General features: G+C 65.5%; 61 protein-coding genes and 2 riboswitches (1 of these 63 running past the window's edge). Of the genes, 20 read left to right on the forward strand and 41 right to left on the reverse strand.

Annotated features, from left to right (window positions below):
* The first annotated feature begins 351 nt into the window (after positions 1-351).
* Positions 352-1,785, forward strand: coding sequence for a transposase (locus tag ACFSC3_RS18230; RefSeq protein ID WP_226341918.1), 1,434 nt, complete (start codon positions 352-354; stop codon positions 1,783-1,785).
* Positions 1,786-1,808: 23 nt separating this feature from the next.
* Here the strand turns inward: ACFSC3_RS18230 and ACFSC3_RS18235 are convergent, their stop codons facing one another.
* From ACFSC3_RS18235 to ACFSC3_RS18260, 6 genes are all read right to left on the reverse strand, one after another.
* Positions 1,809-2,453 carry a recombinase family protein gene (locus tag ACFSC3_RS18235; RefSeq protein ID WP_038069700.1) on the reverse strand — a complete coding sequence of 215 codons (645 nt, stop codon included), beginning with the start codon at positions 2,451-2,453 and terminating at the stop codon, positions 1,809-1,811.
* 352 nt (positions 2,454-2,805) lie between these two features.
* Positions 2,806-3,516 carry a VIT1/CCC1 transporter family protein gene (locus tag ACFSC3_RS18240; protein ID WP_038069674.1) on the reverse strand — a complete coding sequence of 237 codons (711 nt, stop codon included), beginning with the start codon at positions 3,514-3,516 and terminating at the stop codon, positions 2,806-2,808.
* A 173-nt stretch (positions 3,517-3,689) separates the two neighbouring features.
* Positions 3,690-5,009, reverse strand: coding sequence for a sensor histidine kinase (locus tag ACFSC3_RS18245; RefSeq protein ID WP_232474339.1), 1,320 nt, complete (start codon positions 5,007-5,009; stop codon positions 3,690-3,692).
* A gap of 1 nt (position 5,010) precedes the next feature.
* On the reverse strand, positions 5,011-5,697 hold the full coding sequence (locus tag ACFSC3_RS18250) for a response regulator (RefSeq protein WP_066707257.1): 687 nt from the start codon (positions 5,695-5,697) through the stop codon (positions 5,011-5,013).
* Entirely contained in the window at positions 5,678-6,280 is a 603-nt protein-coding gene (locus ACFSC3_RS18255) for a cytochrome b/b6 domain-containing protein (protein WP_038069678.1), read from the reverse strand. Before ACFSC3_RS18255 ends, ACFSC3_RS18250 begins: the two co-directional genes overlap by 20 nt.
* 2 nt (positions 6,281-6,282) lie before the next feature.
* On the reverse strand, positions 6,283-6,564 hold the full coding sequence (locus ACFSC3_RS18260) for a PepSY domain-containing protein (RefSeq protein ID WP_038069681.1): 282 nt from the start codon (positions 6,562-6,564) through the stop codon (positions 6,283-6,285).
* Between the two features lie 193 nt (positions 6,565-6,757).
* Here ACFSC3_RS18260 and ACFSC3_RS18265 point away from each other — a divergent pair, with 193 nt between their 5' ends.
* Positions 6,758-7,237 (forward strand): acyl-ACP desaturase, encoded by a 480-nt coding sequence (locus ACFSC3_RS18265; protein ID WP_051693705.1) that lies wholly within the window; start codon positions 6,758-6,760, stop codon positions 7,235-7,237.
* A gap of 197 nt (positions 7,238-7,434) precedes the next feature.
* On the opposite strand, the gene ACFSC3_RS18270 is transcribed toward ACFSC3_RS18265, so the two are convergent.
* From ACFSC3_RS18270 to ACFSC3_RS18320, 11 genes are read right to left on the reverse strand one after another with little or no spacing between them, the layout of a single operon-like run.
* Positions 7,435-8,391, reverse strand: coding sequence for a c-type cytochrome (locus ACFSC3_RS18270; protein WP_018251203.1), 957 nt, complete (start codon positions 8,389-8,391; stop codon positions 7,435-7,437).
* Positions 8,388-9,275, reverse strand: a complete 888-nt coding sequence (locus ACFSC3_RS18275) for an MBL fold metallo-hydrolase (RefSeq protein ID WP_018251202.1) — start codon at positions 9,273-9,275, stop codon at positions 8,388-8,390. The genes ACFSC3_RS18270 and ACFSC3_RS18275 overlap by 4 nt, the downstream gene beginning before the upstream one ends.
* 21 nt (positions 9,276-9,296) lie before the next feature.
* Positions 9,297-9,938 carry a DsbA family protein gene (locus tag ACFSC3_RS18280; protein WP_026189135.1) on the reverse strand — a complete coding sequence of 214 codons (642 nt, stop codon included), beginning with the start codon at positions 9,936-9,938 and terminating at the stop codon, positions 9,297-9,299.
* 2 nt (positions 9,939-9,940) lie between these two features.
* A complete protein-coding gene (locus ACFSC3_RS18285) occupies positions 9,941-10,567 on the reverse strand; it encodes a DsbA family protein (protein ID WP_056432835.1) in 627 nt (208 codons plus the stop codon).
* Positions 10,564-11,373, reverse strand: coding sequence for a TlpA family protein disulfide reductase (locus tag ACFSC3_RS18290; RefSeq protein ID WP_018251199.1), 810 nt, complete (start codon positions 11,371-11,373; stop codon positions 10,564-10,566). The genes ACFSC3_RS18285 and ACFSC3_RS18290 overlap by 4 nt, the downstream gene beginning before the upstream one ends.
* Positions 11,373-12,155: a sulfite exporter TauE/SafE family protein gene (locus tag ACFSC3_RS18295; protein ID WP_043060759.1), complete on the reverse strand. Its 783-nt coding sequence runs from the start codon at positions 12,153-12,155 to the stop codon at positions 11,373-11,375. Before ACFSC3_RS18295 ends, ACFSC3_RS18290 begins: the two co-directional genes overlap by 1 nt.
* Complete coding sequence (locus tag ACFSC3_RS18300; protein ID WP_380941574.1) at positions 12,152-13,384, reverse strand: NAD(P)/FAD-dependent oxidoreductase; 1,233 nt, start codon at positions 13,382-13,384, stop codon at positions 12,152-12,154. The genes ACFSC3_RS18295 and ACFSC3_RS18300 overlap by 4 nt, the downstream gene beginning before the upstream one ends.
* Positions 13,381-13,815, reverse strand: a complete 435-nt coding sequence (locus tag ACFSC3_RS18305) for a protein tyrosine phosphatase family protein (RefSeq protein WP_043060757.1) — start codon at positions 13,813-13,815, stop codon at positions 13,381-13,383. The genes ACFSC3_RS18300 and ACFSC3_RS18305 overlap by 4 nt, the downstream gene beginning before the upstream one ends.
* Positions 13,816-13,833: 18 nt before the next feature.
* Complete coding sequence (locus ACFSC3_RS18310) at positions 13,834-14,259, reverse strand: DUF6691 family protein (RefSeq protein WP_043060756.1); 426 nt, start codon at positions 14,257-14,259, stop codon at positions 13,834-13,836.
* The gene (locus ACFSC3_RS18315) at positions 14,259-14,699 is read right to left on the reverse strand and encodes a YeeE/YedE family protein (RefSeq protein WP_043060755.1); all 441 of its coding nucleotides are present in this window, start codon (positions 14,697-14,699) and stop codon (positions 14,259-14,261) included. Before ACFSC3_RS18315 ends, ACFSC3_RS18310 begins: the two co-directional genes overlap by 1 nt.
* Positions 14,699-15,628: an MBL fold metallo-hydrolase gene (locus ACFSC3_RS18320; RefSeq protein ID WP_174521626.1), complete on the reverse strand. Its 930-nt coding sequence runs from the start codon at positions 15,626-15,628 to the stop codon at positions 14,699-14,701. Before ACFSC3_RS18320 ends, ACFSC3_RS18315 begins: the two co-directional genes overlap by 1 nt.
* A 72-nt stretch (positions 15,629-15,700) precedes the next feature.
* Here ACFSC3_RS18320 and ACFSC3_RS18325 point away from each other — a divergent pair, with 72 nt between their 5' ends.
* The 4 genes from ACFSC3_RS18325 to nhaA all read left to right on the forward strand — a co-directional run bounded on the left by ACFSC3_RS18325 (position 15,701) and on the right by nhaA (position 18,813).
* Complete coding sequence (locus tag ACFSC3_RS18325) at positions 15,701-16,324, forward strand: peroxiredoxin (protein WP_043060754.1); 624 nt, start codon at positions 15,701-15,703, stop codon at positions 16,322-16,324.
* The gene (locus ACFSC3_RS18330; protein ID WP_043060753.1) at positions 16,321-16,731 is read left to right on the forward strand and encodes an ArsR/SmtB family transcription factor; all 411 of its coding nucleotides are present in this window, start codon (positions 16,321-16,323) and stop codon (positions 16,729-16,731) included. The genes ACFSC3_RS18325 and ACFSC3_RS18330 overlap by 4 nt, the downstream gene beginning before the upstream one ends.
* 28 nt (positions 16,732-16,759) lie before the next feature.
* The gene (locus ACFSC3_RS18335) at positions 16,760-17,305 is read left to right on the forward strand and encodes a DsrE family protein (RefSeq protein ID WP_373284538.1); all 546 of its coding nucleotides are present in this window, start codon (positions 16,760-16,762) and stop codon (positions 17,303-17,305) included.
* Positions 17,306-17,631: 326 nt separating this feature from the next.
* Positions 17,632-18,813: a Na+/H+ antiporter NhaA gene (gene nhaA / locus ACFSC3_RS18340; protein WP_380941739.1), complete on the forward strand. Its 1,182-nt coding sequence runs from the start codon at positions 17,632-17,634 to the stop codon at positions 18,811-18,813.
* Here nhaA and ACFSC3_RS18345 read toward each other — a convergent pair.
* From ACFSC3_RS18345 to ACFSC3_RS18425, 17 genes are all read right to left on the reverse strand, one after another.
* Entirely contained in the window at positions 18,806-19,543 is a 738-nt protein-coding gene (locus ACFSC3_RS18345) for a sulfite exporter TauE/SafE family protein (protein ID WP_380941575.1), read from the reverse strand. The two genes, nhaA and ACFSC3_RS18345, sit on opposite strands and share 8 nt — an antisense overlap.
* Positions 19,544-19,601: 58 nt before the next feature.
* On the reverse strand, positions 19,602-20,318 hold the full coding sequence (locus ACFSC3_RS18350) for a sulfite exporter TauE/SafE family protein (RefSeq protein ID WP_043060750.1): 717 nt from the start codon (positions 20,316-20,318) through the stop codon (positions 19,602-19,604).
* A 37-nt stretch (positions 20,319-20,355) separates the two neighbouring features.
* Entirely contained in the window at positions 20,356-20,613 is a 258-nt protein-coding gene (locus ACFSC3_RS18355; protein ID WP_052814241.1) for a PepSY domain-containing protein, read from the reverse strand.
* Between the two features lie 103 nt (positions 20,614-20,716).
* Positions 20,717-21,109 carry a fluoride efflux transporter CrcB gene (gene crcB, locus ACFSC3_RS18360; RefSeq protein WP_249042167.1) on the reverse strand — a complete coding sequence of 131 codons (393 nt, stop codon included), beginning with the start codon at positions 21,107-21,109 and terminating at the stop codon, positions 20,717-20,719.
* Between the two features lie 49 nt (positions 21,110-21,158).
* Positions 21,159-21,971, reverse strand: a complete 813-nt coding sequence (locus ACFSC3_RS18365; RefSeq protein WP_043060748.1) for an undecaprenyl-diphosphate phosphatase — start codon at positions 21,969-21,971, stop codon at positions 21,159-21,161.
* Positions 21,968-23,269, reverse strand: a complete 1,302-nt coding sequence (eno, locus tag ACFSC3_RS18370; protein WP_198355580.1) for a phosphopyruvate hydratase — start codon at positions 23,267-23,269, stop codon at positions 21,968-21,970. Before eno ends, ACFSC3_RS18365 begins: the two co-directional genes overlap by 4 nt.
* Positions 23,270-23,282: 13 nt before the next feature.
* Positions 23,283-23,912, reverse strand: a complete 630-nt coding sequence (locus ACFSC3_RS18375) for a 2,3-bisphosphoglycerate-dependent phosphoglycerate mutase (protein WP_043060747.1) — start codon at positions 23,910-23,912, stop codon at positions 23,283-23,285.
* A gap of 3 nt (positions 23,913-23,915) precedes the next feature.
* A complete protein-coding gene (locus tag ACFSC3_RS18380) occupies positions 23,916-24,734 on the reverse strand; it encodes a universal stress protein (protein ID WP_229664494.1) in 819 nt (272 codons plus the stop codon).
* Positions 24,731-25,549 carry an ABC transporter ATP-binding protein gene (locus tag ACFSC3_RS18385; protein WP_380941576.1) on the reverse strand — a complete coding sequence of 273 codons (819 nt, stop codon included), beginning with the start codon at positions 25,547-25,549 and terminating at the stop codon, positions 24,731-24,733. Before ACFSC3_RS18385 ends, ACFSC3_RS18380 begins: the two co-directional genes overlap by 4 nt.
* Positions 25,546-25,758: a hypothetical protein gene (locus ACFSC3_RS18390; RefSeq protein ID WP_043060745.1), complete on the reverse strand. Its 213-nt coding sequence runs from the start codon at positions 25,756-25,758 to the stop codon at positions 25,546-25,548. The genes ACFSC3_RS18385 and ACFSC3_RS18390 overlap by 4 nt, the downstream gene beginning before the upstream one ends.
* Positions 25,755-26,333, reverse strand: coding sequence for a histidine phosphatase family protein (locus tag ACFSC3_RS18395; RefSeq protein WP_061780586.1), 579 nt, complete (start codon positions 26,331-26,333; stop codon positions 25,755-25,757). Before ACFSC3_RS18395 ends, ACFSC3_RS18390 begins: the two co-directional genes overlap by 4 nt.
* The gene (locus ACFSC3_RS18400; protein ID WP_380941577.1) at positions 26,330-28,213 is read right to left on the reverse strand and encodes an alkaline phosphatase family protein; all 1,884 of its coding nucleotides are present in this window, start codon (positions 28,211-28,213) and stop codon (positions 26,330-26,332) included. The genes ACFSC3_RS18395 and ACFSC3_RS18400 overlap by 4 nt, the downstream gene beginning before the upstream one ends.
* A complete protein-coding gene (locus ACFSC3_RS18405) occupies positions 28,213-28,650 on the reverse strand; it encodes an EamA family transporter (RefSeq protein WP_043060744.1) in 438 nt (145 codons plus the stop codon). Before ACFSC3_RS18405 ends, ACFSC3_RS18400 begins: the two co-directional genes overlap by 1 nt.
* Positions 28,651-28,652: 2 nt before the next feature.
* Entirely contained in the window at positions 28,653-29,039 is a 387-nt protein-coding gene (locus tag ACFSC3_RS18410; protein WP_229664493.1) for a DUF190 domain-containing protein, read from the reverse strand.
* Positions 29,040-29,071: 32 nt separating this feature from the next.
* Positions 29,072-30,463 carry a voltage-gated chloride channel family protein gene (locus tag ACFSC3_RS18415; protein ID WP_043060742.1) on the reverse strand — a complete coding sequence of 464 codons (1,392 nt, stop codon included), beginning with the start codon at positions 30,461-30,463 and terminating at the stop codon, positions 29,072-29,074.
* Between the two features lie 24 nt (positions 30,464-30,487).
* A riboswitch (Fluoride riboswitch) is annotated at positions 30,488-30,564 on the reverse strand.
* Positions 30,565-30,711: 147 nt separating this feature from the next.
* A complete protein-coding gene (locus ACFSC3_RS18420; RefSeq protein WP_063690145.1) occupies positions 30,712-31,047 on the reverse strand; it encodes a DUF190 domain-containing protein in 336 nt (111 codons plus the stop codon).
* A gap of 26 nt (positions 31,048-31,073) precedes the next feature.
* Positions 31,074-32,432, reverse strand: a complete 1,359-nt coding sequence (locus tag ACFSC3_RS18425) for a voltage-gated chloride channel family protein (protein WP_380941578.1) — start codon at positions 32,430-32,432, stop codon at positions 31,074-31,076.
* Between the two features lie 23 nt (positions 32,433-32,455).
* Positions 32,456-32,532, reverse strand: a riboswitch (Fluoride riboswitch).
* Positions 32,533-32,695: 163 nt separating this feature from the next.
* Between ACFSC3_RS18425 and ACFSC3_RS18430 the strand changes: the two genes are divergently transcribed.
* The 4 genes from ACFSC3_RS18430 to ACFSC3_RS18445 are packed head-to-tail and all read left to right on the forward strand — an operon-like array spanning position 32,696 to position 35,780.
* Positions 32,696-33,061 (forward strand): DUF305 domain-containing protein, encoded by a 366-nt coding sequence (locus ACFSC3_RS18430; protein WP_078462353.1) that lies wholly within the window; start codon positions 32,696-32,698, stop codon positions 33,059-33,061.
* A gap of 1 nt (position 33,062) precedes the next feature.
* Positions 33,063-34,502, forward strand: a complete 1,440-nt coding sequence (locus ACFSC3_RS18435; RefSeq protein WP_125974936.1) for a YncE family protein — start codon at positions 33,063-33,065, stop codon at positions 34,500-34,502.
* Between the two features lies 1 nt (position 34,503).
* A complete protein-coding gene (locus tag ACFSC3_RS18440) occupies positions 34,504-35,013 on the forward strand; it encodes an RNA polymerase sigma factor (RefSeq protein WP_007406239.1) in 510 nt (169 codons plus the stop codon).
* On the forward strand, positions 35,010-35,780 hold the full coding sequence (locus ACFSC3_RS18445) for an anti-sigma factor family protein (RefSeq protein WP_007406229.1): 771 nt from the start codon (positions 35,010-35,012) through the stop codon (positions 35,778-35,780). Before ACFSC3_RS18440 ends, ACFSC3_RS18445 begins: the two co-directional genes overlap by 4 nt.
* A 51-nt stretch (positions 35,781-35,831) precedes the next feature.
* Here the strand turns inward: ACFSC3_RS18445 and ACFSC3_RS18450 are convergent, their stop codons facing one another.
* Positions 35,832-36,344, reverse strand: a complete 513-nt coding sequence (locus tag ACFSC3_RS18450) for an MgtC/SapB family protein (protein WP_007406274.1) — start codon at positions 36,342-36,344, stop codon at positions 35,832-35,834.
* Complete coding sequence (locus ACFSC3_RS18455) at positions 36,341-37,408, reverse strand: molybdopterin-dependent oxidoreductase (RefSeq protein WP_007406227.1); 1,068 nt, start codon at positions 37,406-37,408, stop codon at positions 36,341-36,343. Before ACFSC3_RS18455 ends, ACFSC3_RS18450 begins: the two co-directional genes overlap by 4 nt.
* Positions 37,409-37,554: 146 nt before the next feature.
* On the opposite strand from ACFSC3_RS18455, the gene ACFSC3_RS18460 reads away from it, so the two are divergent.
* From ACFSC3_RS18460 to ACFSC3_RS18475, 4 genes are all read left to right on the forward strand, one after another.
* Complete coding sequence (locus ACFSC3_RS18460) at positions 37,555-38,427, forward strand: LysR family transcriptional regulator (RefSeq protein ID WP_007406272.1); 873 nt, start codon at positions 37,555-37,557, stop codon at positions 38,425-38,427.
* Complete coding sequence (locus ACFSC3_RS18465; protein ID WP_007406242.1) at positions 38,424-39,575, forward strand: TDT family transporter; 1,152 nt, start codon at positions 38,424-38,426, stop codon at positions 39,573-39,575. Before ACFSC3_RS18460 ends, ACFSC3_RS18465 begins: the two co-directional genes overlap by 4 nt.
* Before the next feature lie 89 nt (positions 39,576-39,664).
* Positions 39,665-40,900 (forward strand): molybdopterin-dependent oxidoreductase, encoded by a 1,236-nt coding sequence (locus tag ACFSC3_RS18470; protein WP_007406293.1) that lies wholly within the window; start codon positions 39,665-39,667, stop codon positions 40,898-40,900.
* A 14-nt stretch (positions 40,901-40,914) separates the two neighbouring features.
* Entirely contained in the window at positions 40,915-41,397 is a 483-nt protein-coding gene (locus ACFSC3_RS18475; RefSeq protein WP_007406258.1) for a c-type cytochrome, read from the forward strand.
* A gap of 147 nt (positions 41,398-41,544) precedes the next feature.
* On the opposite strand, the gene ACFSC3_RS18480 is transcribed toward ACFSC3_RS18475, so the two are convergent.
* Positions 41,545-42,198 carry a recombinase family protein gene (locus tag ACFSC3_RS18480; RefSeq protein WP_007406279.1) on the reverse strand — a complete coding sequence of 218 codons (654 nt, stop codon included), beginning with the start codon at positions 42,196-42,198 and terminating at the stop codon, positions 41,545-41,547.
* A gap of 264 nt (positions 42,199-42,462) precedes the next feature.
* Here ACFSC3_RS18480 and ACFSC3_RS18485 point away from each other — a divergent pair, with 264 nt between their 5' ends.
* Positions 42,463-42,711: an AbrB/MazE/SpoVT family DNA-binding domain-containing protein gene (locus ACFSC3_RS18485; protein ID WP_066488085.1), complete on the forward strand. Its 249-nt coding sequence runs from the start codon at positions 42,463-42,465 to the stop codon at positions 42,709-42,711.
* Positions 42,704-43,093 carry a type II toxin-antitoxin system VapC family toxin gene (locus tag ACFSC3_RS18490; RefSeq protein WP_066488088.1) on the forward strand — a complete coding sequence of 130 codons (390 nt, stop codon included), beginning with the start codon at positions 42,704-42,706 and terminating at the stop codon, positions 43,091-43,093. Before ACFSC3_RS18485 ends, ACFSC3_RS18490 begins: the two co-directional genes overlap by 8 nt.
* A 504-nt stretch (positions 43,094-43,597) precedes the next feature.
* Here ACFSC3_RS18490 and ACFSC3_RS18495 read toward each other — a convergent pair.
* Positions 43,598-43,750 carry a hypothetical protein gene (locus tag ACFSC3_RS18495; protein WP_350027553.1) on the reverse strand — a complete coding sequence of 51 codons (153 nt, stop codon included), beginning with the start codon at positions 43,748-43,750 and terminating at the stop codon, positions 43,598-43,600.
* Between the two features lie 492 nt (positions 43,751-44,242).
* Between ACFSC3_RS18495 and ACFSC3_RS18500 the strand changes: the two genes are divergently transcribed.
* On the forward strand, positions 44,243-44,503 hold the full coding sequence (locus ACFSC3_RS18500; protein WP_066488092.1) for a hypothetical protein: 261 nt from the start codon (positions 44,243-44,245) through the stop codon (positions 44,501-44,503).
* 145 nt (positions 44,504-44,648) lie between these two features.
* Here ACFSC3_RS18500 and ACFSC3_RS18505 read toward each other — a convergent pair whose 3' ends face one another.
* The 3 genes from ACFSC3_RS18505 to ACFSC3_RS18515 all read right to left on the reverse strand — a co-directional run bounded on the left by ACFSC3_RS18505 (position 44,649) and on the right by ACFSC3_RS18515 (position 49,209).
* A complete protein-coding gene (locus ACFSC3_RS18505) occupies positions 44,649-45,545 on the reverse strand; it encodes a 3'-5' exonuclease (protein ID WP_066488094.1) in 897 nt (298 codons plus the stop codon).
* A gap of 77 nt (positions 45,546-45,622) precedes the next feature.
* Positions 45,623-46,282, reverse strand: a complete 660-nt coding sequence (locus ACFSC3_RS18510) for a MobA/MobL family protein (RefSeq protein ID WP_066488095.1) — start codon at positions 46,280-46,282, stop codon at positions 45,623-45,625.
* A gap of 173 nt (positions 46,283-46,455) precedes the next feature.
* Positions 46,456-49,209: a hypothetical protein gene (locus ACFSC3_RS18515; protein WP_350027552.1), complete on the reverse strand. Its 2,754-nt coding sequence runs from the start codon at positions 49,207-49,209 to the stop codon at positions 46,456-46,458.
* A gap of 448 nt (positions 49,210-49,657) precedes the next feature.
* On the opposite strand from ACFSC3_RS18515, the gene ACFSC3_RS18520 reads away from it, so the two are divergent.
* The 3 genes in view from ACFSC3_RS18520 to ACFSC3_RS18530 are tightly spaced (each overlapping or abutting the next) and all read left to right on the forward strand, a layout consistent with a single transcriptional unit that may run on beyond the window.
* Positions 49,658-50,536: a hypothetical protein gene (locus ACFSC3_RS18520; RefSeq protein WP_066488098.1), complete on the forward strand. Its 879-nt coding sequence runs from the start codon at positions 49,658-49,660 to the stop codon at positions 50,534-50,536.
* Positions 50,533-50,811, forward strand: a complete 279-nt coding sequence (locus ACFSC3_RS18525) for a hypothetical protein (protein ID WP_066488099.1) — start codon at positions 50,533-50,535, stop codon at positions 50,809-50,811. Before ACFSC3_RS18520 ends, ACFSC3_RS18525 begins: the two co-directional genes overlap by 4 nt.
* Positions 50,808-53,171, forward strand: partial view of a hypothetical protein gene (locus tag ACFSC3_RS18530; RefSeq protein ID WP_066488100.1) — the 5' portion only. Its footprint extends 3 nt past the window's final position; the window shows 2,364 of its 2,367 coding nt (coding positions 1-2,364); it begins with the start codon at positions 50,808-50,810; its stop codon lies beyond the right edge, outside the window. The genes ACFSC3_RS18525 and ACFSC3_RS18530 overlap by 4 nt, the downstream gene beginning before the upstream one ends.

Here is a 53,171-nt window from a genome sequence, read left to right on the forward strand (position 1 = left end):
CGCTCAGGCCTTTGTTGACCATTTGTTCCGACTGCCGCTGTCCATATGACAAACCTTGAGGTGCCCCCTTTGGCGCGGCCAAACCGGATGAAGACAGATAGTTCACGCCAGTCAATCGGGTAGAGCCAGCGATGTTCACGCGCGATTGGCATAACAATTCTATGATTCAGTATCGTGGAGAACGAAAGCAGAAAACAGCAGTGACTCAACTTATCCATTACGGCTAGGTCACTAAGCGATTAGCTGACTTGGCTACTCAAGGAATGGTGTCAAAACCGTTCGGGCCTGTTGAAAAATGCCGGACATGCCGGGTTGCTCCTTCGTTTCACCCCTGCCGAAAGGAGCGTCGCTATGATGGGACCAGCCTGTCGCGGTAAGCGGGAAGGGGCGTCCCGCCGCACCATAGAAGCCATGTTGCCCGCAGACCACCTGCTGCGTCGCGTCGATCGATGTCTCGACATCGGCGAGTTGAGACAGGCACTGGCCGGTCACTACAGCGCAAGGGGACGGCCATCGATCGATCCCGAACTCCTCATCCGCATGGCCTTGGTCGGCCGCATTTACGCGATCACGTCCGAACGGCGCCTGTGTGAGGAGCTGCGCTACAATCTGGCCTATCGCTGGTTCTGCCGTCTCGCGCCGGGAGACAAGGTTCCGCACCACTCGACGTTCAGCAAGAACCGGCACGGTCGTTTCCGCGATGCCGACGTGTTCCGGATCCTGTTCGAAAGCACGGTCCGACGCTGCATCAGTGAAGGACTGATTGGCGGAAAAGACGCCGCGATCGATGCATCGTTCATAGCGGCTGATGCGAGCTGGCAGCGCAAGACCGTTCCTGGCTACCTGCCGTATGTCGCCAACGCGTCGCGCGCGGTTAGGGAGTGGGTGCACGACACAGGAGATGCCGTCTTTGAAATGGCGCGCTCGAAAAGCTGCCAAGGCGTCTCTCGAACGGACCCTGCCGCGGCTTGGTCGGCGCGAACGGTGCGTGGCCGGTTCGGCTACGCCCTGAATGCGCTGGTCGACACCCCGAGTGGCGTCGCTCTCGATGTGAAGGCGACACCGGCTCGGTTCGCGGAGGAAGTTGATGCGGGGCGCGTCATGCTCGAGCGATCGGCCGATCGCTTTGATTATCGTCCCAAGCGGGTTGCGGCCGACAAAGCCTATGGCAGCGCCAACTTCCTCGGCTTCGTAAGGGATCACGGCGCAATCCCGCACATTCCGGTAATCGACCGTACGCAACAGACCAAGGGCAAGCTGCCGCGAACGGCCTTCAGCTATGATCGTGACATTGACAGCTTTACCTGTCCGACCGGAAAGCCGCTCCGACATCATGCCTTCCATCTGCCCACCGGCGTACACCGTTATGCAGCCGATGCGCGTGACTGCGAGGCGTGCGTGCTTCGGAAGAAATGCACGACGGCGCGGCGTCGTACCCTGGTTCGGCTGGACGATGAGGACGTCCGCGATCTTGCCAGAGCCGAAGTGGAAACCGGGCTCTACAAGCGGTCTATGCGGTTGCGGCGCGGGGTTGAACGGTTTTTCGCTGACGCCAAGGGTAAGCATGGCATGAGGCGGCTTCACCTGCGCGGTATCCGCGGAGCGGAAGAAGAGTTCCTGATCGGCGCGGCGGTGATGAATCTGATGGTCCTGGCGCGACCCCAGCGGCTGACGGGCAAGCCGCGCCGGGGAGTATGCGTCCCCGCAGCGCTGACGCCGGCTGCGATCTCGGCCCGGTCGATTGAACACGACGTGATCGCCTCGCCTGCTCGACGATATGCCTGATCGCTGAGGCGCGGCGTGATCTATCACGCGGCTTGCAGCCGTTCTTTGCGGTATGGCACACCGTCGAGCAGTGCCTGGCCCGGCGCCTTGGGCGTGCCGTCACCGTTCACGTACATATAGAGTGTCGTCGTGGTCATGCCGAGACGGCGCGCGACATCGGCTGCGATCGCGTTGCGATCGGACATGGCGGCCATCGCTATCGCCAGCGTTGCCTTGTCCATCTTGCGGGGTCGCCCTCCCATGCGCCCCCGCGCGCGTGCCGCGGCAAGGCCGGCCTGTGTGCGCTCGGCGATCAACTCGCGCTCGAACTCTGCAAAAGCGGCGAAGATGCCAAAGGCCAGGCGGCCGTTGGCGGTGGTGGTGTCAATCTGCGCGCCGGCGCCGGTCAGCACCTTCAACCCAATGCCGCGCTCACGCAGCGCCTCGGCGGTGATGACCAAATGCCTCAGGTCGCGTCCGAGGCGATCCAGTTTCCAGAGCACCAGTGTATTGCCGGGCTGCAATGCCTTGAGACAGGCAGTCAGGCCGGGACGTGCATCATGACGACCCGACGCGAGATCCTCATAAATGCGCGAGGCATCGACGCCTGCGGCGAGCAGCGCATCGCGCTGCGGTGCCAGCGTCTGCGATCCGTCAGCCTTGGACACCCTCACATATCCGATGAGCATCGCCACCCCGCCAGAAAAGATATCTGACACCCTGCAATGTGCTGGTGGTTTCCGCAACGGGTTTTCCGATCTTCGGAATGCGCTGAGGAGGCAAAATCCTCGACCGCCAGAAAACCGGTCGTTTTTCTGGCGGTTGGTGTGCGCTGTGAGTGCCCCGTCGCTTCACGGCCAAAGACAGTTACGGTGGAGGCTTCGGGAAACTTCGGCAACAAATTAGCGTGGTGCCGGATACGATCAGCTTTGCGAAAGGGGGGGGCTGACCATAGGCGTGGGTGGCGATGCGTTTGCTTACTCGTTTTCGGGACGTAGCGGTGCGGACTAGTGTCGCATCGCCGCGGGCAACGAAAAGCTTTTAAACCACCGCCCCGGTGAAAGCCCCAATAAGGGCCGTCATCCCCATCGCAAGGACACCCAGTAAAACCACCCGGATCATGGCGCGCCCGATCGGGGCGCCGCCCGCCTTCGCTCCAAGCGCACCCAGCACGCCAAGCAGCACCAATGCCGTTGCTGGTACCGCATAAAGCACAGCGCTACGCGGTGCTAATGCAGCGATCACGGGTAGGATCGCGCCGGCGGCAAATGCCAAGGCCGAGGATACCGCGGCCTGCATCGGCTGCGATGCGCCGTCGTCAGCAAGGCCAAGCTCATCACGGCGATGCGCTCCCAGAGCGTCATGTGCCATCATCTGTTCGGCCACCTGAATCGCTAGCGACGGCTCGACGCCACGCCCTTCATAGATTGCGGCCAGTTCCCGCGTTTCGGTCACGGGCGAACGTTCCAACTCGGCCGATTCCCGCGCAAGGTCAGCGTTCTCGGTATCCGCCTGCGAACTGACCGAAACATATTCGCCCGCCGCCATCGCCAGTGCACCCCCGACCAATGCTGCTACCCCCGCAACAAGGACTGTGCTCGCAGTCGAGCCTGGCGCGGCTGCGACACCGACGATCAGGCTTGAAACAGAAATGATTCCGTCGTTGGCACCGAGCACCGCTGCGCGAAGCCAGCCTGTACGGTGGACGAGATGATGTTCTCCTGGCGCGTGATCGATGGCGTCGGTCGTCATTGGCTATCCTAAAGTATGTCGAACTCGGTGAGCCGCCGAGTGGGCGGGAATTGGATTGTATTTGGCTCCGGACAGCAGTGCAGGGATGATGGAGCGATGTAGCTACGCCAGGTGCGTTGCGGCACGGGCCTGACGAACAGCTGACGAAAGCGATGGCTCCCGTAATTTCAAGTCTAGACCTCGAGTCGGACGCGAAACGAAGCACCCCCGCCTGTCGCGTTTTCGACGCTGACCGTTCCACCATGCGCTTCGGTCAACCGTTGCACGATGCCAAGGCCTAGGCCCGCTCCGGTAGAGCTGCGGCGATCCTTGCGCCAGAAGCGGTCAAACACGTGCGGAAGATCGACCTCTGCAATCCCCGGCCCGTAGTCACGGACCGTCAGCTGTGGACCGGGTCCCGCGCTTACGTCGATGGGCGTGACGCCGGGCGCGTGTGACAGCGCATTGTCGATCAGGTTGCGATAGATGCGGAAGATCGCTTCCGGGTGCCCGATCGCCGCGGTGTCGCCGAAGCTCTCGAAACGTAGATCACGCTGCGCCGCGAACACCTTTGGCGCCATCGCGGCCACGACGTCCCGGCCGATGTCGGCGATATCGATGGCAACGTGGCCATCGAGGGCCAGCGCGTCGGCTTGGGCGAGATCGAGCATCTGTTCGACGAGACGGGTCAGGTGCCGCGCATCGGCCTGCAGTTCGTCCCGTTGCTTGCCTGCGGGGAGCCGATCGAGCGATAGCTGCATGATCGACAACGGTGTGCGCAGCTCATGTGCGGCGTTGGCAGTGAACTCCCGCAGAGTCGCCATCGCTGCATCGAGCCGACCGAGCGCCCGATTGACGGCACTGACGAGCGTGTTGACCTCTCGCGGCTCACTCGGCTCCGAAAGGCGAAGCAGGGTGTTGTCGGGTTCCAGCGCGTCCACTTCGCGCTCGGCATGGCGGAGCGGTTGGAGCACCCGGCGGACGGCGAAGACGTTGAACAGCAACAGCAACAGCGACAACGGGATCAGCGGCAGCATCACGTGCTGAATGATCTCGTTCACGATCACCGGCACATAGGGGCGGATGCCGTCGCCCTCGAACTGCATCGCCAGCCATCGCCGCTCCTCGCCGCGATCGATCGCGCGAACGCCCGATATCCGATAGCCGCGAGGAGTCTGTTCGCGCCGCGTCCAGTCGACCAGGGTTGACGCGCCGTCGATCCCGGTTTCCCCTACCCGCCGGAGTTCGGGTGATCCCGGTTCGACATAGCGCGCGGACCAGGATTCGGCCCCCGGCGGTCCGGTTAGCAGGTCGGGCGACAGCACGCCGCCTGCCTGAGCCTTCGTCGCTTCAAGCGTCAGCAATTCCTGCGCGAGCGATTCGGGCTGGCGACTGTAGGTGAACACGACGATCCCGACGTCGAGTGCTGCGAACAGCAGCGTGAACGCCGCCAGACGCGCCGCAATCTGTCGGAACAGCGTAGGGGGCCGTCGCCTTGGCCGAATCGCATCCATCCTATTCACCAGATACGCTTGGCGCGAACAGCGCATAGCCGACGCCGTGCACGGTGCGGACCTGCACGTCCGCCCCGGCGGCGGTCAGGCGCTTGCGCAGCCGCGATACTGCCGCTTCCAACGCGTTGGGCGTTACCTCGGCGTCCATCGCATATAGCGTATTCTCAAGCGCCGGCTTGGCGACGACGTGTCCGGCGCGGCGGAGCAGAACTTCGAGCAGGTTGATTTCACGCGGCGTCGCGTCGATCGCGACGCCGCCCACGTCGGCCGACCGTGAGGCACAATCGAGCACGACGTTGCCCGCGGCGAGCTGGGTGCCGAGCGACGCCCCGGGTCGTCGCAGCAGGGCACGACACCGCGCCGCGAGCTCGGGAATCTGGAACGGCTTCACCAGATAGTCGTCAGCGCCCGCGTCGAGTCCGGTGACGCGATCGTCGAGGCCACCTCGCGCGGTCAGGACAAGGATCGGCGTCGCATTCTTGTCCCGGCGGGAACGGCGGACGATGTCCAAGCCGTCTCCATCGGGTAAGCCAAGGTCGACCAGTAGCAGGTCATATGTCGCCACCTTCATCGCCAGCTCGGCGTCCTCGACGGTCTCGACCCAATCGACCGCGAAACCCTGCGGGATCAGGCCGTCCCGAACCAGGCTGCCGAGCCGGGCGTTGTCTTCAATCAGCAGCAGGCGCATGGTCGATGTCGGTCCCCGTTGGTGCACGTTTGTAGCCAGTGACCATCGCCAGCGGCAGGTTTTCCCGGTGCCGCACGCTCTCGACGATCGCACCGATGACATGCAGGGCTACCGCGCCGATCAGAACATTGGCGGCGGTTTCGTGCAACGTCTCGACCCAGCCCACACCCCAGAATTGGTCGAGCCCCATCATCCATCCGCTGGTCCCCACCGTCGCCAGCAGGACAATGAGGACGACGATCATTGCGCCTCCGGCCGGGTTGTGCCCGATGTAGCGCGGCTCGCGCCGGGCAGCCAGCGCGCGAAAATAGCGCAGCAACACGAACGGGCCTGGCACGAAGCTGGCGAATTGCGCGTGACGCCGGCCGATAACACCCCAGATCAGCCGGATCGCCAGCGCCGTGACGACAACGTAGCCGACATAGATATGCGGCGGCTCCTCATGCCGAAGGAACGTCAGGTTGGCGATCACACCTCCTACCACGGTCCAGTGAAAGATGCGGACGATCGGGTCCCAGACCTTGACCCTGCCGCGGTTGCGAGCAGGGTTTCGGGAAGGAGCCGCTGGAGCGACGTGGCTCATCGTCAGTCGACGTTGTTCTGAACGACCGCGCCGTTCACCGGGTTGAAATAGACTTCGGCGCGCTTGCCGTCCTTGGTGTGAGCGTAGATTTCGTAGCAGCTGCCGGACACCTGAAAGACCTTGACGTCGCGATAGCCCATTTTGGCGATGCGGCCTTTCATTTGTGCCGGCGTCATCCATTTGGCCTGAGGCGCCTTGGTGCAGACGGGCGACGCCATCGCCATCGGCGCAGCTGCGACGGCGGCGAGAAAGGCTGCGACCTTCAAGGGGGCAAATCGGATCATCGAACGAGCTCCTGTCAGAGGCGGGATAGCCTCGATGACCGGGAGATCGCAGCACCGCCTGACCGAAACCTGACGGCACAGCGAGTTTTTCCGACGGCTCGAGAATGCGGTTGCCGCGGACCTGTCAGGTCGTCGTCAGGACCGGGGTCGATAGCGGGGCAGCCGCACTTCCGGCGGCAATGGAGTATCGACCATGATGAAGTCCCTGATCGTCGCTGCCGCCGGTGCCGCGACCATTTTCGCCGTCAGCGTGACCGCCGCGCCGTCGGCGCCGACCCGCCCGCTAGCCGCCAGCACGCGGGCGAACCTCGAAGCCGCGATGCACGGGGAGGCTTATGCCAACCTGAAGTATCTGCGGTACGCCGACCAGGCGCAGGCGGCGGGAAAGCCCGAACTCGCCAAGCTCTTCCGCGCATCGGCCAACGTCGAGGCCAACGAGCACTTCGATCGCGAAGCGCAGGCGCTGCGGCTCGGCAGCAGCAACAATGTGAACCTCGAAGATGCCATGAAGGGCGAGCACTACGAGAATGTCACGATGTACGTGAATTTCGCCAAGGAGGCGGAAGCGGCCGGCGACAAGAAGGTGGCGCAGATGTTCCGCCAGATCGCGGTCGACGAAGGCACGCATTACGCGGCTTACAAGGCTGCCCTGGCAAAGCTCCCCCGTCGCTAAGCCAGCTGCAGGCGCCGGCCCGGCCATCCCCCCGGCGGGCCGGCGCATCAAATCGGGATCGTTCGATAGGTTTTTAACACACGCCAGCCGAATGGGGCCTGAAAGAGCGCTCAGTGCCCTAATCGCGCAACATCAATTCGAACGCGAGATTTTCAACAGCCACGTTCGGTTGTGACACTGGTTAGGAAGCCGAGCGATCAGCTGCCAAGCATTTTTCCGTCAATCTCCTGACCATAATAGTCCCCTTTGGGGTGAAACTGCTTACGTGCGCTCTCGACAGTCCCGGTCTGCCGCGGATCGCGGGGTCGCTCGCGACTATCGACATAGGCGGCGACATCCCACGCCTGCTGATCCGTCAGCGTGTTGCCCTCACCATAAGGCATGTTGGCCTTGATGAACCCGGCAGCCGACGCCAGCCCGGTCATGCCCGCACCCCAATTGTAGGAGCGCGCTCCCCACAGCGGCGGGATAGTATAGCTGCCGTCCGGGTTCGCCTGCCCTTGGCCGTTCGCACCGTGGCATGATGCGCACTGGCCGGCGAACACAATCGCGCCGCGAACCGGATCGTGCCCGATCGGGGTTGTGGCGAGCTTTATGAACCCGCGACCGGGCAGCGGCTTGCCGGATGGCGCGCCGGTCGCGAGCCAGGCGAAATAGCTCTGGAGATCGCGGTAGATATCGTCGCCATAGGGCGGCGGGGCGCCGGCTTTCGAGGCGGGCGCGTTCATCGAGTAGAGGAAGCAGTCGCGGATGCGATCCTCCATCGTGTTCACCCGGCCGTTCTTCGCGCGATAAGCTGGGTAGCTGACCCAGGCCGCCCACATCGGGGACGCATCGGCCTTCCGCCCGGCATCGAGGTGACAGTTGCTGCACGTCAGGCCGTTGCCGACGTACTGGCCGGCATGAGCCGCGCTCGCGGTGAAGATCAGTCGACCGCGCCGGATCGCGTCGCCGTCCGGCCCGGCGGGGATGGTGCTTTCCGCCGGTGGCGAAAAGGCGGCGTCCGCTGCTACCTCGACGGGTGCCTGCACGGGCGCGTCAGACTGCCCTACCTTGTAGGTGACGACGAGGACGAGCAGCGCGGCGGTAATGGCGAAGATGATACGCTGGGCATCGCCATCATCACCGGGCGTTGGCGGCGTTGGTTCGGTCATTTGCCCGCGCCGAAGTGGTTGAGCGGCACCTTGAGGAACGCTGTGCCGCACGCCTCCGGCTCCGGCAGGCGACCGCCGCGGATGTTCACCTGGAGCGCGGCAAGCATCAGGTCCGGCAGCGGCAGGGTTGCGTCGCGCTTCTCGCGGGTGGCGACGAACTCGGCCTCACCGATGCCGTTGTGCACATGGATGTTGTCACGACGCTGGTCCGCCACGGTCGATCGTCCAAAGACTTCGCGCCCGTCCTTGCCGTAGTCGTGGCCGACATAGGTCGCGGTGCTGGGCGGCAGTTCGAGGATCGCCCGGATCGAGCGCCACAGCGCGCGCGCGTTGCCGCCTGGAAAGTCAGCCCGACTGGTGCCGCTGTCGGGCACCATCAGCGTGTCGTGGACGAACGCCGCGTCGCCGACGACGTAGGTGATCGAGGCGAGCGTGTGGCCGGGCGACAGCATGACGTGCGCGTCGAGCGAGCCGATCCTGAACTGCTCGCCATCGGCGAACAGGCGATCCCACTGGCTACCATCGACGGGCAGGTCGGGCAGGCAGTAGATGTCCTGCCAGAGCTTCTGCACCTCCACGACCTTGGTGCCGATCGCGGTTTTGCCCCCTGTCTTTTCCGCGAGATACGGCGCGGCCGAGAAGTGATCGGCATGGGGATGGGTATCGAGCACCCATTCCACAGTAAGTCCCTTGGCGCGGACATATTCGAGGATCATATCGGCATTGTCGGTTGCGGTCGCACCGGCACGGGGATCGAAGTCGAGGACCGGATCGATAATCGCGGCGGTCTTCGTGGCTTCGTCGACCACGACATACTGGAAGCTGCCGGTGCGCTCGTCATGGAGCGACGCAACCGTCATGCCCTTGTGATTATACTCGATCATGTTTCGTATCCTCTCGCATCGTCAGCTTTCTTCCCGCGCACGCGCGAACAGCCGTTGGAAATCGCTGGCGTCGATCGCGCCCATCACCAGCATGGGACCGGCAAGATAACCCGGGGTGCCCGCCAGTCCGATCGAATAGGCTTCCTGTCCGTTCGCCCGCAGGCGGGCTGCGACAGCGTCCGCGTGGGCGGCAAGCCAGGTCATCGCGCGCAGCCAATCGCCGCCAGCGCGCATCACGACGTCCCGCAACACGTCGTCGTCGATCGTGCGGCTGTCCGTCATCAACGCACGATGGACGGTCGGGTAAACTCCCTGTTCGGCGCACGCGAGCGCCACGCTTGCGGCACGTTCGGATGGCGGACCGAAGATGGGCCAATCCTTGTAGATGACCCGCACCTTGCCGTCGCGTTGCACAGCCTCTTCCAGGGCGGAAAATCCATGACGGCAGGCCGGGCAACGATAGTCGGTGAACACGGCAAGCCGGAGCGTAGCATCGGCAGGTCCGTCCTCGGGCGAGCCGTTACCGGCAAGGATCAGGTCGGCGGTCGGCCCGACGTCGCGCCCGATCGGGGCGGTACGCCGTAGAACCTGCCCGACTGCCCAACCACCCACGACCACCGCGCCCAAGCCGGCAAGCTGTCTCCGATTGAGCGGCCCGGGCATGGTCAGCGCGCCGCTGGTTTTTTGCGCGCTTCCGCGACGAGACGACGCAACGTCGGGAGATCGACAGCACCGGCGACGACCTGCGAGCCGACGATCAGCGCTGGTGTTCCGTTGAAACCGATCGCCTGGGCGATGCTATCGGTGCGCGTAAGCAGCGCGTCGATTTCGGCGCCACGGTTCTTCAAATCGCGTTGCAGACGGGGCCAGTCGACCTTGGCTTTGGCAGCCGCTGCCTTGACGCCCGCGCTGTCGAGCCGCGCCGGCGAGGTCATCAGGGCCTCGTGAAAGGCGGCATGCCTGCCCTGCCATTGGCTCGCGACAGCCGCGCGTGACGCCTCACGCGAGGCAGGTCCGAAGATCGGCCAGTCCCGGTACACGACCCGTACCTTCGGGTCGGAGCGAAGCAGGGCGTTCAGCACCGGCTCCATGCGACGGCAATAGGGGCAGTTATAGTCGAAAAACTCGACAACCGTGACGTCGTAGGTCCTGCCGGCGCGCTTGGGAGCCACGGGATCGTCAACGACCGCCTTGCGCGACAGATCGGGCTGCTGGGCCATGAGAGGCGTGATCGGCGCGGCGAAGGCAAGCGCGGCCAGGAGGCCCCGAGACAACAGGTTGCGACGATTCATCGGTGTTTCCTTGCTAATTCGATTCCATCGGCGAGCGCAGCGCGTGACAATTCACCGAGCTGGAGCTGTACGATCGTGCCGTCGCCCGCAACGAAGGCCGTTGCGGGATACCCCGCCACCTTCAGGGCTTGAGAAAGGCCACGATCGGGGTCGAGCGCGACATGGCGCGCTCCGATATTTTCACGGCCGAGAAAACCGCTGACGATCGCTTGCGCCTCGCCCTGATCGGCAAGAAGGATCGGGACCTCGCCAGGGCGCGACGCAACCGCATCGAGCATCGGCAGCTCACGCCGACACGGACCGCACCATGTCGCCCACAGGTTGACCACGAAGGGCCTGCCACGGAAGCGATCGAGTGGAAGCGGCGCGCCGGACGGGGTTGTCAGGTTGAGATGATAGGGGAACGGGCCGTAGGTCACGGGAGGGATCAGCGCCTGAAGCGAGAACCAGAGGCCACCCGCAACAGCCAACGCTCCCCAGCCTGCCGCCAGCGCGCTTGAGCGGCCAAGCCGGATCGCCAGCATCGCCGCAGCGCCCAGAAGCCCTGCAACGGGGGAAAAGCCACCCTGCCACACGGCAAGGATGGACAGCGGAGCGCCGGTGTAGCTCGACCAATGCGCTGCGACGTAACCGATCCGTGCCGTGACCAGTCCAGCGACGATGGCGCTGGTGGAGACCGTCGATACGCGAGGGAAGCGGAACCGACCGGCCAGTGTCGTGAGGCCAAGGAACACGACGATGCACAGCACGGCAAGCCCGCGATCGACGGCCAGCATCAGCGGCCCGATGGCAATCGCACCCGCCATCAGAGAAACGCGGCCGCGCTTTTCCAGAGCATGTAGGCCGCCACCACGAAGATCAGGACGGCGAAGACCGTGGTGAGCGTGCCGCCCGTACCGAGGCGCTTCGCGATGCGCGTGCCGATCAAGCCGCCGACAACTCCACCGGCGATGAACACGAAAGCCAGCGGCCAGTCCACCAGACCCGAAAATGCGTAATTGGCGGCCGTCGTCAGCCCGAACGCGGTGACGGCGATCAATGACGTGCCGACGGCGTTCAGGATCGGCATGCCCGTCGATCCGATCAGGCCGGGGACGATCAGAAAGCCCCCGCCGATGCCGAAGAAGCCCGAGAACAGACCGGTGCCGAGGCCGTAGCCCAGCACCTTCGGCGCCTTTTCCCGGTTGCACTCCGCCCCCGGGTTGCCCGTGTCACCGCGCCCGCGCAGCATCAGGACGCCGACGACGACCATGACCAGTGCGAACAGGAACAGGAGCTTGCCGCCGTCGACGGCCTTGCCCGCGGTAGAGCCGAACAGGGCGCCGATGACGCCGGCGGTCGCATACATGCCGCCACAGCGCCATTTAACGGTGTGCGCCCTTGCATGACCGATCAGCCCGGTTGCAGCGTTAGCGGCGACCGCGAACGCGCTCGTGCCGATGGCGAGGTGGGCGTTGGGCACGCGCACCAGATAGACCATGAGCGGGACAGCGAGGATCGAGCCTCCCCCGCCGACCAGACCGAGGGTGAAGCCCACCAGGCTGCCCGACAGCGCGCCCAGCAGATACTGGATCGGTTCGAGGGTCATGCCGCCTTGCCGATCTCATGCGGAGCCGCCATCCACTCATGGCCTTTCAGCATGCCCTGCCAATAGATCGGGGGCAGCATCCGCTCCTTCAGGAACCAGGCCGCGCGCGTCGGGCGCGTGCCGTTCAGCAGCCACGACGGAAAGCTGGGGAGGAGTTTTCCACCATAGCCGAACTCGGCAAGGACGATCTTGCCGCGCTCGACGGTAAGCGGGCACGATCCATAACCGTCATAGTCGGCGACTGGGGCTTTACCATCCAGTGCGGCGAGCGCGTTGACCGCCACCACGGGTGCCTGCTTGCGGGCTGCCGCGGCCGTCTTCGCATTGCTCGTCCCGGCAGCATCGCCCAAGGCAAAGACGTTGTCGTATCGCTTGTGGCGCAGCGTCGCCTCATCGACCTCGACGAAGCCGTTTGCCGCCGCGAGCGAACTTTTGGCAACGACGTCATGCGACACCTGCGGCGGCACGACGTGGAGCATGTCGAACCCGCGCTCGATCCGCTCGCTGACACCGTTCTGCTTGCGCTCGAAGGTGGCAATACGCCGATCGGCGTCGACCGCGACGAGGTTGGATTCGAGCTTGAGGTTGATCCTATACTTCTCGACATATTCCATCAGCGCAGGGACATAGGTCGCGACGCCGAACAGCGCCGCACCGGCGTTGTGAAATTCGACGTCGATCGCGGGGAGAACACCGCGTTCGCGCCAGATGTCGCAGGACAGGTACATCGCCTTTTGAGGCGCGCCGGCGCACTTGATCGGCATCGGCGGTTGCGAGAACAGCGCGCGTCCCCGCTGCAATTCCTGGACAAGCTGGTAGGTGTAGGGCGCCAGATCGTAGCGGTAGTTGGACGTGACCCCGTTGCGGCCCAACGCTTCGGTAAGCCCCGCGATCTTCTCCCACGCCAAACGCAGGCCGGGGGCGACGATCAGGACACGATAGGCGATCGTATCCCCGTCGCCCAGGGTGATCGCCTGACGCTCGGGGTCGATGGTGATCGCCGGCAGCCGGATCCATTCGACGCCCTTGGGCATGACATCGGCTTCCGCCTTGCGGGTCTGTTCGGGGGTGAAAACGCCCGCCCCGACCAACGTCCAACCGGGCTGATAATAGTGATCTTGGGCCGGATCGACGACCGCGGTCGACACTTGGGCGTTGCGCTTCAGAATGCTGGCGGCCGTTGCGATACCCGCGGCTCCGCCTCCAATGATGACGATGTCGTAGGTCATTTGCCGGCCTTTCCGGAACGGCGGGCGAGCGCCGACTTCAGATCGGCCAGATCGTATCCGGCTGCCTTGGCCTGACCGATGATCGTCGCCGGATCGGCGTGATCCGCCTCCGCCAGCGCCCATAGGGTGGCCGCCCGCGTGCCGCTTCGGCAGAAGCCGAGCGTCGGCCCCGGCAGCGAGGCCAGCGCTTCCTTCATCCGGTCCGCATCGGCATCGGTCGCCTTGCCCGGCACGATCGGGACATGGGCGAACCCAAGGCCATGTTCTTCGGCGATCCGGGCCATTTCGTGCGCGCTCGGCTGCCCTGGCTCCTCGCCATCGGGCCGGCTCGAAATGATCGAGTGGTATCCTGCCTGTGCGGCAGCAGCGACGTCATTTCGGGTAAGTTGGGGAGCAGCCGAGAAGGACGATGTGATCTTCTTGAAGGCCATGTGACGTCTCCTATCCGGTCACGCCGAACGGCGTGGGGTGAGTGCGAAGCAGTGGATGGCTGCGCCGAGCGCCATTGCAGCGATGAAGAGCAGCGCGGGGGCAGGCTGGATCGCGAGTGCGGCGATGGCAGGGCCCGGGCACAGGCCGACAAGGCCCCAGCCTATGCCGAACAGGGCGGCACCGCCGATGAGGCGCGCGTCGATCGGCGACGTGGCGGGCGTATGGAATTGCTCGGCGACGATCGGCGTGGAGCGCCGACGCACGATGAGCCAGGCCAGCGCCATCGGCAGGATCGCTCCGGCCATGACGAAGGCGAGGGTCGGGTCCCAGGCACCGGCGACGTCGAGGAACGCCCGCACCCGCGCAGGATCGATCATGCCGGACACGGCGAGGCCGGCGCCGAACAGCGTGCCGCTCATGAGCGAAAGGAGGCTCTGGCGCATCACGATACCACTCCCGCCAGACGCATGAGGGTCACGGTGGCGATACCGGTCGCCATGAACGTACCCGTCGCAACGATGGACCGCGGCGACAGGCGCGACAGGCCGCAGACGCCGTGACCGCTGGTGCACCCCGCGCCGAGCCGCGTACCGATCCCGACGATCAGCCCGGCGACGGCGATCAGCCCAAGGGATGTCGGGAAGCGGGCTTCCACATCCACATCGGCCGCGGCCAGCGCCGCACCCAGCGGCAGCCCTGCCGTGAAAAGCAGTGCTGTCATCCAGGGAGCGCCCCCTTCGGAGAGGCCGAGGACACGCGCGAACATCCCGCTGACCCCGGCGATCCGACCGTTGCCCAGCAACATGATCGCCGCAGCGACACCGATCATCAGGCCACCGATGAAGCCGGCAAGCGGCATGGCATGGGGAAAAAATTCGGGCATCACAGCGCATCCAGTGGAATCTTGAGGTAGCGGGTGCCGTTGGCTTCCGGCGCCGGCAGATGGCCGCCGCGCATGTTCACCTGCACCGACGGCAGGATGAGCTTGGGCATCGCCAAGGTGGCGTCCCGACTGGTGCGCATCGCGACGAAGTCGTCTTCGTTCACCCCTTCGTGGACATGGACGTTGCCGACGCGCTGCGCGCCCACGGTCGTTTCCCAGACATACCGGTCGCGACCCGCAGCCTTGTAGTCGTGGCACAGGAACAGTCGCGTCTCGTCAGGCAACTGCATCAGCCGGCGGATCGAGCGGAATAGCTGGCGCGCATCACCACCGGGGAAATCCGCGCGTGCGGTGCCGTAATCCGGCATGAAGAGGGTATCGCCGGTGAAGACCGCGTCGCCGATGACATAGGCCATGTCGGCGGGGGTGTGCCCCGGCACATGCAGCGCGATGGCCTCGATGTCGCCGATCGCAAAACGGTCGCCATCGTCGAACAGGCGGTCGAACTCGGAGCCGTCGCGTTCGAAGTCGGTTCCGGCGTTGAAAATCTTGCCGAAGACGTTCTGCACGCGAATGATCTCGCGGCCGATCGCGAGCTGACCACCCAGCACCTTTTGCAGATAGGGCGCCGCAGACAGGTGATCGGCATGGGCATGGGTTTCGAGCAGCCATTCGATCGAGAGGCCGTGCTCCCGCACATATGCGATGACCGCGTCCGCTGATGTCGTCCCGGTGCGGCCTGCCGCGGCGTCGAAGTCCAGGACGCTGTCGACGATCGCCGCCTTCCGCGTGGCAGGGTCCCAGACGACGTAGGTCGCGGTGTTGGTCGGCTCATCGAAGAAGGAATGGACAATCGGCGCTCCTGCCGCCTTCGCACGTTCAATCTGCGCAACTGCCTTGTTTAACGCCGACTCCACGATCGTCTCCATTTATTGATTTCATGGTTTATGTAGTTGTATAATCTGCTTGCGTCAACGGGCTGCCCGTGCCATCTGAAAAGCATGGAAACGATGGATGCAGACGTACCGCGCTCGTTGCGCATCGGGGACGCGGCCCCGAATTTCATTGCCCGCACGACGCAGGGCGAGATGTCGCTCGATCAGTATCGTGGTCGTTGGGTCGTGTTCTTTTCGCACCCGGCTGATTTCACGCCGGTCTGCACCAGCGAGTTCGTGGCCTTGGCGAAGGCCGCACCGCAATTCGAGGAGCTGGATTGCGTCCTGCTCGGGTTGTCGGTCGACAGCCTGTATTCGCACGTCGCCTGGTTGCGCGCGATCAAGGATGTCTTCGGTGTAGAGGTGCCGTTCCCGGTCGTCGAAGACCCGTCGATGGCGGTGGGTTACGCCTACGGCATGCTCGACGAACAGGCCGGCGACGCCTCAGCCGTCCGCGCGACTTATTTCATCGATCCCGAAGGCATTATCCGTGCGCTCAACTGGTATCCGATGAACGTCGGGCGATCCGTCGACGAGATGCTCCGCACAGTCAGGGCATTGCAGCGTTCGGCCGATGGGCAAGCCTATACGCCGGCCGACTGGCAGCCGGGTGATGATGTCCTGCTGCCGCCTGCCTTGCCGGGTAGCGCCGGTGACGACTGGTTTCATCAGTTAAAGGCCGATCGATGACAGCGATCCATCAATCCCGCGCGATCGCCGATGCGGCGGTCGAAAAGCTGCGCGTGTTCGCCCAGCCTCAGCGCCTCATGATCCTGTCCTATCTGCTCGGCGGTGAGCGTCAGGTTGCGGACATAGAGGCTGCTACCGGCGTGACCCAACCGGCCCTCAGCCAGCAGCTTGCCGAGCTGCGCCGCGCCGATCTGGTGAAGACAAGACGTGAAGCCAAGCAGGTTCACTACCGGCTTGCCGATGACGCAGCTGCACTGTGCGTGCGCACGCTGGAAGCGATGTTCGGCGCTGACGATACAGCCGTGGAGGAAGCAGCTCCCGCTCCCCGTCCGGCGCGAGCGCGCGGGGCGTCGGTTGCCGCGCGGCCGCGAAACATGGGCGCGGCCGTGTTTGCGAGGGTCGGATGATCATTCCGGTTGTGGAAGGAAAAATGAGATGCGGCTTCCCGTTATCGCAGTTGCAGGATGCCTTGCCGTCATGAGCAGTGCCGGGTCAGCGGGAGGCACCGCTCAACAGCCCGTGATTGCCGGCTATGGCAAGATCACGCCGGTAGAAGGCGCGGTTGAGCGGCCGGACCGCTCCCTGCGCTATCGGGTACTGTTCAGCGTGACGAAGGCGGCGTCATCCCCCGACAAGGTCAATCCCTCGCTGGAGAAGGTCGCGCGCTTTCTGAATCTGCTCGGCGCGGACAACGTGCGGCCAGCACAGGGAGATGTGGTCGTGATCGTCCACGGCCCGGCGACACCGATTATTGCTGAAAATGGGGCGTATGCGACGAAAACCGGCGCTGCCACGAACCCTAATCTTGCCCTGATAGCGGCGTTGAAACGAGCAGGCGTGTCCGTTCGGGTGTGCAGCCAGGCTCTGGTCGGGAACGGGATTGCCCCTGCTGAGGTCGACAAGGTCGTCGAAGTCGATGTGTCGGCGCTTACGACGATGGCGACGTTGCAGATACGCGGTTGGGCATTGATCCCGGACTGATCGCTTTCACACTGTCCCGAAGCGCGATCGATTCCGAGAACGTCCCCTCGTCTCGTTGGCCGTTCCTTGGTGGGACGAGCGATAAGACCTCGGATACCGATCGGATGTCGACCGCCTGTTTGATGATAGCGGCCGCTGCAGCTCTCATGGGCCTGCTTGGATCGTTTCAATTGTACGATGGGCTCACGGCACGACATGACGTTGCCCTGATGATGTGACGATGCGATAGCTCTCCCCGGGTGTTCGCCGCCATATTCGGAGGTGGGCAGGTTCTTACGCTGGTCGGGCCGCCAGCGTCCGAATTCTCACGTCCGGATACCCTGTTGATGAACCATGCCCAATCGCACCCCAGTGCGATCCGCCGTTTTCTCGAAGCACAGTCATCAGCCGGACTGGTTCTCATGGCCGCCGCGGTGGTTGCGCTCATCATCGCCAACTCGCCTCTCGGACCGGGTTATGCAGCGATGCTGCACGCCTATGTCGGGCCGCTGTCGCTCGAACACTGGATCAATGACGGTCTGATGGCGGTGTTCTTCCTGCTCGTCGGGCTGGAGATCAAGCGCGAGGTAGTAGACGGCCAGCTCTCGACATGGCCGCGGCGCGTCCTGCCGGGCATCGCAGCCGCCGGCGGCATGATCGTGCCCGCTCTTATCTATCTCGCATTCAATGCCGGACCGACCGCGGCCGGATGGGCGATCCCCGCGGCGACCGATATCGCCTTCGCGCTGGGCGTCATCGCACTGCTCGGTAATCGCGTGCCTGCATCGTTGCGCGTGTTTCTCGCGGCGCTGGCGATCATCGACGATCTCGGCGCGGTGCTCATCATCGCGCTGTTCTACACGGCCGACCTCTCGTTGCCTGCACTAGCGGGGGCGGGAGCGGCGCTCGCGGTTTTGATCGGGTTCAACCTGTTCAAGGTACGACGCCTGTCGCCCTATCTTCTCGTGGGCATCGTTCTTTGGGTACTGGTTCTGCGCTCGGGCATCCACGCGACGCTCGCCGGTGTCATGCTGGCCTTCACCATACCGATGGAGCGCACTCCCGGTCGATCCGACCATGCCTGCGTCAGCCCGCTGCATCGACTGGAACATGCCCTGCATCTGCCGGTGAGCTTTCTGATCGTTCCCGTCTTCGGGCTGGCGAATGCCGCGGTGCCGGTGCTGGGGCTCCCGCCGAGCGCGCTGGTCGCGCCCGTCACGCTCGGCGTCGCGGCAGGATTGCTGCTCGGCAAGGTCGGAGGCGTCTTCGGCTTTGCGTCGATCGCGGTCAGGCTGGGACTGGCCGACAGGCCCGCACATGCGGGGCGGCTTCAGATGCTCGGGGTAGCGCTCCTGTGCGGCATCGGGTTCACGATGAGCATCTTCATCACGCTGCTCGCCTTTCCGAGCAGTCCCCTCCTCCAGGCGGAGGCCAAGATCGGTGTTCTTGCCGGCTCGCTGATTTCCGGTCTGCTCGGCTATTTCACACTGCGATGGGCCAAGCGTGATTCCGGGGGCAACGTCAGGTGAGCGCCAGTTTCCCGGCTGCGATCAGAAGGACAGCGCCGAGCGCCTGAAGCAGGCGCCGGGAATCGAGCTTCGACACACCGAGCCGGGTGCCGATCAGCGCGCCGAGAAAGGCGGCCACGACAAAGATCGGCAACTCGCGCGGCAACCGGCCGACCGACGTGAGGTTGTCAAGCAACCCGGCGATCGAGACGCACAGGATGAAGGCGGCCGACAGTCCCGACGTGCGGCGCGGCGTCTCCCAGCCCAGGAGCAGCACGAGCGGACTGAGGAATATGCCGCCCCCTGTCCCGGTCAGCCCAGACAGCGCGCCGATGCCCGCTCCGGAGAGGATCGCGATTCCATGGCGAGGCGGCACCGGTTCCGGCGCTTCATGCTTCGACGGCCACAACAGGCGGATCGCGGCAAGCAGCAGCACGGCCGCGACGATCGGGCGGTAGATGTACCCCGGCAGATGGACTTGCCCTGCCAGATAGGCGGCCGGGATCGCGCCGATCACGAACGGCAGCAGCAGCCTTGCATTGAATTGCCCGGCGCGCACGAAGCGCCAGGTCGTGAAACTTGCGACGAGAATGTTGAGGATCAGCGCGGTCGGGCGCATCGTCTCGGCGGGCAGCGAGAACAGCGCCATGATCGCCAGATAGGCCGATGCGCCGGCATGGCCGACCGAGGTGTAGAGTGCCGCACCCGCCATCATCAGAAGGGCGAGCAGCAGTACGGTGGAGGCATCCATCGCACGGACTTTCGGATAAGCAGTGACGGGATACGGCTATTGCGCCGATCCCCTATTGTCAGCCCATGACGATCATCTGCACCGCGATCAGTGCGAGCAGGACCATCACGAATTGGCGAAAGCGGTCGACGGGCAGTCGCTTGATAAGCGAGCGCCCGGCCCAGGTGCCGGCGATCATCGCGAGGCCCATCGCAATCGCAAGGGGCCAGAAAGCCGGTCCAAGATCGATCGTCGCGCCATAAACGATGGTCTTGGCACCGTGCATGGCAATGGCCGCAGTCGCATCGCTCGCAACATAGGCGAGCGGGGGCAGGCCGAGGCTGAGGAAGACCGCGGCGCCGAGCGGTCCGGCACTGCCCACAAGGCCGGATAGCAGGCCGGTAATGCCACCCCCGACGACCAGAACCCGGCGCGATGGCTTGAACGCGATCATACCCGTCGCCTTGAGAACGACGAGCAACAGGATCGCTCCACCGACCAGGCGAGTGACGAGGCTGGTCGGAAGTGATGCGAAGGACAATGCCCCCAGCATCGACAGCGGAATGGCCGCCGCGAGAAACAGCAAGACCGGGCGCCAGCGTATCTGCTGCCAGTTCATGACGGCACGGGCACCGTTACCGATGATCTGGACGATCGTCAGCAGCGGCACTGCTTCGGTCACGCCGACGACTTGGTTGAGGAGCGGCAGGAGCAACAATGCGCCTCCGAAGCCCGCAGACCCCGAGATTGCGGCTGCAACGAACGCACCCAGGACGAGTAGCAAATAGTCAGTCATGCGGCGCCCGGCCTGCCGGCGCGAGCGCCGGGCATGGTCAGTCGTTGTCCTCGCGCTCGCGCGAGATGATCTTGTAGTCCGCTGACAGCTTCAGATCGTACACGCCGTCCTTGCAACGGGCGTTGTCCACCTCGAATCCACCGTCGTCACGCTCGACCTTCGTCGGATTGGTGCAGCCAGCGGCGCGGATTGCCTTCATCACCGATGCGCGCTGCGCCTTGGTGGGCATGTCATTATCGGCAAAAGCAGGCGTCGCCAACGCGATCGCGACCGTTGCCGCAAGCAGCATCTTCATGAAAATTCTCCCGTTGCAGTTCCGGGCAAACGTCATTCTTTCGAGAGCGTTCCTGATCGATATCAGTATCGGTCAACACCGTGCGTTGGTGCAGCTGTTCGCATCATCCCCAGCGCCGCGCGGCGAGAAGGGCGATTGCCAGGACCGTCAACGACAGCACGATGCTGGCAGCGGCATAAGCAATGGCAGAGCCGATCTCGCCGCGTTCCCATAACGTCACGATATCCAGCGAGAAGGTCGACCATGTCGTAAAGCCGCCGATCAGTCCGGTCGTCACGAACAGCCGCAGTTCGGGATCGTTGATGCTCCTTGCCGCGAACAGGCCGATCATCAGGCCCATCAACGCCGAGCCGACGACGTTGATGACGAGCGTACCCCAGGGAAAGTTCGCACCCGTGAAACGCAGGGCAAGCAGACCAACCCCGTGGCGCAGCATTCCGCCGATGCCCGAGCCAAGGAACACGACCAGGAAACCTGTCCAAAGAGGCATTGTCATTCCGTTGCTTGCAGAGTGGCAAAGAAGCCGACGGAAGGCAGCGCGTCGGTCAGCCCGAGGCGAGCAACCCGGCGACCACGAAGCCGAAGACGATCCGATACCACCCGAACGGCTCGAAACCGTGCCGACCGACGTAGCGGACGAGCCATCTTACGACCGCCATCGCGACGACGAACGACACCACCAGCCCGACACCGATCGCCATCACGTCATCGACCCCGATGATGTCGCGGTTCTTATAGAGATCGAGCGTAGCGGCGCCGAACATGGTCGGGATCGCCAGGAAGAACGAGAATTCCGTGGCCGCTCGACGCTCGACACCCAACGCAACGCCGCCCATGATGGTCGCGCCGGAGCGAGACACGCCGGGGATGAGCGAGAGAAGCTGGCAAAGCCCGATCCCGAGCGCGAGCGATGGCGACAGGTGTTCGACGTCGCCGGCAACGACCGCACGGCGCTTGGCCCACCGTTCGATCACGATGATCGCAATCCCGCCTGCAACAAGGCTGACGACCACGACATAGGGCGAAAACAGCACCTGTTTGATGAAGTCGTGTGCCAGTCCGCCGACGATGACGGACGGAATGAAGGCGATGAGGACGTTGCGCGAAAAGCGTCGTGCGCCGGCATCGCCCTTCAATCCGGTCACCACCAACCACAGCTTTGCGCGATAGAGCCAGCAGACTGCCAGAATCGCGCCGACTTGGATGACGACATCGACGATGCCCGCTTGCCGTCCCTCATAGCCGATCAGACGCTCGGTGAGGATGAGGTGGCCCGTCGAGGAGACGGGAATGAACTCGGTCAGGCCCTCGACAATGCCGAGGACGACGGGTGCGACCAATGCGGTAGGATCGATCATGCCCGCCTCTCGACGTAACGGGCAAACGGAGCCGCCATGCGGGCACGATCGCCCAGCTCCGCCTCGATCGCGATGAGGCGGTTATATTTGGCAAGCCGCTCGCCGCGACACGGGGCGCCCGACTTAATCTGGCCTGCACCCATCGCGACCGCAAAGTCGGCGATGAAGTCGTCTGCGGTTTCACCGGAGCGATGCGACACCATCGTCCCCCATCCCGCTTGCTGGCAGATGCGGACGGCCTCGATCGTCTCCGTCACCGTTCCGATCTGGTTCGGCTTGATGAGGGCGGCATTGGCAGCGTGTCGGGCGATGCCTTCACGGATGATGCGGGGGTTGGTGACGAACAGGTCGTCCCCGACGATCTGTATCCGATCGCCCTGGTCGGCGGTCTGATCGATGAACCCGGCCCAGTCTTCCTCGCCAAAGCCGTCTTCGATCGAGACGATCGGATAGGCATCGATCCAGCGCCCGTAGAGTGCGAGCAGTGCCGCCCGATCGAGCCGTCCGGTGCGCGACCGCGACAGGTGATAGCTCTCACCCTCGGCAAAGGACGATGCGGCGGGATCGAGCGCAATCGCGATATCGACCCCGGGGCGATACCCTGCACGTTCGATGGCTGCGACGATCAGCTCGCAGGCGGCCTCGTTGCTGTCGAGCCGAGGCGCGAAGCCACCCTCGTCACCCACCGAGGTCGCAAGCCCGCGGTCGTGCAACAGGCTACGCAGGGCGGCATAGGTTTCCGCACCGTAGCGCACGGCTTCCGCGAAACCCGGCGCACCGTGCGGCACGATCATGAATTCCTGGAAGTCCAGGCTGCTGTCGGCATGTTTGCCGCCGTTCAGGACGTTCATGCAGGGCACCGGCAGGAGATAGTCATCGGCGTCGTTCAGGCTCCGGTAGAGTGGTCGCCCTTGTGCCAGCGCGGAGGCGCGCGCGACGGCAATGGAAACGCCCAGGATGGCGTTGCCACCGAGCCGGCCCTTGGTGTCGGTGCCGTCGAGTGCGATCATCACATGATCGATGTCGGATTGCGCGCGGGCATCCAACCCCATGAGTGCATCTGCAATCTCGCCTTCGACATGAGCGGCAGCGCGCCGCACGCCCTTGCCGCCGTAACGGTTACGGTCGTCGTCGCGAAGTTCGACGGCTTCGTGCAGGCCGGTCGAAGCCCCGGACGGGACCGAGGCGGTTGCCGAGTTTCCGTCCGTCAGCGTCACCGTGACGGACAGGGTCGGATTGCCCCGGGAATCCAGGATTTCCAGGGCTTGGAGACGGGCGATCTGGCTGTCGATGGACATGGGAAATTTCCTGTCAGGAGATGATCGCGCGATCGAGGATCGCGGTCGTTGCGGCGAATTCGTAGAGGATGGCACCGGCGGTCGGGATGTCGAACGTCTCGACCCCGAGCGCATCGATGCCGTCGAGCGCCATGGCGAGTGCGCGCAGGCTGTTGCCGTGCGCCACGACCAGCGTGGCGCCGCCTTGCATAATGGCAGGCAGCATGACGTGGATGTGGTAGGCGAGCACGCGCGCTGCCGTATCGCGCAGGCTCTCCCCGTCGGGCGGTGCATCGGCATAGGAGCGGCGCCAGCGCAGCACCTGTTCGACGCCGTACCGATCTGCGGCTTCCGCCTTGTTCAGCCCTGTCAGCGCGCCGTAATCGCGTTCGTTGAGAGCCAGGTTTGCGATGACGGGAACGTCCTGACTGCCGGTCACGGCCGTGACGATGGCAGTGGTGTCGGCGCACCTGCGTAGCGTCGACCGGAAGATGCGGGCGGGCCGAATGCCGCGGTCCAGCAACTGACGGGCAACGGCGTCGGCCTGTCCGCGCCCGTTTGCCGTCAATGCGGGATCGGCCGATCCGGTAAAGCGATTGGCGGCGTTGGCTTCGCTTTCTCCATGTCGAAGCAGGATCAGGCGCGCATGGGCAGCTCCGTTCATCGTTCAATGGGCCATCAGCAACGGGATTTCGGCTGCGGCGAGCAGATGCCGCGTGGTGCCGCCCATGAACCATTCGACGAGCTGGTTGTGCCGGTAGGCGCCGGTCACCAGTAGATCGGCTCCGACAGCCTTGGCTTCCGCGACGAGCTGCGCACCCAGATTGTCACCCTGTCGGGGGACGACATGAAGTTCGTGCGTCACGCACAGTTCGTCGAGCAGCGCCTCGAGCTTCAGCGCCGGATCGCCATCCTCGCCGATGCGGATCGCGGTGACCCGGCTTGCCACCCGCAACCATGGTGCCGCCTCCCTGATCGCATGGCGGGCCGTATCGCTGTCGCTGAGACCGACAGCCATATGGCTGAATGCGGTGACGGCACCGGGCTGCCAGTGCGGTGGTACGATCAGGACCGGTTTGTCGGTGGAAAAGAGGGCTGCGTGAATGGCATCGCCACTGTCCATGCTCTGTTCGCGCGCGACCACGATCAGCGCATCGACGTTCGCGGCCTCGCTCGTAACGACGGCTTCTTCCGTGCCGACGACCGACCGCCAGAATACCCGTGGCGTGTCCTCGCCTGCCCCGGCGTTCCACGCGACGAAGGCGGCATGGGCCGCATCGGCACGCTCCTGCGCGGTCCCTTCATCACGTTCGCGCATGCGCTGGAACTGGATTTCCTCATCGCTGGAGGCGTGAATCCTATCGGGATCGACGACGACGTTGAGTGCTTCGATCGAAGCGTCGCCCAATGCTTTTGCGGCAAGAACCGCCGCATCCAGACAGGCAGGCGCGCTGTCCGCGCCCACGATGACAGCAAGCAGCTTCATGACATGATCTCCTGTGGCGAGGGATGAACGACTTTTGGATCAGCTATGCGCCCGGCCCGCGTCCGTGTGCCCAGCAGATAGTTGCGGAGCCACGGGTCCTGGCTGTGCTCCAGCTCACGGACGGGGGCGACGGCAAGGATCGTGCGATCCGACAGAACCGCGACACGGTCGCAGATGGTGTAGAGGGTATCGAGGTCGTGGGTCACGACCACCACGCTCAGGCCTAGTTCGCTTGCCAGACCACCGATCAGGGCATCGATCTGTGCTGCCATGATCGGATCGAGACCGGCAGTCGGTTCGTCGAGGAGGATGAGATCCGGGTCGCGCACGATCGCCCGCGCCACCCCCACACGCTTTTGCAACCCGCCGGAAAGCTCGGACGGGAACTTCCACAGCGCATCCTCGGGAAGTCCCGATGCGAGCGCCTTCATTCTTGCGACCGACAGGATCAGCTCTTCCGGCAAACCGTGATGTTCGCGCAGCGGCATCGCGATGTTGTCCAGAACGCTGAAATCGGAAAACAGTGCGTTGGCTTGAAAGAGCACGCCCCAGCGCTGTTTGATCGCGGCCAGCGTCCGGTCGTCAGCCTGGTACAGATCGTCTCCGAACAGCCTGACGGTGCCCGCTTTCGGTGGCAGCAGGCCGATAATGCATCGAAGCAGAACCGATTTTCCCGATCCCGACGCGCCGACCAAGCCAAGAACCCCGCCACGCTTCATGACGAGGTCCACACCGTCGTGGATGATCCGGCCGCTCAGTTCGGTCACAACGCCCTCAAGAATGAGCGGAGAGGCATCGTCATGCGTGTTCGTCATGACCGGCCCACCCACCAACCGAACAGGCCGGTGACCGTCAGGAGGACGACCGTCGCCACCGCCCCGCTTCGCAGGGCCTCACGGGCTGCCCGCCCCTTGGGAAGCCGGTGCTGGCTATATTCGGCGTAAGTGATGATGCCGGCGCTGATCCCGCCCAGCGGTGCGAAGATGCCCCCTATCGCCCATGCGAGGAGGGCAGTCCGGTTCATGCCAGATTCCATCCGCGAATGACCCGCTCGGCATCATTGTGCTCGTAACCGAGAATGCTGATGCTGGCGGTGTCGAGGATGAAGAGCGCACCGGCCGCGGCGGGAAGCCCCAGCCAGCGCGCAGCCAGCACCCGCAGGATATGGGCGCTGGAAAAGATCAGGATGTCGGACGTGGAGGCCCGCAGGCGTTCGACGACGCGATCCGCCCGCGCCGTGATGTCGTCAGGTGTTTCACCTTGCGGGCAGCCATCGCGAAACAGCATCCAATCCGGGCGATCGGCCAGAATCTCTTTCGTGGTTCGACCTTCGTAGGCACCGTAATCCCACTCCGCGAGGTCATCGACGATTGCGATCTTCCGGGAGAAGCCTGCCAGTTCGCCGGTTCGACGCGCGCGCTGCGACGGGCTGGACCATATTTGCGAAAAGGGACGTGTCGGCAGGCGCTCGCTCAGGCGTTGGGCAGCTTCCTCCCCGCCCTTCGTCAAGGGAATGTCGCTTCGACCCGTATGCTGACGTGTCAGGCTCCAGGCCGTCTCACCATGACGGACAAGCCAGAATTGCGGCAGCCCCGTCATCGACGCGCTCCCCGGCCAGCGGCTTCAGGTGCTGCCACATCAGCCAGGCCGAGAGTGCGGCCCGCAAAACCCCCGGCGTCGAGATAACGAATGCCTGCCGCCTCCTGATAGCGCAGCAGGGTGACGAGACCATTCCCGGCGGCAGCGGATCGCTGCTCGCCCCGGACATAGGGGGTCATCCGCCCCCCGGGCATCGCTTCGCTCAATACCCGGCCGGTCAGCGCACCATGCGGCGTCGGGGAGAGGCGTAGCAAGGCCATCATCGTGTGTCCGATATCCGCGTTGCTGACCGGTGCCGGATCGACGAAACGCCGTTTGAAATCGGGGCCGATCGCCGCTGTGAAGTTGAGGGTGTCGCCGCGGCCGAAGCTGCCGTGCATGCCCTGGCCTTGCTGCAGCGTCGTATCCGCCACCTCCACCTGACAGTTCGTCGGTATTGCGCAGCCGGTCGTTGCCGAGCGGAAGATGACGACGATCGACGGTACGGGGGGCAGCGCTGCCCCTTTGAGGTTGATCGACGATAATGGCAGCGTGCCGGCGATCGAGCCGAGCCGATCATCGACGAAGATTCCGCTGATATAATCCTGGTCAAGCAGCGCGGTGACGATACGGCGCGCGAGCGTCGGATCGCGTCCAGGCAGGTACAACAGGTCCGACCCGCCATTGGCGGCAACCACGATGTCGGGATGAGAGGGATCGGCCCCCAGCAGTGCGTTGCCGCGACTGGGATGAGCACCCGTTGTCACCGGCGCGTTGCCGGCCTCGGGATCGAATGCCGGCATATTCAGCGCCGACGCCAGATCAAGCGCGAGAAAGCCGGGCGGGAGGAAGCCTTCAGGAACATCGGCATACCGCGTCCGTGCTGCACGGCTCGTGTCGCTTTGCTTCGAGATCGTGGAAAAGCCGTGGTCCGACGTGACGATGATATCGGTCGTCCGATCTAGGCCAAGCCGCTTGAGCGCCGTTCGCAGCTTTGCGAGATCTCCATCCGCGTTGCGGATCGCAGCAAAGGTCGTCGGACCATTAATTCCGGGCGTCAGGCGGTTGAGACTGTCGCCCTGATTGTGCTGGGTCCCATCGGGATCGCGTGACCAGAAGACCATCGCGAAAGGCCGGTGACGTGCCTTGAATGACGGCAGCGCCACGCGGGTGGCGACATCGATGAAATAGTCCTGCTGCGCACGATTGGCCTCGCGCGTGCCGGGTGTGCGAGCGTCCCCCGAACGGCCGTTGGCACCCCTGTCCGGTGCGACGAGCGGCAGCCCCGCCCTGGTCATTCCTGTGACAGTGTCGGGCGAAAGCGCGATGCCGCCCGGCCGTCCGGTGGAGTCGTCGACGATGATCGTCGTCATACCGTCGCGAGCGAGGTGATCCTGGATAAGCGCTGGGCCGAGCTTGCCGATCGCAGCGGTGCCGTATCCCGCTTTGCGTGCGGCTTCGAGAACAGTCGTTTCGTTGAGGTAATTGCCGCCGAAGTGCGTATCGACCTCGCCGAGCACGGCATCGTTTTCGAGGAACGGGGTGACGCTGCCCGCCGCGCTTGCGATCGGGGCGGCCGTCCAGATCGTGTTGCTGAAATCGCCGGTATCGCCAAGCTGATGGCCGGTCGCGAGACTGGAGGCATTGGCGGTCGTGAACGTCGGGAATACCGAATGGCTGTTGGGAAAGTAGGTCCCGGCATCCCGTAGCCGGACCAGTTCAGGCGCGGTTTGAGGGGTGACGATCTTGCCTCTCAACCCGTCGATGACGACCAGAATGACGTTGTGCGGAGTGCGGGCGCGCTTTGCGGTGCGAGCTTCGAGTGCCGGTGTAGCGGCAATGGCGACGGCAGCGGCGACGATCGGGAGATAGCGCATCGTTGGTTTCCGTTCGAAAGGCATCAGGCAAGCGCGACGAGCACGGCGCCGGCACCGATCAAACCGATGCCGAACCAGCCCCGCAGGGAGAGGTGTTCACCAAGAAGCGTCACGCCGATGACGGCGACAAAAACGACGCTCAGCTTGTCGATGGGAGCGACCCGCGCTGCGTCGCCGATCTTCAGGGCGCGGAAATAGCAGAGCCATGACGCGCCGGTCGCCAGGCCGGACAGCCCGAGAAACAGCCAGGTACGTGGCGCGATGGTCCCGAGGGGCTGAAATTTGCCGGTAAGCGCGAGCAGGGCGGTCAGCACCACGACAATCACGAGCGTGCGGAAAAGGGTCGCCAGGTCGGAGTTGATTCCTTCGACCCCGATCTTGGCGAAGATCGCGGTCAGCGCGGCAAATCCGGCGGAACCCAGCGCCCAGACGAGCCACGAGGAGGAGCTGACGCTTCCCACTCTCACGCCTGCCCCGTTTCATCGGCCAGCTCGGCGGGCACCGCATCTTCATGCCGGACGCCGCCCGGACCGATGCTCCAATGCTCCAGATGCTTGTAGACGATCACTTTGCCCGCGAGCAGATCGCCATGCCCCTCGCAGAAGCGTTCGAGTTCGCCGCGCTGGCCGATCAGCTCGACACACATGGTCAGGTGCGGATCGGAAATCTCGGAGCCATTTTCCCGAATCGGGCCATGATTGCTGTAGCCGTAATGGGTGTGATGGGCGACGGCGTTCATAATGCCGTCGCGCTTCGCCTGCGCGACCAGCTCGCGGTACAGCGGTTTGCGCGACCAGAAGCTACGCGCGCCCGCAGCCTTGTCGGACGGCTTCATGTAGATGCGGATCATCCCGATCTCGCTGGGCGTGACCTTGTGGGGCATCAGTTATGCTCCTTGACGGTGTTGGAAGGACGCCGGCTACGGCGGGATGCGCGGGCGTCGCGCAGCGTTAAGGTGCCGGTATGAGCGCGGGCGGGACGCTTGGGCACGGCGATCCGCTGCGACAGGTAAATGCCGTTATGGCCCGAGCAGATGTAGGCGACGAAACAGGCCACCGCGATCGGCACGGCATGGGTGGCGCCGAACAGCTCGATCCCCATGATCGTACAGGCCAGCGGCGTGTTGGCCGCCCCGGCGAACACGGCGACGAAACCGAGCGCTGCGAACAGGTCGAGCGGTGCACCGAGCAGCCACCCCAGCGCGTTGCCGAGCGCGGCACCGATGAAGAACAGCGGCGTCACCTCGCCGCCCTTGAAGCCTGCGCTCAGCGTCACGACGGTGAACAGCATCTTGAGCGCCCAACTCCACCGATCGACCGGGCCGCTGAAGAAGCCCGCGATCGTAGGATCACCGGGGATGGCGGACCATACGCCCAGACCCAGATAGGCGCGGGTGCCGACGATCCAGACGAGCGCGATGACCAGGACGCCGCCCAGAGCGGCACGGGCCGGTCCGTAAGGTATGCGGCGCTTGAGGAAACCGCCGAATGCGTGGTTCGCTTCGGCGAAGACGAGGCCGGCGAACCCGAAGGCGACGCCCGCGATCGTCGCCTTGAGGAGCATCAGCGGCTCGACCAGCAGCGCGCCCGTGGCGGGGGCGGCATAGGCGATGTGATAAGGCGTGTGGTGGATGCCCCAGGCATGACACGTCCAGTCCCCGACCAGCGCGGCGAGCAAGCACGGAATGATCCCGCCATATTCGACGCGGCCAAGCGCCAGCACTTCAAGAGCAAACACCGCGCCTGCCAAGGGCGTGCCGAACACCGCGCCGAAGCCCGCCGCGACGCCGGCCATCAGCAGGATGCGAATACCGGATGCATCGAGACGGAACAGGCCGGCGATGGCACTGGCGAGACTGCCGCCGAGCTGCACGGCGGTTCCCTCGCGTCCCGCCGAGCCGCCGAACAGATGCGTCGCGATCGTGCCAAGGAACACCAGCGGTGCCATGCGGAGCGGTACGCCACCCCCGGGCTCATGGATCTGCTCGACAATCAGATTGTTGCCGGCTTCGACCGAGCGCCCGGTGTGATGATAGAGAAACGCGACGGCTGCCCCGCCCACGGGCAGGAGATACAGCAGCCACGGATGATCGAAGCGGGCCTGTGTAGCGGCATCGAGGCTCCATAGGAAAGCCGCGCACAACGTCCCGACCAGCGCCGCCATCGGCAGCAGGATCAGCGTCCAGCGAACCACCGACATGGCATGGTCGTGCCGGTCGCAAAAGAACGCCGCCACGTTGAACTCATGGTACAGATTGCGAAACGTCGCGCGCACGATTCCTCCTTTGCTGCCTTGCGGCGCCAAGTAGGAATCATCGGCCCTTGCTAGGGCGGTTCGGTCAGACGACCCGGCGGAAATCCATCGCCTTGAAGAGATATATGTCGCTGCAATGCAGCAACGTCAATTCCCGAAATACCATCCTTGCGGGGAAGCCTTGGCCATGTCGTTGGTCGTTTCCCAACCGGGAACGCCGATCAAGCTCTGGCTCGCTCAGTTTGGCGCGTGATCGTCCAATGCTCCAGTTAGTTGTAGACGATCACCTTGTCGCCGAGCAGATCGCCATGACGGCGACAGAAAAGGTCGAGCTGATCGCGATCACCGACCAGTTCAACACAGATCGTCAGATGCGGATCGGCAATTTCCGAGCCGTTCTCCCGGATCGGTTCGTGATTGCTGAAGCCGTAATGGGTATTTTGCGCGACGGCGTTGATGATGCCGTCCGCCTTCGCGGTGCGAATCAGCTCGCGATAGAGCGGCTTTGCCCCCCAGAAGCGACGCGGGCCGATCTTGTCGGACGGCTTCAGATAGATGCGCAGCATCCCGACTTCGCGGTGCTGAACGGTGAAAAGGTCGGGCATGGTAGAGCTTTCGACAGGAAGCGGGATCAGGCGCGCGCGCGCCGGCGAGAAGCGCGGCGCGTGCGGGCATCGCGCAGGGTGGCGTCGGGTGTGAGGTGTGCGGCAGGCACCTTAAGCACGGCGACGCGCTGCGACAGGTAGATGCCGTTGTGGCCTGAGCAGAGATAGGCGACGAAGCACGCGACTGCGATCGGCACCGCATAGGCCGCGCCGAACAGCTCGATCCCCATGAACGTGCAAGCCAGCGGCGTGTTGGCCGCGCCCGCGAACAGCGCGACGAAACCGATCACCGCGAAAACCCCTGTCGGCACTCCGAACATGGGCGCGAGCGCATTGCCGAGCGCCGCGCCAATGAAGAACAGCGGCGTCACCTCTCCGCCCTTGAAGCCAGCGCTCAGGGTAACGACGGTAAAGAGCAGCTTCAGCGCCCAGCTCCACGGGTGCGTATCGGGGCCGAAAAAGCTGGCAATGGTCAGGTCGCCCGGCGTTGCCGCCAGCGTGCCCAGGCCGAGATAGTCTCGCGTGCCAAATAGCCAGACCAGCGCGATCACGGCGACACCACCGATAGCGGGTCGTAGTGGGCCATAGGGTATCACGCGCTTCAGCCATCCGCCGAGCGCATGGTTGGCCTCTGCAAAGGCCAGCCCGACCAATCCGAATACAACGCCCGCGACGCCGGCTTTGGCGACGAGCAACGCGTCGACCGGCACCATCGCATCGACATGGTAGGCGCCGTGATGAATGCCCCAGGCAAGACAGGTCCAGTCACCCACCAGTGCCGCGACTAGGCACGGTACTAGCGCGCGATACTCGACCCGGCCGATCGCCAGAACCTCCAGTGCAAAGACCGCGCCCGCGATCGGCGTCCCGAAGACCGCGCCGAAGCCCGCCGCGATTCCGGTCATAAGGAGGGTGCGTGTCGCTTCCGCATCCAGCTTGAGGGCGCGCCCAAACCCGCTGGAAAGACTGCCGCCCAATTGCACGGCGGTGCCTTCACGCCCCGCCGATCCCCCGAACAGGTGCGTCACGACCGTGCCGAAGAGGATGAGCGGGGCCATGCGCAGCGGCACACCGCCCCCCGGTTCGTGGATTTGCTCGACGATGAGGTTGTTGCCGCCTTCGACCGAACGCCCTGTCAGATGGTAGAGCAGTCCGACCAAGAACCCGCCGATCGGCAGCAGGTAGAGCAGCCAGGGAAAGGCATAGCGAAGCCGGGTTACGGCATCGAGGCTCCGCAGGAAGGCCGCGCAGAGCGTTCCCACCGCTGCGGCCATCGGGACCAGAATCAAAGTCCACCGCAGCACCGACATGGCATGGGTGCGGCGCTCGCGAATGAACGCTGCCATGTTGAACTGGTCGTAGAGATTGCGAAACGTCGCGTGCACGATTCCTCCTTGCTGCCTTGCGGCGCCTGGTAGGAATCATCGGCCCTTGCGAGGGCGGTTCGGCCGAATGGCCCGGCGGAAATCCATCGCCGTGCCCGAGCATATGCTGTCCGACGGCGACCTGGTCAACCACGGCAGGGTCACGATGAGACCGTTGTTTTGGTGAAGATAAATAATTGGCTCGCCCATGGAATAAACCCCGACGAGCATCGTCTACGCTTTCGAGACCGATGCGCCGGAGGCTTATGCATAGACGAAACTGGATGCTGGGTCTGACGGCTTTAGCCCTGCTCACCGGCGCAGCCGCGGCCGCCCCTGCCGATGGCTACGCCAGCATGGTGTCTGCCGCGATGGACCGGATGATGGCGGGCATGATGGTCAAGCCGTCCGGCGACGTCGACCGCGACTTCGTCGCGATGATGCTTCCGCACCATCAGGGCGCCATCGATATGGCGGTGGCGGAGCTGCGCTACGGTCATAACGAGCAGCTCAAGCGCATCGCACAGGAGATCATCATCGATCAGCAGCAGGAGATCGCCGCCATGAAGCTGGCGATCGGCCAGCCGCTACCGCCTTCGACGCCAGCCCCGACGCAGGGCGGTGACCACCACAGCCATATGGAGCACTGACATGATCTGGACCATCCTGCGCTCGGCCGCCTTGCTGATAAGCGCCGCACCGGGCATCGCCATGGCCCAGCAGGCGCCGTGGAACGCCAGGGACGTGCCTGTCAGCCACCGCGACCGCGTCTATGCATCCGAACAATTCTCCAACACGGTGTCGGTGACCGACCCGGCCGACAACCGGCTGCTCGGCGTCATCAAGCTTGGCGATCCGCAGCCGATGAATTTTTCACCGCTCTACAAGGGGCAGGTGCTGGTTCACGGACTCGGCTTCTCGCCGGACGGGAAGACCCTCGCGGTCGTGTCGATCGCATCGAACGCCGTGTCGTGGATCGACACCGCCACCAACACCGTCAAGCATACGACTTATGTCGGGCGCAGTCCGCACGAGGCGTTCTTTACACCGAACGGCAAGGAAGTCTGGGTCACCGTCCGCGGCGAGGACTATATCGCCGTGCTCGACCCTACGACGTACAAGGAAACCGGGCGCATCAAGACGCCCGGTGGTCCGGGTATGACGATCTTCTCTCCCGATGGCCGGTACGGCTATGTCTGCTCTTCGTTCAATCCGGTATTGGCTGTGTTCGATGTCGCGACCCACGCGCAGGTCGGACAGGTGGCGCAGCCAAGCCCCTTCTGCCCCAACATCGCCGCGACGCCGGACGGCAAGCAAGTGTGGTTTACGCTGAAGGACATCGGCAAGACGGTCGCATTCGATGCTCGGCCACCCTTCGCGATCCTGAAGGTGCTGGATACCGGGCCTATCACGAACCATGTCAATTTCGCCCGCACGGCCAAGGGGCAGTTCGCGTATGTGACGGTCGGCGGAGAGAATGTGGTCAAGGTGTTCCGCACGTCCGACTTCACGCCGGTGGCAACAATTCCGGTCGGCAAGATGCCGCACGGTGTTTGGCCATCGGGCGACGGCCGGCGCGTTTATGTCGGGCTAGAGAATTCCGATGAGCTGGCCGCGATCGACACTGCCGGCAACACGGTCGTCGCTACCGTGCCGGTCGGACAGGCACCGCAGGCGATCGCCTATGTGTCGAACGCAGTTCCGACAGGCCCCGGCACCGACAATCTCCAGCCGCTCGGCACAGCGGGCAAGGCGCTGCATCTGACCATGGGGCCGATTGGCGGCAAAGGTACGGCAAGCAGCATCACCCTCTTCGACCAGGGCATCATTCAGGTCGTGCAGAGTGCCGTTACCGGTTTGCAGCCCAAGAAGCCTTACATGCTCGTACTGACCGCCAATGCGGACGGCAGCGGCGCTGTAGAGCCGCTTGCGAACTTCATGAGCAACCCGGCAGGTGCGGCGATCGTCAACGCATCGGGTCCGATCCGCCAGATCGTTCAGGGCAGCACCGCGACACCCCGGCGCTTTCTGGCGGTTGCGGAGGTGGTGAACGGCGCGCCGGGGCGCATCGTGCAGGTGCAGCGCGACTGAGATGGACCCGCTTGCCGCCGCGATCGAACCGCTGATCCCCGGGCTGCGCCGCTATGCCCGGTCGTGGTTGCGCGACCGGGTGATGGCGGATGACGTGGTGCAGGATTGCCTGGAGCGCGCGGTCGGGCGCTGGCGACAGCGACGGGGTGCGGAGGTCCGCCCGTGGGTCTATGCGATCCTGCACAATTTGTTGGTCGATCATCAGCGGCAGCATAGCCGGCGAGGTACGGCGGTTCCGCTCCACCTCGTGGACGACGCCGCGCTCGGCCGCCCGGCCGATCAGGACACAGGCCTGCACCACCGCGACCTGCTGCGCGCGCTTGATGCGTTGCCTGAAGAACAGCGAACGGTGCTGCTCCTGGTCTCGGTCGAGGGCCTGCCCTATGCGGAGGTCGCTGCCGTAGTCGGCGTGCCGCTGGGCACGGTAATGTCGCGCATATCGCGGGGGCGCGACCGTCTGGCGACCCTCCTCCGGGAGGGTGAACGGCCGCGATTGAGGAGCGTGCAATGACCAGCCCGATCGGCGAGGACGATCTGGCCGCATGGATCGATGGCAGGCTGTCGCCCGAGCGGCAGCGCCTGGTCGACGCCTATCTTGAAGGCCAGCCGGACGTGCATGCCCGTGTGCGAGAGCAGGCGGAGCAGGCGCGAGCCCTTGCATCCCTGTTCGCCCCCGTCGCGGATGAACCGATCCCGGCGACGATGCGCGTGGCAGCGATCAGGGGACGGCAACGGCAACCGCGTTGGCAGCTCGCCATCGCCGCGTCACTTCTGCTGGCGTTGGGGTTTGGCGGTGGCTGGTCGAGCGCGCGGTGGAGCGGCGAACCCCGCGCGGGCATCGCGGCGCTGGCCAACGAGGCGAGTGATAATTTCCGTGTCTATGCCGCCGACCGGATACGACCGGCGGAGATCGGCCCCGACCAGCGCGCCATGCTGATCCGATGGACCTCCGCTCGATTGGGTGAGCGCGTCACGATCCCGGACCTCAGCACGGCCGGCTATCGCTATGGCGGGGGGCGACTGGTCGCGACGCCCCACGGCCCTGCGGCACTGCTCCTCTACGACGGACCGCAAGCGTCGAAACTTGCGGTGCTGACGAGGCCCATGCAGATCGACAAGACCGCGAGCATGACCAGCACGTCCAGCGGGACCATGGGCCGGGTCACATGGGCGGTCGACGGGATCGGCTATAGTGTGGTGGGCGAGCGACCCGCGGCCGAACTGCATCCGATCGCCGATGAAGTCCGGCGTCAGGCAGATGCCGCGCTTGTGTCCTGATAGCGCCTTGCCGCCTCCCGGCGCCGACGGGCACCGGGCGGTCCAGCGCGATCACGGCTTGCGCTCGACATCCTTCCTGTCGGTCTCGGCCGGCGTCAGACGGGCTCGCTCGCGGATGCGGCGTTCCAGCGGCGCGCCGACGAACAGGACGAGCATTGCAAGGCTCACCCCGCCGATGATGAGCGGCCACACCGCCAACCCTGCTGCCGCGCCGATCGTGGCTGTCACCCAGATGCACGCGGCGGTCGCCAATCCATGCACTTCCTGACCCTGGCCGACCCGCAGCACCGCACCGGCACCGATGAAGCCGACGCCGGACAGAATGCCCTGCATCGCCCGTCCTGCGGCATCGGCGTTCACGTTCGGCAAGCCACTATGCACGATCGCCTGAACGGCGATGCAACTCGCCAGACCGACCAGACCCAGCGTCCGCAGGCCCATGATCTGCCGGTTCTCACGCGAGCGTTCCCAGCCGAGCACCATCCCGGCCGCGGTCGCCACCACCAGCCGGCCAATCGCATCGATCCAGAAAGCGACGTCCGGTGCCGCTGATGCTTCGATCATTCGACCAGCACGTGAACGTGATGCCAGGCGGTGCACAGATAGCCGGCGAAATTCCACATCGTATCCGGCCGCTCGGGCTGTCCCTGCCCGGTCTCGTCGAAGGCACGGGCGACAAGGTGCTGGCGTCCCTTGGCAAGTGTGGCGTCAAGGATCCAGCGCCGCCAGCCCCAGCGCGTCTCCGGATCATCGGCGAAGGTCGCCTGTTGCCAGTCGCGACCGCCGTTCACCGACACTTCGATCCGAGAAATACGGCGGTCATAGGCAATGGCATATCCCTCAATCCGCACCTCTCCGGCGGCCAAACTCTCGCCCGCACCGGGCGAGCAGATCGCGGCGTTGAGCGGCATGGCATTGATCGTCAGACCCTGGCTCCAGTCGACGGTGTCGCTCGTCACAGCGGCGGGGAAGAGCTTGTAGTCGTGCGCCTGGATCGGTGCCTCGGAGGGCGTTTCACGCACCTCGATCCGTGTCAGCCATTTGGCGCTGCGGACCCCGGCATAGCCAGGCACCACCATGCGGAGCGGGGCGCCATGTTCGGGCGTCAGCGGCTCGCCATTCATCGCCCAGGCGAGGAGTACGTCGGGCTCCCGCGCCTTGCTCATGGCGATCGATACCCCGAACAAGGCTTCTTCACCCTCCACGTCCACCTCGTCCGCGCCGGTGAACGCCACGAACAGCTCGGACGCATCCGGCGCGCCGACCGCATCGAGCACATCGGCCAAGCGTACGCCGGTCCACTCCGCATTGCCGATCGCGCCTACGTCCCACGGATCGCCGGAGGTGTTGGCGACCTGCTGGAGATCGGTACGCCGGTTGCCGGCGCACTGGAGAACCGCCGTTACCGTGCGCGTGGCAAACGTGCTCTTCAGTTCCTGCACCGAGAAGAAGCGGCTCGCCATGCCCCTCCCGCTCACCTCGATCCGATGATTGGCGGGCAGATCCGGCACCGGCCCGTGGCTGCGCACGTAGAACAGCGCCTGCGGCGTCAGAAACCGCTCGATCAACGCACCGGGCGTCGGCTCGGCATTGTAGGGATCAGAACTGCGCTCGATCATATCGGTCATGGACGATCAAACGTCGCGGGCACGCGTAACGCTTCAAGTCTTCGAGACCATCGCAGACGAAAGGCTGCCGACCATTCCGATATCCAGATTGGAATGACCATATCAAACGGTTGGTCGTATCGATCTAAGTACGCGATATATGCTGCATGACTTTGGAGCAGCTCAGAATATTCGTCGGTGTCGCGGAGCGCGAACACGTCACCAAGGCAGCGGAGGCGCTGAACGTCACGCAGTCTGCTGCCTCCGGGGCGGTTGCGGCCCTCGAAGCGCGCTACGGCGTTCCGCTGTTCCACCGCGTCGGGCGTGGCATCCAGCTTACCGAGGCAGGCCGCGGCTTTCTGGAGGAAGCGCGCGCGGTGCTGGGGCGGGCAGCGCATGCCGAGACGATGCTCGCGGACTATGCCGGGCTCGCGCGTGGTTCGTTGCGGATCGTCGCCAGCCAGACGATCGCGAGCTATTGGTTGCCGGCAAAGCTCGCCGCCTTCCACGAACGCCACCCACAGATCGCGGTCGAGCTGGCGATCGACAACACCGAAGGCGCGGCAGCGCAGGTGTTGAGCGGCGCGGCGGAACTCGGCTTTGTCGAGGGCGAGGTGGACGAACCGGCGCTTGCCCACTGGAATGTCGGGCATGACCCAATGGTGCTGGTCGGCCGCGAGGAAGCCGAACGCATCGACGAGGCCTGGCTGCGCACTACACGCTGGATCGTCCGTGAGCAGGGATCGGGTACGCGCTCGACTTTCGAGGACGTGCTGCGAACGCGCGGGTTTGATCCGGCCCAGCTGACGATAGCGATGACGCTGCCGTCCAACGAGGCGGTGCGCACCGCCGTTGAGGCCGGTGCCGGCGTTGCCGTCTTGTCGCGATTGGTCGTCGCGCGCGCGCTCAAGGCTGGCGATCTCGTCGAGCTGCCGCTCGGGCTGCCCGACCGCGCCTTTCACGCGCTGCGCCACAAGGAACGCTATCGCACCCGCGCGGCCGACGCGCTGACGGATCTCATCAAGGAGCAGGTCGCATGACTGCCGACACGCACTCCGTTCTCAGCGGCCTCAAGCCGCTCAGCCGGCTCGATCACCCCCGCGAGATGATCCGCCAGTTCACGCCCAACTGGTTCGCCGCGACGATGGGCACGGGCATCCTTGCCCTCGCGCTGCCGCAGGTGCCCGGCATCGGGCCTTCGCTTAAACCTGTCGGCGAGGTGTTGTGGTTCTTCAATATCGCGCTCTTCGCGCTGTTCGCCGGCCTCTATGGCGCGCGCTGGGTGATGTTCGGGCACGAGGCGCGGCGCATCTTCGGGCACAACACCGTGTCGATGTTCATCGGGACCATTCCGATGGGGCTGGCGACGATCATCAACGGCTGTCTCGCCTTCGGCATCGCGCGGTTCGGAAATGGCATCGTGCCGGTCGCGCATATCCTGTGGTGGATCGACGTCGCCATGTCGCTCGCCTGCGGCGTGCTGATCCCCTACCTGATGTTTACCCGCCACGAGCACAGCCTGGACGGCATGACCGCCGTATGGCTGCTGCCGGTCGTCGCTGCCGAAGTGGCGGGCGCCAGCGGCGGGCTGCTCGCGCCGCATCTAACCGATCCCCACGCGCAGATAGTGACGCTCGCGACCTCCTATGTGCTGTGGGCCTATTCGGTGCCGGTCGCGTTTGGCATCCTCGCCATCCTCATCCTGCGCATGGCACTCCACAAGTTGCCGCATGAAAGCATGGCGGCATCTTCCTGGCTGGCGCTGGGGCCGATCGGCACGGGTGCTCTGGGCATGCTGGTGCTCGGCGCGGATGCGCCGGCGATCCTCACCGCGCACGGGCTAGCCGGCGTCGGCACCGTCGCGCAGGGGATCGGCGTTGTCGCCGGGCTCTGCCTTTGGGGTTTCGGCCTGTGGTGGCTGGCGCTCGCGACGCTTATCACCATCCGCTACTGGCGCGCGGGCGTGCCGTTCAACCTCGGCTGGTGGGGCTACACCTTCCCGCTCGGCGTCTACACCGTCGCCACCTTCCGCCTCGGCACGACGCTGAACCTTATGTTTTTCGGTATCGTCGGCACGGTGCTGACGGTTGCGCTCGCGGCGATGTGGCTGCTGGTCGGTGCCAAGACGCTAGCCGGTGCATGGCGGGGCAACCTGTTCGTCTCTCCCTGCATCGCCACCCCGAACTGATCCGCCATGATGATCGGATCAGTCGGTCCGATCACTTGCAGAATGCCCCTTCGATCCGCCAGTGTGACTGGCCACAGGAGAGCCTTGTCATGGACAATTTCGACGCCGGGCTGGCGAGTGAGACCAGCCGTCGCCGCTTCCTCAGCCATGCCGCGCTCGGCACCGCCGGCCTTGCCGCCGCGCCGGCACTGGCGCAGCAGCTCGTCGACCTGAAGCTGCCCGGCGGCAATGCCGAGCGGCCGATGACCAGCGCCTTTCCCGGCAAGGGCAGCATGATCCTCCAGCGCGTCCATCCACCCTTGCTGGAGACGCCGATGGAGGTCTTCGACAAGTCGGTGTTCACGCCCAACGACCAGTTCTTCGTCCGCTGGCACTGGGCCGACATACCGACCTCGATCGACGTCGAAAGTTTCCGCCTCAACGTCTTCGGCCACGTCAATCGGCCGCTGTCGATCAGCCTCGCTCAGCTGCTGCGCCTTCCACGGGTCGAGATGGCGGCGGTGAACCAGTGCTCGGGCAACAGCCGCGGGCTGTTCCAGCCGCGCGTCGCCGGCGCGCAATGGGGCAATGGCGCGATGGGCAACGCCAAGTGGCTCGGCGTTCGCCTGCGCGACGTGCTCGACCTCGCCGGGGTCAAGGCAGGCGCGGTGCAGGTGCGCTTCGGCGCTCTCGATCAGCCGGTCGTGGCGGGCGCTCCTGACTTCGAGAAGGCACTCGACATCGACCATGCCCGCGACGGCGAGGTCATGATCGCCTTCGGCATGAACGGCGAGCAACTGCCGCTCCTCAACGGCTTTCCCTGCCGGCTGATCGTGCCGGGCTGGTACTCGACCTATTGGGTCAAGATGCTGAACGCGATCGAGGTACTGCCCGGCCCTGACGACCAGTATTGGATGGCCAAGGCCTACAAGATCCCCGCGACACCCGGCGCGAATGTCGCGCCCGGTGCCAAGGACTTCCCGACCGTACCGATCAATCGCATGATCCCGCGTAGCTGGATGACCAGCCTGCCCGATGGTCAGGCGATCGCCTATGAAGCGTCGATCCCGGTCGGCGGCATCGCAATGGGCGGCGATTGCGGCGTCGCCAAGGTCGATGTGTCGTCGGACGGTGGCCGCACCTGGTACAGGACGACGCTCGGAGCGGACGAGGGCAGGTACAGCTTCCGGCGCTGGGACGGGCGGGTGCCGCTGAGACGCGGGCCTAACCCCATCATGGTGCGCTGCTGGAACACCAACGGTGTCGCTCAGCCGATGAAGCCGATCTGGAATCCCGGCGGGTTCATGCGCGGCAACATTGAAACCACCACCATCATCGCGGCCTGAGGAGCGAGCAAATCATGAAGACTCCGTCTCCCGGCATGATGGCTGCTGGCCTGATCGGCCTGACCGGCATCATCCTCGTCTCGATCGGCGCGCCGAGCAGCCGCAAGGCGCCCGTTCCGATCTCCGAGATGTCTGAGCCGGCACCGGCCGCCAGCGTGTCAGCGCGCGGCTTCTCGCTTGCCTCGACCAGCGTCGACCTGCCGGCCGACGACGCGACCTACCCCGACGGTCCGCACGCCGACGTCATCAATGCCAATTGCACCTCGTGCCACTCAGCCAGCATGGCGCTGACCCAGCCTGCGCTATCGGCGGATCAGTGGAAGGCGACCGTCACCAAGATGCGTGAGGTGTATAAGGCGCCAGTGGCCGAGAAGGACGTCGATGCGATCGTTGCTTATCTCACCGCTATGCCGAGCCAGAAGGTGGCACCCGCGACCGGCAAGGCGCAGGACCCGGACCCCAAAGTGGCTCCTGATGTCTCAGGTGGAACCGGCTAACCGATCTACTTCCATAATCCCGAAATACCATCCCGATCGGGACGGTGTCGGAGCCGTCCGGTTGTGACACTGCCCCCCGCCTTCGCTTTTCCGCGGGTTTATAGGTGTCATAACCCTGCATCGAAGCGCGTCAGACGCCGAACTGAATCACTTGGGATCAGCAGCAGGTGCAGAAGTCGTTCCGGCACCTTTCGCTCTGTCCAGGGCCGTCACCCGCTTGACCTGCGCGATGCTGCATCCGGCAAGCTCCGCGGTTTTCGCGATGCTCATGCCCGCCTCGCGCAGACCTACGATGCGTCGATGGTGGGCGAGATCCGGCTTGCGGCCGGTGTAACGCCCCGCCCTCTTCGCAACTTCGATGCCCTCGCGCTGCCGCTCGCGCCGGGTCTCATAGTCATCCCGAGCCGTCTGCAGCGCGACGCGCAACAGCATGTCCTGCACCGCCTCGAGCACGATTCGCGCCACGCCGGCGCTGTCGGCTACTAAGTCAGACAGGTCCACGATGCCCGGCACCGCCAACTGCGCCCCTCTGCCCCGGATCGTCTCCACCAGAAGCTCTGCCTCCGGCAGAGGCAGGCGGCTGATGCGGTCGATCTTCTCGGCCACCACCACCTCGCCCGGCTGCAGGTCCGCCACCATGCGCAGCAGCTCGGATCGGTCGGGCCGCGCGCCTGATGCCTTTTCCCGGTAGACCGCCGCAATGTAGAAGCCTGCCGCCCGCGCGCCCGCCACGATGCTCTCCTGACGTGTCAGGTCCTGCTCGTCCGTGCTCACACGCAGGTAAACCCGCGCCGCCTTCATCTCGATGCCTGCCATTTGCTCGTCACTTCAGCCCGGCCTTCTTGGGTATACCCTTGTGAGCCGGTCATGCAGCAGTCGGTTCAGAACGGCAACTACCGGTCCTACGTAGCCTAGCTAAGCGGACCGGGTCTAAGTAGCTGCTCCGTCATCGATGAACGCTATCTTGGTGATCGGCCGTGCATCGATCCCTGCCTCCACGCTGGCGTCCGACATTGCTGTTGGGTATAAGGCCGTTTAGCAGGTCAGAGTAGCGGATTGGTGCAGATGGAAGCACAGAGGGTCAAGATCGTGGACGGTGGTAAGCTCGTGATCCCGGCGGCAATGCGCCGTGAGCTCGGTATCACCACGGGTGACACCGTTCTCGTCGATGTGGACGATGGCGAATTACGGGTACGTTCCGTACTTAAGGCACTTGAGCGTGCTCGCGCGATCCTGCGCAATCATGTGCCCGAAGGCGTCGGCTTGGCTGACGAGCTGATCGCGGAACGTCGGCGTGAGGCGGAGCGTGAGTAGCAAAGTCGTACTCGACGCCTCCGCCCTGCTCTGCCTTCTGAACGATGAACCTGGGGCGGATCGGGTAGTCGACGTCCTAACCCGCAGCATCATCGGAACACCCAACCTCGCAGAGGTCGTCTCCAAGCTACGGGACCGGGGATTGCCGCTCGATCAGGTGCGTGAGGCACTTGGCGGGCTACATCTCGATGTCCGGCCGCTCACTCCTGCCCAGGCGCTCATTATAGGCGACCTTCGGCCAGCGACGACGGCGCTCGGCCTGTCCTTTGGCGATCGGGCATGCCTTGCCTTGGCGATCGAACTGCGAGCCGAGATGCTCACAACGGACGGTCCACTTGCTAGCGCCGATGTAGGCATCACCATCACCAATGTGCGGCCATAGGCAGAGTAGTCGCACAAGGTGCTTTTGGGTACGGTTCGCCGAAACAGAGAGACCGTAGCGCCGGACGTCCACTGTTATAGTCGAACGTCCATCATTTCAGGACGCTGTCGCAGAGCAAAGTCGTCCACCAATTGAGGGAAACCTACACCTGTCCCGCAAGACGGTCACGAGGAGGAGGCGCTCTGCGACCGATCGGTCGAGAGGCGGACCGAGATGGCCGTGCGCGCCGTCACTCTTGTGTCGGCCGCCCGCGCGGACCCCCTCGACGCGGAGCTGCGCAGGGCGGAGGGAGACACCGAGGAGGCGAGCCTGCTTGAGGACGCGGCCAGGCCCTGTACCGGCAGCTTCGCCACCGATGGTCGCACCATCTACAACCTCGCCCGCACGGCGGCGAGCTGCCGCCGCGAGGCCGAGCGGCTGGCGCCCCCGGGCAGCACAGGCGGCTGCTGGCGCAACCTCGGGTCACCGGCCGCTTCGGGCGGGCAGGACCACCCGCCTCGCGCTTCACTCCGACAGGGTCGACGGGGCGGCCGTCACCCCGGCCGCACTCAGGCGGACGGTGACGCTACCGCATCCTCCCGGGCTCTCGTCGACGTCAGGTCCGATCTTACGCTCGGCCAGCCCGCACGCCTCGTCGTTGACGTCGGTCCTCAGCACCCTGCCACAGGAGGTCAACTCCGCGACCAGGGCCGCGTCGGAGGGGACGACGCGGCTGTAGGGCTACGGTCCCGACGAGATCACGAACACCGTCGCGCCGACCGCATCCAGGAACACGGGCCTCAAGGAGGTGTGGCTGCCATGATGGCCGACGCCAGCACGTCCGCGCGCCGGTCCGCCGCGCAGCAGCGCAGCAGTCCTCCTCAACGGAGACGGGCGACGGCTGGGTCGCGGGTGGCTGCCGACCGCGGCCGTCGGCATCACCGACTAGGAAAACGCGGCGGCCCGACGCGTCCAGGCGGACGACTAGGTGTTCTCGTTCGGGTCGGAATGCCTGGAGAGGTCGCGCCACTGCACTGTCATGCTCGCCGCCGCGCTGAGGGCGACGGGTCGATCAGACATCATCGCGGAACACGGCAACCGCACCCGCCGGCGGTCCGCCGCCTCTATGCCCGCGCCGCTCGCGTTCGCCATGACGTTGGCTACCGCGTCATGCGCGCGCTCTTCCACGAGCACGCCTTCGACGTCGAGCGCAAGACCATGGTGGCCGCTCTGGGGAGGTATTGGCAGGGTAGGGACAACGCCGCCTGCGGCCGGCCCCTGCCGGCGTTTGGCGAGGCCGTGCAGCGGCTGGCGCGCGAGGGCGCGGGTGGAATGCTGTCGAACGGGGTGGCGGTCCTTCCCCGGGCCACTCTGCTGCCGTCCGCCAGGGTGGCCTGGCGCGCGCAGCGGGGCGACTTCGAGACAGCCTGATCTGCGGCCCATCACGTTCAAACACCGGGTGCCTCCGCCGCTTCGCACGCGCTACAATCACCGCAAAGCTAATTTCACCAGCTACGTACACCTCGCCGCCGCCATGATCTGGCTACCTTGCATGTCGATACGGCATATAGGACAGTCACTGATACCGGCTGATCCAATCGATGTTCTCAATTTGAGGATCGATGCCGGAGGACAGTCCCCTCAGCCACCCAGCCTCGTTGGCGATCCGTTCGGGTTCACCCTCGATCCACCACGCGCGGCGCTCCGCCGACCATCGGTATCCAGCCGCCTTTAGCACATCCTTGCATTGGAAGGGTGCACGGGTGGCGTAGAGCCGATGGGTGACGCGCCGGGCGCGTTCGACGAGCGCCGCAGCTACCGTACGCTTGTCGCTCGTGGGCGAGGCGAGCAGGCAGATGGTCGCCCAGACGTCGGCCCCGGCGCGGTGGGCGTCGGGGAGGAAGAAGCCGGCCTGGGTAAGCAGGTGCGCGATGCCGCGACCGCCGCTGAACCCCAATTCGGGCCAGTCAACCTCACGCATCGAGCACAGCCAGGGGAGCGTGGCCAGCGCCGGAAACCGCCGGATGACGAACGCCCGGTCGAACGACGCATTGTGCGCAACGATGGCATCGCAGCCGGCCAGCACCTTTGCAATCTCGTCCTCCCTGAACAACTGACCGATCAGCATGTCTGAGGTGATGTGGGTTAGCCGCTCGATCTCCAGCGGCAGATCCTCGGTCGGATCCTCAAGCCAGGACCGAGGCGCTTCCACAGCGACGACGTCGCCGCCATCGAGATCGATCGTCAGCGTGCCGATGGCGAACTCGATCATGCGATGGCGCTCCGGATCGAGGCCGGTCGTTTCACAGTCGAGGACCGCCAATTTGAAGACGTTGCCCGGCACCGGCATCGAGCGGCACCAGATGTTGGCAGGATCGGGGAGACGGCGCAGCACGCGGTGGCTGCCAATCGCCTCGAGCCTGCGGGCGAGACGCTCGCCGGGGGTGTTGGGATTGCAGTGGTAGAAGCTCATGCGAATGGTCCTTGAAACGACAACGCCCGCCGCCTCGGGTGAGGCGACGGGCGTCGGTGTGATGGTGGTTGGTGGGATCAGCCGGCGGTGGCGCGCGCTCCGACGAACTGGAGCCAGGCGTCCTCGACGGCGCGGGTCTGGCCGGCGTTGGCGAACCACTGCCAGTGCCGCGCGCCGTGGCGTCCGCCCGGCCGCCAGAAGCGCGCGGTCGCCAGCAGGTGGACATGCGGCGTGCCGATCCACCCGCCCTCGGCATCGCGCCGGGCATGGACCGCCCAATCGACGATCATCCCCTTGTCCACGAGATGCCGGAACGCGAAGGTCTCAACGAGCCAGGCCCAGCGTGCTGGGTCGTCGACGGGCGGCAGATCGGCGACGATGTGCGTCGCCGCGATCCCCCGCGGTCCTTCGAGCGAGGCGGCCGCGTCGGCCTCGCGCCAGAGCGCATCGCCCGACCGCAGCTGCGGCGGGATCTTGAGCGGATGACAGCGGCCTGCGGCCAGCAGGTCGCCGCGCTCGACATAGCCGTCTGGCACCTTGCCGAAGCGGTCGCTGCCGCTGATCCGATTGATGTACAGCCAGGACGCCGTCGCGGTGTAGTGGGTGGCGAACGGCCCTTCGGCGGAACGGCTCTCGCGCCCGGCGGCGCACACCGGCCGTGCGTTGAACGGCGGTCGCGGGCGCAAGGCTTGGACCGCCGTCTCGCGGCGGCAGAGCATGGTGATCGTATCGGTCATTGGGGTTTCCTTCGACGTGATTGCACGCAGGCGGCGTCGCGCCGGCGTGGAGCCGTCAGGGACGGGTCAAATGCGTTATTTCTGCATTTTTCCCATCACCTTCCGGCTCACTTCCTCCCCTTTACGTCTCTGTTCTTGGGGGGCGTCTGGGCCATTCAGCCGGCGGCGTGTGGCTACCGGTCTCGCTCTTGCGCGGGCGGGACGCGCCGGCGCTTCGGCCTGGACGTGTGTGGTCTGACCGAAGCCGCGAGCTGTCGGATCGCCTGGCGGTACGGCTCGGGCCAGACCGGCTCGCCAGCGGCGCGGCTGGCGGTGACGGTCTCGACCACCAGCGCTTCGACGCGGGAGTCGTCGCGCCAGAGCTGGAGCAGCGGTTCGATCGTCTTGGATGCGCTGGGCAGCGTCGTCAGCTTGCCGTCATCCGCGAAGGCAAGCGTGTCCGGCCGCGTGCCGCAGTGGTGCAGCAATCGCAGCAGCGCCTGGCTCGAAGCGCCGGTTGCGGCGTCGAACGGCGCGATGCGCGGTGCGACGGTGCGGTGGACGAACGTGGGCGGCGGTGTGGCGCTCCAGCCGCCGAAGCCATCGGCATAGGGCGGTCCAGGCACGGCAGTATCGCGTTCAGTGAACAGCGGGCTGTTCCGTCGTGCGGCCGCGTCACGCTCCTGATGCGCTCGATAGATGCGGCGCTCGACGTCGAACACGTCCTGCTGAAAACCGGGGTTGCTCGCCCATCGGTCTAGCCGGCGTAACCGGTCTGCGTCGAGGTCGCGCGGCCAGAAGCGCGTGCCGGCTTTGGCATAGGCGAGCGGACGCGCATCGGCGTCGGCGACCATCGCCGCAACCACCGCCTGCTGCTTCACGCGCACGACCGCGAGCCCGCGCTGAACCCAGGGTCGGGCCAGCCAGGCATCGTCGGCCCCGATCGTCTTCAAGGCCGCCATCCCGATGTCGAGTTCATCGCCGCCATAGTCGGCGACATAGGCATCGATGCGCATCAGCAGCCGCAGGCGCTCATGGTCCTCCGCCAGTGTGGCGGTCGGGATGGTGACAGCCGGCGTCACCGGGAACGCTTCGAGCAGGTCGAGCCGCGGCCGGTCGGCGAGCGTTGGCGTGTCGGAGAGCAGCATCTGCCGGTCGCGCCGGCGCTTCGCGACACGTTCGCGCTCGCGGCGGGCGCGAGCCCGGGTGAGGCGGTAGAGGAAGTCGTCCTCAATGGTGCGCGATGTCGGTGGCGGTGTCGCGGCAATGAGCGGCGTAGCCGTGGGCACGGGCGTGGAAGCCCGGCGTGTCCGGTGCTCGCGCCGCGTTCGGGAGGCGATCAATTCCGCTGCCGGGCTGACGTCCGCGGTATGAGCGGTGCGGTGTTGCGCCTCGCCTGCCGAGATCGAGCCGGTCCGCCGTGGCTCAGCCACTGGCGCATTGGAGACAGCAAGCCCCGTGACGGAGCATGGGAGCGGCGCGGCGATGCACTGGCCGGCAATGCGCGGCGATGCACTCGGCGGCAGCGCCGCCCGCCTTTCCTCGAAAGCATCCGCCGGCGTGCTCGTTCGTGCCGGCACGGCCGCGTGAGCGGCCACCCTGATCTGCGCAGGCTTGATGCGCGGCTGCGCACAGGTGCTAGCCGGTCGCGCCGCTTTGGATGGCGGACGCACTGTTGCCTGACTGACTGGAGGCGCTGCGCGGACGATCGTGCCAATGACCGGCGACGCCTGTGCCCGCGCGATCCGCGCCAGCGCGGCGTCGCGGATGGTCGTCAGCGCGGCGATCTTGCGGTCGGCGTCGCGCACGGCGCGGCGGAGTGCATTGCGCTGGTGCTTCAAGCGATTGCGCTCATGCGCCAAGACCTGTCCGCCGCGCGCCACGATCGCCGACCGCGCTTCGCCGAGGTGCTCGCCGGCGTCGAGATCGAGCCCCCGCGCGCCGTAGCCGAGGCCGGTATAGCGCCGGTTGCTCCCCACACGCTCCGCCGCCTCCGACATCGAATGCGACCACAGATGGCGCAGCATCTGCACGCCGTCGCGCCCGTCGAGCTCGCCGCAGACCTCGTCGGCGATGTCCCAGCAATAGGGCTCGACCCGCCGCATCGGACGCAAGCTGAGCGCGATGTGCGGATGGAAGTTGCGACTGTCCCCGCCCGGGGGCGGCCGATGGATCGCCGCCGAATACGGCAGGTCGAGCGGATCGAGCACGGTCTTGCAGAAATGCGTCAGCGCATCGACCATCTCGGCTTCGCTCATGTCGCTGTCGAATGGCGCGATGCAGCGGATCTGGACCTTGCCGTTGGCGCGGGTCGTCGCGTCCTCCATCGCCTGCCAGGCGGCGCCGATCTCGACCCAGTCCTCGCCCATGTTCGAAACGATGACGGGCTCGCCATCGGATCCCAACAGCACCGCCTCGTCGCGGACGATATAGTTCCAATGCTCGCGCGCCGCGCCGCGGCGGAACCCCGGCGACCTGCGACCAATGTAGGTCTGCTGCCAGATAATGCCCCGCATGCCGAGCCCGTCGACGACCCAGGACGACGGCGCGCGTGGGGTATCGACGACGACACTGGACCGCACAGGGGACATACCGCCGCCATGCTTCGCCACTGGCGATGTCCGTCGCGCCGGCCGCGAAGGTTCGGATCGGACCTTGAACCGTCCGCCCCAGCGGATCGATGCGCGGTGCATCTCGGCCAGATCCTGCTCGAGCCGCCGTGCGGCGGCGCGGTCCTCGAGCGCCATCTGCAGTTCGACCGCCTTCTCGTGGCGCTTGATCTTGGCCTGCTTGCGCGCCTCGGAACGCGCCTGTTTCATGATGATCCGGCACGTCTCCGGCGTTGCCGGGGTGCAACTGCCATCGGGCAGGACGAGAAAGAACTCAGGAAGGGGTGGGGGTGGGGCCAGGCCGGCGGAGCCGCCCGAAATCGACGCAGGCGATTTCATTTAATGCGCCCCCCACCCCCAAACTGAAACTGCCCCTGCGCACGCACCTTCGGATTAACTGCTGGCTCGGCGACGGTGTATTGCTGATGTGAGACGCCGCTCGTCGGGTTGCGATGTATCGCCGTCGCTCGGATCGTGGATCGCGCCGTCATGCCCGGCACCATCGTTCGACAGGTCGTGTCGCAGCCAGGAAAGTGCCGACCTGTGTCGTGGCGGCGCTGCCGATCCGTGACGTCTGCGGAGCGGGTGAAAATCAGCTGTGCAATGCGGCCCCTTCAACCCATAAGCTCAAGGCTGGGCACGGGCTCGGCGCACACGCTGGATGCCGCCGATGCCTGACACCTCCCTGCCCTGCTCCCCCAGCCCTTGCGAGGCGCTCACGCCACGGGGACTTTCATGGCTGTCGCACCGGCGGACGTGGTCGACGTGTCTCGAAGGAGACACGGCTATGGCGAACGACATCACACCCCTTTCCGACGACGCTCTCATCGCTGCGGTTGAGCGCGAGCTTGCGGATGCGCGGGACGCACGCGAGACTGCGCTGGTACAGACAGCCGTGCTCGATGCCGAACAGGCGGCGCTTGGCTACCACCCCAACTACACCGCCTATGTCCATGGCGGCATGCTCGCCGAACGGGGCTTCGACTCCCAGCATATCCTGTCCGTGCTCGGCTTCCACACGCTCGACTGGCGTGACGCGATCTTGCGGCTGGGAGCGTCGGGATCGCCGGACGATGGGGAGGTGGATCTGCTCGGCCGACTGCACCGTGTCTGTGCGTCAGATCCGATGCTCGAAGTCGCCGGCGAATGCCTCCTGTTGGACTTGGGCCTGCTGAAGCAGGGCCGCATCGATCCGTTCTGGCTCAAGCGTCCCAAGCTGGGGCTGGGCCAAGCGGCCAAGGTCTTCGGCTTGGCGCCCGGACATGCCGATGGTCATCGTGGTCTCTACGACCTGACCGCAGCGGCAAAGCGCTGCCTGTTCGACGACGCCGCGACAGGTCAGTCCGACCGGCGGTTCGGCGCGCTGCTGTTGCCCGCCATCATCGCGGGCGGCGCGCCGCTCGCCGCGGGCGGTGCCGCGGCCTTTCACCGCGACGGCGAGGCGCGCTACCGCGACGATTGCCGCCGCTTCGCCGAGCACCAGCGTCGCGATCCCAGCCGCCGCTGGCGCTGGAAACCGGCGCTGTCGCGCCAGGGCCACCTCGCCGTCACCACCGCGCGCCAGACGGACGTGGCGGTCCCGATCGAGCGCACCCGTGGTCACGCGGCCAACTGGCTGGCCGACCATGACGCCAACCTCCGCTTTAGCCGGGGGGACGAGGCATGATGTCGATCACCGTCGGCGGCGTCGTCATCACCGACGTCGTGCAGCAGCGCGCCGAGCTCCAGACCGTCCGGGCGCAGCTCGCCGCGATCTACGACCGGTTCGATCCCCGCGTTCCCGAGCGTCTACTCGCGCGCGAGGCGGAGATCGTGACGCTGGTCAACCGCGCCGAAGGCTTGCGCGAGATCGTCGAGCGCTGGGATCAGGCCGAGATAGCTCGCGCCAACATTATCGCCGGATGGGAGATCGTCCAGGCCTTTACGGAGGGCGACGCATGACCCCGGATCGCGCGCTTCACCGCGACGACCGCGACGACATCGAAGGCCTCACCCACCGAGCGCGGATCATCCTGCCGGACGTCATCCTGCCTGACGGCACCGCTTCGCCCCACCAGGTCGCGGTGGTGCCGCCCGGCGTGTCGCTCGCCAAGGCGGTCCTGCCGCATCGCGAGATCGACGGACCCGTGTCGACCTGGACCGGCGCGGCGATCGTCGGCACGCGCGAGCCGGACTTCGCGGCATACGTCGACGGGTACGGCAGCGCGATCGTCATGGACGATGCCGCGCACCGCCACATCACCCGGCCGCAGAGCGGCGCCGACATCTTGCGCTGGCTCTACGACATCACCGGCATCCGCTATGCGCCCGCCGCCTTCTGGAAGGTGGCCGGTTGGGAGATCGGCTGGGCCGCGAACTGGCTCGAGGGGCTGTATGCGAGCGGGCCGATGGCCGAGCTGATTGTCGCCGAGCGCCAGGCCGCCGCGGCGGTGCGCGCCGCGTGGATCGTCCAGCGCCAGGGGAACGGTTCGTCGCTCGCCGGCAGCGGCGTGGTACAGGTCGCGCGCGCGACCATCGACATGGTCCGCGCCTTCCACCGCGTCGTCGAAGAAGGGCTGCGCGGGACAACCAACCCGAAGCATCGTGAGAATGCCCGTATGGCAAATGCGGCCATCGCTGAGCCGCTCCGGTCCTGTGTCGCCGCGCTCGAAGCCGCAGCCCAGCCGCGACTGTTGCACCACGACCGGCAGCAAAAGATCGCGTCGGCCATCGAGCACGCGCGTCGGATCGTCGAGGCCGTTGGCCTGTTCACCGTCGTCGGCGAGACGATAGGTCTGCGCGTGATCCGAATCACCGACGCGCTGCCCATCCGGGGACGGCCGAAGCCACTCGCCCCGGCGATGTTCGCCGACGAGCTGCAGGAGCTGGCCGACCGGGTCGAGCGACCGATGGCGGGCATCCCGACCAACGCGCCACCATCGTGGTCGGGTCTGCTAACGGGCGATCTCAGTCGCTTGCAGAACCCGGACCCGCAAGCCCGGATCGATCTGCTTGCCCGGGTGCGGACCGATCTCGTCTACAAGCTCGTCGTCACCCGCCGCCTCGATCGCGTGTTCGAGGCGCTGCCGTGGATGGCGGCCCCCTGCGGCGCCTTTCCGCTCACATTCGGCGGGCCGCTTGGGGCGATGGCATCGCTGTTCGAGGTGGCGCGAGTGCGCGAAATCGGTCTCGAGCTCAAGCGCCGCCTGTTCGATGCTCCGGGCGGACCCCGGCTCGACGCGCGCCGGGGCCGTCGCGAATTCGCCGATCCGGTCAAGGTCAGCCGCGCGCTACGGCTCGGTACCCGCGCTGGTTTCCTGCTCGGCTCCAGTGCGCTGTCGCATCACATGGTGCAGGCACTGCTCGCCGGTCGCTATTTCGATCCCACGCATCCGCTGCCGACGCTGGTCGCAGGTCGGCTGAACTATGACTTCGCCACCGCGATGCAGGATCCGGCGACGATGACGACCGCCTCCGAAACCGAGCTCGCCAAGCCCATCTACACTGCCGCCACCTACCATCGCGATCTGCCGGTCTATATGGGGCTGATGCTGTCCGACCTGCTTTCCGCGCCGCTCGTCGATACCTTCCCCGGCGGCGCGCGTGATCCCGGCATCAACCGGTTCGCCGCGCTCGCCGATGCCCGTCGCCGGAAGCTCAGCATCGGCAGCGTGCCGCTGTCGGTCGCGGACGCCGGTCCCGCCAACCGCGAACTGGTTCGCTCGATGCTGAAGTCGCTCGACACGCCGACCGACGGGCGAGACGATGCCTGGCGAACGGCGGGGATCGTGATGGGCAACGCCGACGACGTGGAGCTGGGCCATTTCGATGCTCGCCATGCCCGCCATGTCGGAAAGCGTGACGATCATGGCGGCGCGGTCCGCCGACGGGCGTCCAAAATCCATCGCGCCCGCGGACCGGCGGGACGGTCGCTCGAGCGTCTCGTCGACCAGGCGCGGATCTGGCCCGGCGGCAAGGGCAAGGCCGTGGCCGACGACCGGCCGCTGGTCGCGGTTCTGACGGGACGAAAGGTCCTGCCTGGGCTGACGCCCGTCGCGCAGACCTTCATCCCTGCATTGTGGTTCAGGCCGGGGATCGACACGCACATCCACGCTTGGATCGCGGCCGGTTCGCCGATGTGGACGCCGCTGGCGCTCGGCAACGTCGTCCATGCGGGCCTGATCGCCCGCGAGGTCCAGGCGGTGGGGACCGCCATGCCCCGGCTGTTCGGGATGCCCATCCCGGCCGGTTTGCAGAGCCGCATCCTGGTGCCGATGTGGACCGGGCTTGCCGGCATCACCGCCGATCACGCGCATGTCCGC

The organism is Sphingomonas floccifaciens, from assembly GCF_042681125.1.
GTDB classification, from domain to species: domain Bacteria; phylum Pseudomonadota; class Alphaproteobacteria; order Sphingomonadales; family Sphingomonadaceae; genus Sphingomonas; species Sphingomonas floccifaciens.

Excerpts from the sequence above, each read along its gene's own strand:
- ACFSC3_RS18245 (WP_232474339.1), bottom strand. The coding sequence starts at position 5,009 with ATGGATGCGATTCGGCCAAGGCGACGGCCCCCTACGCTGTTCCGACAG.
- ACFSC3_RS18470 (WP_007406293.1), top strand. The coding sequence starts at position 39,665 with ATGGACAATTTCGACGCCGGGCTGGCGAGTGAGACCAGCCGTCGCCGC.
- nhaA (WP_380941739.1), top strand. The coding sequence starts at position 17,632 with ATGAACCATGCCCAATCGCACCCCAGTGCGATCCGCCGTTTTCTCGAA.
- ACFSC3_RS18505 (WP_066488094.1), bottom strand. The coding sequence starts at position 45,545 with ATGAGCTTCTACCACTGCAATCCCAACACCCCCGGCGAGCGTCTCGCC.
- ACFSC3_RS18445 (WP_007406229.1), top strand. The coding sequence starts at position 35,010 with ATGACCAGCCCGATCGGCGAGGACGATCTGGCCGCATGGATCGATGGC.
- ACFSC3_RS18465 (WP_007406242.1), top strand. The coding sequence starts at position 38,424 with ATGACTGCCGACACGCACTCCGTTCTCAGCGGCCTCAAGCCGCTCAGC.
- ACFSC3_RS18310 (WP_043060756.1), bottom strand. The coding sequence starts at position 14,259 with ATGCGCCAGAGCCTCCTTTCGCTCATGAGCGGCACGCTGTTCGGCGCC.
- ACFSC3_RS18235 (WP_038069700.1), bottom strand. The coding sequence starts at position 2,453 with ATGCTCATCGGATATGTGAGGGTGTCCAAGGCTGACGGATCGCAGACG.
- ACFSC3_RS18330 (WP_043060753.1), top strand. The coding sequence starts at position 16,321 with ATGACAGCGATCCATCAATCCCGCGCGATCGCCGATGCGGCGGTCGAA.
- ACFSC3_RS18300 (WP_380941574.1), bottom strand. The coding sequence starts at position 13,384 with ATGACCTACGACATCGTCATCATTGGAGGCGGAGCCGCGGGTATCGCA.
- ACFSC3_RS18420 (WP_063690145.1), bottom strand. The coding sequence starts at position 31,047 with ATGCCCGACCTTTTCACCGTTCAGCACCGCGAAGTCGGGATGCTGCGC.
- ACFSC3_RS18260 (WP_038069681.1), bottom strand. The coding sequence starts at position 6,564 with ATGATCCGATTTGCCCCCTTGAAGGTCGCAGCCTTTCTCGCCGCCGTC.
- ACFSC3_RS18295 (WP_043060759.1), bottom strand. The coding sequence starts at position 12,155 with ATGACCCTCGAACCGATCCAGTATCTGCTGGGCGCGCTGTCGGGCAGC.
- ACFSC3_RS18460 (WP_007406272.1), top strand. The coding sequence starts at position 37,555 with ATGACTTTGGAGCAGCTCAGAATATTCGTCGGTGTCGCGGAGCGCGAA.
- ACFSC3_RS18250 (WP_066707257.1), bottom strand. The coding sequence starts at position 5,697 with ATGCGCCTGCTGCTGATTGAAGACAACGCCCGGCTCGGCAGCCTGGTT.
- ACFSC3_RS18485 (WP_066488085.1), top strand. The coding sequence starts at position 42,463 with ATGGAAGCACAGAGGGTCAAGATCGTGGACGGTGGTAAGCTCGTGATC.
- ACFSC3_RS18275 (WP_018251202.1), bottom strand. The coding sequence starts at position 9,275 with ATGATCGAGTATAATCACAAGGGCATGACGGTTGCGTCGCTCCATGAC.
- crcB (WP_249042167.1), bottom strand. The coding sequence starts at position 21,109 with ATGACAATGCCTCTTTGGACAGGTTTCCTGGTCGTGTTCCTTGGCTCG.
- ACFSC3_RS18290 (WP_018251199.1), bottom strand. The coding sequence starts at position 11,373 with ATGGCGGGTGCGATTGCCATCGGGCCGCTGATGCTGGCCGTCGATCGC.
- ACFSC3_RS18400 (WP_380941577.1), bottom strand. The coding sequence starts at position 28,213 with ATGCCTTTCGAACGGAAACCAACGATGCGCTATCTCCCGATCGTCGCC.
- ACFSC3_RS18520 (WP_066488098.1), top strand. The coding sequence starts at position 49,658 with ATGGCGAACGACATCACACCCCTTTCCGACGACGCTCTCATCGCTGCG.
- ACFSC3_RS18315 (WP_043060755.1), bottom strand. The coding sequence starts at position 14,699 with ATGCCCGAATTTTTTCCCCATGCCATGCCGCTTGCCGGCTTCATCGGT.
- ACFSC3_RS18355 (WP_052814241.1), bottom strand. The coding sequence starts at position 20,613 with ATGAAGATGCTGCTTGCGGCAACGGTCGCGATCGCGTTGGCGACGCCT.
- ACFSC3_RS18375 (WP_043060747.1), bottom strand. The coding sequence starts at position 23,912 with ATGAACGGAGCTGCCCATGCGCGCCTGATCCTGCTTCGACATGGAGAA.
- ACFSC3_RS18270 (WP_018251203.1), bottom strand. The coding sequence starts at position 8,391 with ATGACCGAACCAACGCCGCCAACGCCCGGTGATGATGGCGATGCCCAG.
- ACFSC3_RS18240 (WP_038069674.1), bottom strand. The coding sequence starts at position 3,516 with ATGACGACCGACGCCATCGATCACGCGCCAGGAGAACATCATCTCGTC.
- ACFSC3_RS18305 (WP_043060757.1), bottom strand. The coding sequence starts at position 13,815 with ATGGCCTTCAAGAAGATCACATCGTCCTTCTCGGCTGCTCCCCAACTT.
- ACFSC3_RS18320 (WP_174521626.1), bottom strand. The coding sequence starts at position 15,628 with ATGGAGACGATCGTGGAGTCGGCGTTAAACAAGGCAGTTGCGCAGATT.
- ACFSC3_RS18365 (WP_043060748.1), bottom strand. The coding sequence starts at position 21,971 with ATGATCGATCCTACCGCATTGGTCGCACCCGTCGTCCTCGGCATTGTC.
- ACFSC3_RS18285 (WP_056432835.1), bottom strand. The coding sequence starts at position 10,567 with ATGAATCGTCGCAACCTGTTGTCTCGGGGCCTCCTGGCCGCGCTTGCC.
- ACFSC3_RS18265 (WP_051693705.1), top strand. The coding sequence starts at position 6,758 with ATGATGAAGTCCCTGATCGTCGCTGCCGCCGGTGCCGCGACCATTTTC.
- ACFSC3_RS18230 (WP_226341918.1), top strand. The coding sequence starts at position 352 with ATGATGGGACCAGCCTGTCGCGGTAAGCGGGAAGGGGCGTCCCGCCGC.
- ACFSC3_RS18525 (WP_066488099.1), top strand. The coding sequence starts at position 50,533 with ATGATGTCGATCACCGTCGGCGGCGTCGTCATCACCGACGTCGTGCAG.
- ACFSC3_RS18515 (WP_350027552.1), bottom strand. The coding sequence starts at position 49,209 with ATGAAATCGCCTGCGTCGATTTCGGGCGGCTCCGCCGGCCTGGCCCCA.
- ACFSC3_RS18385 (WP_380941576.1), bottom strand. The coding sequence starts at position 25,549 with ATGACGAACACGCATGACGATGCCTCTCCGCTCATTCTTGAGGGCGTT.
- ACFSC3_RS18410 (WP_229664493.1), bottom strand. The coding sequence starts at position 29,039 with ATGATCCGCATCTACATGAAGCCGTCCGACAAGGCTGCGGGCGCGCGT.
- ACFSC3_RS18390 (WP_043060745.1), bottom strand. The coding sequence starts at position 25,758 with ATGAACCGGACTGCCCTCCTCGCATGGGCGATAGGGGGCATCTTCGCA.
- ACFSC3_RS18440 (WP_007406239.1), top strand. The coding sequence starts at position 34,504 with ATGGACCCGCTTGCCGCCGCGATCGAACCGCTGATCCCCGGGCTGCGC.
- ACFSC3_RS18500 (WP_066488092.1), top strand. The coding sequence starts at position 44,243 with ATGCGCGCGCTCTTCCACGAGCACGCCTTCGACGTCGAGCGCAAGACC.
- ACFSC3_RS18395 (WP_061780586.1), bottom strand. The coding sequence starts at position 26,333 with ATGACGGGGCTGCCGCAATTCTGGCTTGTCCGTCATGGTGAGACGGCC.
- ACFSC3_RS18350 (WP_043060750.1), bottom strand. The coding sequence starts at position 20,318 with ATGACTGACTATTTGCTACTCGTCCTGGGTGCGTTCGTTGCAGCCGCA.
- ACFSC3_RS18435 (WP_125974936.1), top strand. The coding sequence starts at position 33,063 with ATGATCTGGACCATCCTGCGCTCGGCCGCCTTGCTGATAAGCGCCGCA.
- ACFSC3_RS18280 (WP_026189135.1), bottom strand. The coding sequence starts at position 9,938 with ATGCCCGGGCCGCTCAATCGGAGACAGCTTGCCGGCTTGGGCGCGGTG.
- ACFSC3_RS18475 (WP_007406258.1), top strand. The coding sequence starts at position 40,915 with ATGAAGACTCCGTCTCCCGGCATGATGGCTGCTGGCCTGATCGGCCTG.
- ACFSC3_RS18380 (WP_229664494.1), bottom strand. The coding sequence starts at position 24,734 with ATGAAGCTGCTTGCTGTCATCGTGGGCGCGGACAGCGCGCCTGCCTGT.
- ACFSC3_RS18450 (WP_007406274.1), bottom strand. The coding sequence starts at position 36,344 with ATGATCGAAGCATCAGCGGCACCGGACGTCGCTTTCTGGATCGATGCG.
- ACFSC3_RS18480 (WP_007406279.1), bottom strand. The coding sequence starts at position 42,198 with ATGAAGGCGGCGCGGGTTTACCTGCGTGTGAGCACGGACGAGCAGGAC.
- ACFSC3_RS18430 (WP_078462353.1), top strand. The coding sequence starts at position 32,696 with ATGCTGGGTCTGACGGCTTTAGCCCTGCTCACCGGCGCAGCCGCGGCC.
- ACFSC3_RS18510 (WP_066488095.1), bottom strand. The coding sequence starts at position 46,282 with ATGACCGATACGATCACCATGCTCTGCCGCCGCGAGACGGCGGTCCAA.
- ACFSC3_RS18455 (WP_007406227.1), bottom strand. The coding sequence starts at position 37,408 with ATGACCGATATGATCGAGCGCAGTTCTGATCCCTACAATGCCGAGCCG.
- ACFSC3_RS18255 (WP_038069678.1), bottom strand. The coding sequence starts at position 6,280 with ATGAGCCACGTCGCTCCAGCGGCTCCTTCCCGAAACCCTGCTCGCAAC.
- eno (WP_198355580.1), bottom strand. The coding sequence starts at position 23,269 with ATGTCCATCGACAGCCAGATCGCCCGTCTCCAAGCCCTGGAAATCCTG.
- ACFSC3_RS18325 (WP_043060754.1), top strand. The coding sequence starts at position 15,701 with ATGGAAACGATGGATGCAGACGTACCGCGCTCGTTGCGCATCGGGGAC.
- ACFSC3_RS18345 (WP_380941575.1), bottom strand. The coding sequence starts at position 19,543 with ATGGATGCCTCCACCGTACTGCTGCTCGCCCTTCTGATGATGGCGGGT.
- ACFSC3_RS18335 (WP_373284538.1), top strand. The coding sequence starts at position 16,760 with ATGCGGCTTCCCGTTATCGCAGTTGCAGGATGCCTTGCCGTCATGAGC.